This is a genomic window from Haloferula chungangensis, assembly GCF_042664875.1.
GTDB classification, from domain to species: Bacteria; Verrucomicrobiota; Verrucomicrobiia; order Verrucomicrobiales; family Akkermansiaceae; genus Haloferula; species Haloferula chungangensis.
Genome location: NZ_JBHTBS010000013.1, coordinates 1 through 57,671 on the forward strand (window position 1 = coordinate 1; position 57,671 = coordinate 57,671).

General features: G+C 59.0%; 43 protein-coding genes (1 of these 43 running past the window's edge). 26 read left to right on the forward strand and 17 right to left on the reverse strand.

What is annotated here, in order from left to right:
• Positions 1-286 precede the first annotated feature (286 nt).
• The 5 genes from acuI (at position 287) to ACFQY0_RS18240 (ending at position 5,694) form a co-directional block, all read left to right on the forward strand.
• A complete protein-coding gene (gene acuI / locus ACFQY0_RS18220) occupies positions 287-1,270 on the forward strand; it encodes an acrylyl-CoA reductase (NADPH) (RefSeq protein ID WP_379715372.1) in 984 nt (327 codons plus the stop codon).
• 195 nt (positions 1,271-1,465) lie between these two features.
• The gene (locus ACFQY0_RS18225) at positions 1,466-2,545 is read left to right on the forward strand and encodes a vWA domain-containing protein (RefSeq protein WP_379715374.1); all 1,080 of its coding nucleotides are present in this window, start codon (positions 1,466-1,468) and stop codon (positions 2,543-2,545) included.
• 297 nt (positions 2,546-2,842) lie between these two features.
• Complete coding sequence (locus ACFQY0_RS18230; RefSeq protein ID WP_379715377.1) at positions 2,843-4,012, forward strand: NAD(P) transhydrogenase subunit alpha; 1,170 nt, start codon at positions 2,843-2,845, stop codon at positions 4,010-4,012.
• 2 nt (positions 4,013-4,014) lie between these two features.
• A complete protein-coding gene (locus ACFQY0_RS18235; protein WP_379715380.1) occupies positions 4,015-4,308 on the forward strand; it encodes an NAD(P) transhydrogenase subunit alpha part 2 in 294 nt (97 codons plus the stop codon).
• Positions 4,309-4,320: 12 nt separating this feature from the next.
• Positions 4,321-5,694 (forward strand): NAD(P)(+) transhydrogenase (Re/Si-specific) subunit beta, encoded by a 1,374-nt coding sequence (locus ACFQY0_RS18240; protein WP_379715383.1) that lies wholly within the window; start codon positions 4,321-4,323, stop codon positions 5,692-5,694.
• Positions 5,695-5,766: 72 nt separating this feature from the next.
• Here the strand turns inward: ACFQY0_RS18240 and ACFQY0_RS18245 are convergent, their stop codons facing one another.
• The 6 genes from ACFQY0_RS18245 to ACFQY0_RS18270 form a co-directional block, all read right to left on the reverse strand.
• Positions 5,767-6,996 carry a 6-phosphofructokinase gene (locus tag ACFQY0_RS18245; RefSeq protein WP_379715385.1) on the reverse strand — a complete coding sequence of 410 codons (1,230 nt, stop codon included), beginning with the start codon at positions 6,994-6,996 and terminating at the stop codon, positions 5,767-5,769.
• A gap of 203 nt (positions 6,997-7,199) precedes the next feature.
• Positions 7,200-8,660, reverse strand: coding sequence for a HEAT repeat domain-containing protein (locus tag ACFQY0_RS18250; protein ID WP_379715388.1), 1,461 nt, complete (start codon positions 8,658-8,660; stop codon positions 7,200-7,202).
• A 27-nt stretch (positions 8,661-8,687) separates the two neighbouring features.
• A complete protein-coding gene (locus ACFQY0_RS18255; protein WP_379715391.1) occupies positions 8,688-9,968 on the reverse strand; it encodes a Gfo/Idh/MocA family protein in 1,281 nt (426 codons plus the stop codon).
• A 416-nt stretch (positions 9,969-10,384) separates the two neighbouring features.
• Positions 10,385-11,452: a glycoside hydrolase family 117 protein gene (locus ACFQY0_RS18260; protein ID WP_379715393.1), complete on the reverse strand. Its 1,068-nt coding sequence runs from the start codon at positions 11,450-11,452 to the stop codon at positions 10,385-10,387.
• Between the two features lie 4 nt (positions 11,453-11,456).
• A complete protein-coding gene (locus tag ACFQY0_RS18265; RefSeq protein ID WP_379715396.1) occupies positions 11,457-12,839 on the reverse strand; it encodes a sulfatase-like hydrolase/transferase in 1,383 nt (460 codons plus the stop codon).
• An 81-nt stretch (positions 12,840-12,920) separates the two neighbouring features.
• Complete coding sequence (locus ACFQY0_RS18270; RefSeq protein ID WP_379715399.1) at positions 12,921-16,664, reverse strand: LamG-like jellyroll fold domain-containing protein; 3,744 nt, start codon at positions 16,662-16,664, stop codon at positions 12,921-12,923.
• Positions 16,665-16,869: 205 nt separating this feature from the next.
• On the opposite strand from ACFQY0_RS18270, the gene ACFQY0_RS18275 reads away from it, so the two are divergent.
• The 7 genes from ACFQY0_RS18275 to ACFQY0_RS18305 all read left to right on the forward strand — a co-directional run bounded on the left by ACFQY0_RS18275 (position 16,870) and on the right by ACFQY0_RS18305 (position 27,810).
• Positions 16,870-18,252, forward strand: a complete 1,383-nt coding sequence (locus ACFQY0_RS18275; RefSeq protein WP_379715402.1) for a dihydrolipoyl dehydrogenase family protein — start codon at positions 16,870-16,872, stop codon at positions 18,250-18,252.
• Between the two features lie 82 nt (positions 18,253-18,334).
• Entirely contained in the window at positions 18,335-20,152 is a 1,818-nt protein-coding gene (locus tag ACFQY0_RS18280; protein ID WP_379715405.1) for an FAD-dependent oxidoreductase, read from the forward strand.
• Positions 20,153-20,234: 82 nt separating this feature from the next.
• The gene (locus tag ACFQY0_RS18285) at positions 20,235-22,088 is read left to right on the forward strand and encodes a sulfatase-like hydrolase/transferase (protein ID WP_379715408.1); all 1,854 of its coding nucleotides are present in this window, start codon (positions 20,235-20,237) and stop codon (positions 22,086-22,088) included.
• Positions 22,089-22,108: 20 nt separating this feature from the next.
• Entirely contained in the window at positions 22,109-23,950 is a 1,842-nt protein-coding gene (locus tag ACFQY0_RS18290; RefSeq protein WP_379715411.1) for a sulfatase-like hydrolase/transferase, read from the forward strand.
• 14 nt (positions 23,951-23,964) lie between these two features.
• Complete coding sequence (locus ACFQY0_RS18295) at positions 23,965-25,215, forward strand: glycoside hydrolase family 117 protein (protein ID WP_379715414.1); 1,251 nt, start codon at positions 23,965-23,967, stop codon at positions 25,213-25,215.
• 124 nt (positions 25,216-25,339) lie between these two features.
• Entirely contained in the window at positions 25,340-27,019 is a 1,680-nt protein-coding gene (locus ACFQY0_RS18300; protein WP_379715417.1) for an FMN-binding protein, read from the forward strand.
• Positions 27,016-27,810: an FAD:protein FMN transferase gene (locus tag ACFQY0_RS18305; RefSeq protein WP_379715420.1), complete on the forward strand. Its 795-nt coding sequence runs from the start codon at positions 27,016-27,018 to the stop codon at positions 27,808-27,810. Before ACFQY0_RS18300 ends, ACFQY0_RS18305 begins: the two co-directional genes overlap by 4 nt.
• 82 nt (positions 27,811-27,892) lie before the next feature.
• Here ACFQY0_RS18305 and ACFQY0_RS18310 read toward each other — a convergent pair whose 3' ends face one another.
• Positions 27,893-28,495: an SOS response-associated peptidase gene (locus ACFQY0_RS18310; protein WP_379715423.1), complete on the reverse strand. Its 603-nt coding sequence runs from the start codon at positions 28,493-28,495 to the stop codon at positions 27,893-27,895.
• An 86-nt stretch (positions 28,496-28,581) separates the two neighbouring features.
• Between ACFQY0_RS18310 and ACFQY0_RS18315 the strand changes: the two genes are divergently transcribed.
• On the forward strand, positions 28,582-29,196 hold the full coding sequence (locus tag ACFQY0_RS18315) for a 3-keto-disaccharide hydrolase (protein ID WP_379715426.1): 615 nt from the start codon (positions 28,582-28,584) through the stop codon (positions 29,194-29,196).
• Between the two features lie 8 nt (positions 29,197-29,204).
• Here the strand turns inward: ACFQY0_RS18315 and ACFQY0_RS18320 are convergent, their stop codons facing one another.
• Complete coding sequence (locus ACFQY0_RS18320; RefSeq protein WP_379715429.1) at positions 29,205-30,212, reverse strand: Kelch repeat-containing protein; 1,008 nt, start codon at positions 30,210-30,212, stop codon at positions 29,205-29,207.
• Between the two features lie 50 nt (positions 30,213-30,262).
• Positions 30,263-30,886 carry a DNA-3-methyladenine glycosylase family protein gene (locus ACFQY0_RS18325; RefSeq protein ID WP_379715612.1) on the reverse strand — a complete coding sequence of 208 codons (624 nt, stop codon included), beginning with the start codon at positions 30,884-30,886 and terminating at the stop codon, positions 30,263-30,265.
• A 93-nt stretch (positions 30,887-30,979) separates the two neighbouring features.
• Here ACFQY0_RS18325 and ACFQY0_RS18330 point away from each other — a divergent pair, with 93 nt between their 5' ends.
• The 3 genes from ACFQY0_RS18330 to ACFQY0_RS18340 all read left to right on the forward strand — a co-directional run bounded on the left by ACFQY0_RS18330 (position 30,980) and on the right by ACFQY0_RS18340 (position 36,296).
• A complete protein-coding gene (locus ACFQY0_RS18330; RefSeq protein ID WP_379715432.1) occupies positions 30,980-32,230 on the forward strand; it encodes an outer membrane protein assembly factor BamB family protein in 1,251 nt (416 codons plus the stop codon).
• A 43-nt stretch (positions 32,231-32,273) separates the two neighbouring features.
• Entirely contained in the window at positions 32,274-32,963 is a 690-nt protein-coding gene (locus tag ACFQY0_RS18335) for a spermine/spermidine synthase domain-containing protein (protein WP_379715435.1), read from the forward strand.
• Between the two features lie 120 nt (positions 32,964-33,083).
• The gene (locus ACFQY0_RS18340) at positions 33,084-36,296 is read left to right on the forward strand and encodes a beta strand repeat-containing protein (RefSeq protein WP_379715438.1); all 3,213 of its coding nucleotides are present in this window, start codon (positions 33,084-33,086) and stop codon (positions 36,294-36,296) included.
• 74 nt (positions 36,297-36,370) lie between these two features.
• Here the strand turns inward: ACFQY0_RS18340 and ACFQY0_RS18345 are convergent, their stop codons facing one another.
• Positions 36,371-37,465, reverse strand: coding sequence for a choloylglycine hydrolase family protein (locus ACFQY0_RS18345; RefSeq protein ID WP_379715443.1), 1,095 nt, complete (start codon positions 37,463-37,465; stop codon positions 36,371-36,373).
• 346 nt (positions 37,466-37,811) lie between these two features.
• On the opposite strand from ACFQY0_RS18345, the gene ACFQY0_RS18350 reads away from it, so the two are divergent.
• Both ACFQY0_RS18350 and ACFQY0_RS18355 read left to right on the forward strand, forming a co-directional pair.
• Positions 37,812-38,525 (forward strand): haloacid dehalogenase type II, encoded by a 714-nt coding sequence (locus tag ACFQY0_RS18350; protein ID WP_379715446.1) that lies wholly within the window; start codon positions 37,812-37,814, stop codon positions 38,523-38,525.
• 62 nt (positions 38,526-38,587) lie between these two features.
• The gene (locus ACFQY0_RS18355) at positions 38,588-40,186 is read left to right on the forward strand and encodes a TIGR03790 family protein (RefSeq protein ID WP_379715449.1); all 1,599 of its coding nucleotides are present in this window, start codon (positions 38,588-38,590) and stop codon (positions 40,184-40,186) included.
• A 61-nt stretch (positions 40,187-40,247) separates the two neighbouring features.
• Here ACFQY0_RS18355 and aldA read toward each other — a convergent pair whose 3' ends face one another.
• Positions 40,248-41,684 carry an aldehyde dehydrogenase gene (gene aldA, locus ACFQY0_RS18360; RefSeq protein WP_379715452.1) on the reverse strand — a complete coding sequence of 479 codons (1,437 nt, stop codon included), beginning with the start codon at positions 41,682-41,684 and terminating at the stop codon, positions 40,248-40,250.
• A gap of 216 nt (positions 41,685-41,900) precedes the next feature.
• Positions 41,901-42,980 carry a sulfite exporter TauE/SafE family protein gene (locus tag ACFQY0_RS18365; protein ID WP_379715455.1) on the reverse strand — a complete coding sequence of 360 codons (1,080 nt, stop codon included), beginning with the start codon at positions 42,978-42,980 and terminating at the stop codon, positions 41,901-41,903.
• An 89-nt stretch (positions 42,981-43,069) separates the two neighbouring features.
• On the opposite strand from ACFQY0_RS18365, the gene ACFQY0_RS18370 reads away from it, so the two are divergent.
• Both ACFQY0_RS18370 and ACFQY0_RS18375 read left to right on the forward strand, forming a co-directional pair.
• A complete protein-coding gene (locus ACFQY0_RS18370) occupies positions 43,070-43,966 on the forward strand; it encodes a LysR substrate-binding domain-containing protein (protein WP_379715458.1) in 897 nt (298 codons plus the stop codon).
• A gap of 146 nt (positions 43,967-44,112) precedes the next feature.
• Positions 44,113-45,798, forward strand: coding sequence for a SulP family inorganic anion transporter (locus ACFQY0_RS18375; RefSeq protein WP_379715461.1), 1,686 nt, complete (start codon positions 44,113-44,115; stop codon positions 45,796-45,798).
• A gap of 7 nt (positions 45,799-45,805) precedes the next feature.
• Here ACFQY0_RS18375 and ACFQY0_RS18380 read toward each other — a convergent pair whose 3' ends face one another.
• Positions 45,806-48,175, reverse strand: coding sequence for an alpha/beta hydrolase family protein (locus ACFQY0_RS18380; protein ID WP_379715464.1), 2,370 nt, complete (start codon positions 48,173-48,175; stop codon positions 45,806-45,808).
• 178 nt (positions 48,176-48,353) lie between these two features.
• Between ACFQY0_RS18380 and ACFQY0_RS18385 the strand changes: the two genes are divergently transcribed.
• Positions 48,354-49,748, forward strand: coding sequence for an alkaline phosphatase (locus ACFQY0_RS18385; RefSeq protein ID WP_379715467.1), 1,395 nt, complete (start codon positions 48,354-48,356; stop codon positions 49,746-49,748).
• A 56-nt stretch (positions 49,749-49,804) separates the two neighbouring features.
• On the opposite strand, the gene ACFQY0_RS18390 is transcribed toward ACFQY0_RS18385, so the two are convergent.
• Positions 49,805-51,139 (reverse strand): TAXI family TRAP transporter solute-binding subunit, encoded by a 1,335-nt coding sequence (locus ACFQY0_RS18390; protein WP_379715470.1) that lies wholly within the window; start codon positions 51,137-51,139, stop codon positions 49,805-49,807.
• 73 nt (positions 51,140-51,212) lie between these two features.
• On the opposite strand from ACFQY0_RS18390, the gene ACFQY0_RS18395 reads away from it, so the two are divergent.
• Positions 51,213-51,479, forward strand: a complete 267-nt coding sequence (locus ACFQY0_RS18395) for a Precorrin-3B methylase (RefSeq protein WP_379715473.1) — start codon at positions 51,213-51,215, stop codon at positions 51,477-51,479.
• An 81-nt stretch (positions 51,480-51,560) separates the two neighbouring features.
• Here the strand turns inward: ACFQY0_RS18395 and ACFQY0_RS18400 are convergent, their stop codons facing one another.
• Positions 51,561-52,412, reverse strand: coding sequence for a sigma-70 family RNA polymerase sigma factor (locus tag ACFQY0_RS18400; RefSeq protein ID WP_379715476.1), 852 nt, complete (start codon positions 52,410-52,412; stop codon positions 51,561-51,563).
• Positions 52,413-52,600: 188 nt separating this feature from the next.
• Between ACFQY0_RS18400 and ACFQY0_RS18405 the strand changes: the two genes are divergently transcribed.
• A complete protein-coding gene (locus ACFQY0_RS18405) occupies positions 52,601-53,557 on the forward strand; it encodes a MerR family transcriptional regulator (protein ID WP_379715479.1) in 957 nt (318 codons plus the stop codon).
• A 93-nt stretch (positions 53,558-53,650) separates the two neighbouring features.
• Here ACFQY0_RS18405 and ACFQY0_RS18410 read toward each other — a convergent pair whose 3' ends face one another.
• A complete protein-coding gene (locus ACFQY0_RS18410; protein WP_379715482.1) occupies positions 53,651-54,520 on the reverse strand; it encodes a type II secretion system protein in 870 nt (289 codons plus the stop codon).
• Between the two features lie 110 nt (positions 54,521-54,630).
• Here ACFQY0_RS18410 and ACFQY0_RS18415 point away from each other — a divergent pair, with 110 nt between their 5' ends.
• Positions 54,631-55,710 (forward strand): sugar phosphate isomerase/epimerase family protein, encoded by a 1,080-nt coding sequence (locus tag ACFQY0_RS18415; protein ID WP_379715485.1) that lies wholly within the window; start codon positions 54,631-54,633, stop codon positions 55,708-55,710.
• Positions 55,711-55,735: 25 nt separating this feature from the next.
• Here ACFQY0_RS18415 and ACFQY0_RS18420 read toward each other — a convergent pair whose 3' ends face one another.
• Complete coding sequence (locus ACFQY0_RS18420) at positions 55,736-56,593, reverse strand: hypothetical protein (protein WP_379715488.1); 858 nt, start codon at positions 56,591-56,593, stop codon at positions 55,736-55,738.
• Between the two features lie 356 nt (positions 56,594-56,949).
• On the opposite strand from ACFQY0_RS18420, the gene ACFQY0_RS18425 reads away from it, so the two are divergent.
• Positions 56,950-57,531, forward strand: coding sequence for a GntR family transcriptional regulator (locus tag ACFQY0_RS18425; RefSeq protein WP_379715491.1), 582 nt, complete (start codon positions 56,950-56,952; stop codon positions 57,529-57,531).
• A gap of 83 nt (positions 57,532-57,614) precedes the next feature.
• On the forward strand, positions 57,615-57,671 hold the beginning of the coding sequence (locus ACFQY0_RS18430; protein WP_379715495.1) for an L-rhamnose/proton symporter RhaT. Its footprint extends 999 nt past the window's final position; the window shows 57 of its 1,056 coding nt (coding positions 1-57); it begins with the start codon at positions 57,615-57,617; its stop codon lies beyond the right edge, outside the window.

Below are 57,671 nucleotides of genomic sequence, written 5' to 3' on the forward strand. Positions count from 1 at the left end.
TCCGGCCGATACGGTCGCTTTTGATGATAGTGGAAGTAGCGGTGGTTTCAGACGTAGATGCCATAGATCTCCAGTCTATGGCACTTATGCCCCGCTTGAATAGAGGGGTTCTGTTGGGCGCTTACGTTTGAAAGGCTGGCGAGTAGCTCTACCTCGCTTTTCTGGGAGTCTCGTCACGCTGTCAGGGGCAATGCTTGGTCGCGGGAACGATTCCTAATAGAAGTGCGGAATCACGGGGGATGATTTGGAGGACATCACCTCGTTTGATCAGGAAATCACCAATTTTATGTTCAAAGGCATTCTAATCGAGAAGGACGAGGCGGGTTACCGGGCGGCGCTGGGGGAGATTGACGACGACCGGTTGCCGGAGGGCGATGTGACGGTGCGGGTAAGTCATTCGACGCTCAACTACAAGGACGCCTTGGCGATTACGGGCAAGGGTCCGGTGGTGCGTCGCTTTCCGATGGTGCCGGGTGTCGATCTGGTCGGCACGGTGGAGCACTCGTCGCACTCCGATTTTGAAAAGGGTGACGGGGTGATCCTGAATGGCTGGGGTGTCGGCGAAACGCATTGGGGCGGCCTTGCCCAGATGGCGCGGGTCCAGGGCGACTGGTTGGTGCCCTTGCGTGGGCTTTTCACGCCGTCGCAGGCCATGGCAATCGGCACTGCAGGTTATACGGCGATGCTTTGCGTGCTGGCCTTGGAGGCGCATGGAGTGAGACCGGAGCAGGGAGAGATTCTGGTGACGGGCGCGGCAGGAGGCGTAGGCAGTGTGGCGACGGCGGTTTTGAGTCGACTTGGCTACTCCGTCGTTGCGGTGAGCGGGAGACCGGAGGAAAGCGAGTATCTCAAGGGTCTGGGAGCGGTGGAAATCCTGGATCGGGCGGAGTTTGCCGCTCCCGGAAAGCCGTTGGGCAAGGAACGCTGGGCCGGAGCGGTGGATGTCGTCGGGAGTCACACGCTGGCAAATGTCTGCGCGACGACCCGATACCGGGGCGTGGTGACGGCCTGTGGTTTGGCAGGCGGCATGGATTTCCCGGCCACCGTCGCGCCGTTCATTCTGCGCGGCGTCACCTTGGTGGGCATCGACAGCGTGATGTGCCCGAGGTTGGAGCGGCTCAAAGCCTGGCGCCGTCTGGCGAGTGATCTGGATGTCTCAAAGCTGGAGTCGATCAGCCGGGAAGTGGGGCTGACCGAAGTGCTTCCGCTGGCAGAGAGGATGCTCAATGGGGAAGTGAGGGGGCGGGTCGTCGTCGATGTGAACCGCTAGGCTCGTGGTCGTCGTCTGGCGTTGGTAGGAGAAAATTTCTAAGAATTACCGACCTCCGGGCGTTTCCGGTTCATCACGGGAGACGGATCCACCAAGTGAAGTTTCCGGAAATTTGGTCGCGCTAGGACTCGTTCCATTGGAGTCTCATCGAGCCAAACGGATCAACCATTTCGACCCCAAAAAACCCATTTTAATATGTCTCACGTCTTCATCAAGCCGACCCCTGAGCAGCAAAGAGCTCTTCAACGCCAGCGTCGAAATTCGATGGTGGCAAGTATCCTTGCGGCATTCCTGGTAATGGTGCTCATCGGGCTGGTTCTGGCGTTCATTCTGTTGCCGGGCTATTTCAAGGAAACCCAGGTGATGGTGGCCTACCATGCGCCCGTCCAGCAGGACGATCAGGTCGAGCAGCAGAAGAAGACGAAGATCACCAGCAAGCCGACCGCACCCTCGGCCTCGCAGGCGAGGGTGATCGCCGCGAATACGGCGTCACCGGTCGCAATTCCCGTACCGGATCTCGAATTCAATGAGAGCGAGGTGTCGCTTGAGTTCGGAAGCGGAGACGACTTTGGAGCAGGCTGGGAGATGGGCGACGAAGGAGCGGCTGGTGGTGGCGGTGGCACCACTTTCTTCAAACAGGAAGTCGTGGCGCAACGTGTGGCCTATGTGATCGATGCGTCAAAATCGATGAATCGCCAACGCCAGGAGCTGATGCGCGAGGAGCTGACCAAGTCGATCAAGCAGCTTAGGGCTCCGATGCTCTATCAGATCATTTTCTTTTCCGCGCCCGCGTGGGTGGCAGGCAGTGAAGTCGAATTGGTCGAGAGGGGTGGCTATGCCAAAGTGACCGACGAGACAGGGAGCTACGAGTGGGAAGGACCGAAGCGGAAGATGTCCGGCTGGGAACCGAAAGGTAAGGAGCAAGTGGCGCCGTGGCTTGAGTACAGCGCCAAGACGCGCCGACAGTCGGAGAAACACATCGAAGAGCAGCAGATGCTGCTGGGAACCGATTGGGGTCCTCCTTTGAAAATGGCTCTGGAAATGGAGCCGCCGCCCCAGATCATCTTTTTCATGACCGACGGGGTTGGCGGAAATACCAAGGATCTCTTGGATGATCTTCGGAAGCTTGCACGGCGGAAGAAGACGATCATCAACACGATCTCACTGATGGAACCCAAAGCGGTGGATGGCCTGATCTATCTCGCCAAGGAGACGAAGGGTCAGTTCACGATCGTCAATGAGAAGGGCAAAGCGGAGGTCCAGGAGTTGAAGTAGACTCGGGGAGTCAGGGATGAGTCAGGGCGAAGGATGCGCCCCGGGGTGACGGATGCGATGGCGACCGCGCTGCGTGCCCTGGGATGCCGACCATCATAGGGGAGGCAGCGAGAAGTCCCTGTGCATCCTCGCGTTCCTGCCTGGGGCGCATTTTGGATGGCATTGGGAAAGATCGTTGAAATAATCCATATGAACCGATTCGTAAATCGGGCGAGCTGAGCACAATTCGGTGGGTTTTGCGTAGCATGCAGGAGAAATTTTCATCAAGGTTCCACCAGTATTCAATGATCGATGGCCATGCTTCTTTTTGTCCCCAATGAGTTAGAGAAAATCGAGCGCCGGACGGCGCTGACTCCCGCGACGGTGCGAAAGCTGAAGGCGTTGGGGATCGAGGTCCGGATTGAGGCGGGTCTCGGTGACTCCACCGATTTTCCGGATGATCTGTATCTTGCCGAAGGCGCGCAAAAGATCGATCGTGAGGAGGGATTGAAGTCGGCGGACATGGTCTTTTGCGTGAATCCGCTGGGCCCGGAGGAGCTCCGGAAAATGAAGAGGGGCGCGATGCTGCTGGGTTTCCTGGAGCCCTTCCACGTCCACCTGGGCGCCGGCGAGGCGCCGAGCGATACGCCGTCGAAGGCGAGGATCGATGCGATGCTGGAGGCTGGGGTGACCGGGGTCTCGGTCGAGATGATGCCGCGCACGACGCTGGCGCAGAAAATGGATGCGATCAGTTCTCAGGCGAACCTCGCGGGCTACGTTGCGGTGGTGCTGGCGGCGGAGCGATTGAACAAGATTCTGCCGATGATGATGACGCCATCCGGCACGATTTCGCCGGCCAAGGTGTTCGTGATCGGGGTCGGCGTGGCGGGTTTGCAGGCGATTGCGACGGCCAAGCGGATGGGCGCGCGGGTGACGGCATTCGACACCCGGGAAGAAGCGCTGGAGCAGGCCGAGTCGCTCGGCGCGAAGGCGCTGCGCATTGATCTCGGTGAGACGGGATCGACTGATCAGGGCTACGCGAAGGAGTTGACGCCGGAGCAGTTGGAGAAGCAGCGTGCGGCCCAGGGCAAGGTCTGTGCCGACAGTGATGTGGTGATCTGCACGGCGAAACTTTTCGGCCGCAAGGCACCGTTGCTCGTGAAGGCGGATGTGGTCGCCTCGATGAGTCACGGGTCGATCATCGTCGATCTGGCGGCGGAGACCGGAGGCAATGTGGAAGGCGTGGTCGCGGGTGAGGAAGTCGTGACGGAGAACGGCGTGAGGATCATCGGACACGCCAAACTGGAGAATTTCGTGCCACGCGATGCGAGCGGGATGTTCGCGAACAACCTGGCGAACTTCGTGGAGCATTTCTGGGACAAGGAAGCTTCGACCTTCAAGTTCGATGATGAGGATCCGATTCTGAAAGGGGCGGTTCTGACCCGGGATGGAAAATTTGTAAACGAGCACCCAGCATTCAATAAGTAACCATGGACCCATCGACACTGATCCTCCTGTTGTTCGTCTTCACGCTCGCCGGATTCCTCGGATTCGAGCTGATCGCGAAAGTTCCTTCGCAACTTCACACGCCGCTGATGTCGGGATCGAATGCGATTTCCGGAATCACGGTGGTGGGTGCGATCGTTGCGACCTCCACGATGGGGGACTCGGAGCTCGGTCGCTGGCTGGGATTCGCCGCGCTGGTTCTGGCTACGGTAAACGTCGTAGGTGGTTACGTGGTCACGGATCGGATGCTCGCCATGTTCAAGAAGGGGAAAAAGTAACACCCGGATTTTATGGATTTCGAACAGTTTCAGAACCTCGCCTACATTGGGGCGTCGATCCTTTTCATTCTCGGCATCAAGATGCTCGGGAAGGCGGACACCGCCCGGAAGGGAAACCGCCTTTCATCGATCGGCATGCTGATCGCCGTGCTGGCGACGGTGGTCGGACAGATTGCCAGCGGTCAGATGCACTGGGCGATGGTGCTCGCGGGTCTGGTGCTCGGTGGTGGGATCGGTTTGGTCAGCGCGAAGAAGGTCGAGATGACCGGAATGCCGGAGCTCGTGGCCTTGTTCAATGGCTTCGGTGGTCTGGGCAGTCTGCTGGTCGGCTGGGCCGAGGTGGCGGGAGTCGTCGACATCGATGGCTTCACGGGTGTGGCGGTGTGGGCGACGATTCTGATCGGCGGCATCACCTTTACCGGGTCGATGGTGGCCTGGGCGAAGCTCTCGGAAAGGATCAGCGGAAGCGCGGTGACCTTTTCCGGTCAGAAGATCTTCAACGCGGCCCTGTTTGTGGCCTTGCTGGTTTGTGGTGCGATGTGGATTTCCAGCGGAACGCCGGCGCTTCTCTACGCGGTGATCGTGCTGGCCATGGTGCTTGGCGTGCTGGCGGTGATTCCGATCGGCGGGGGCGACATGCCGGTGGTGATCGCCTTGCTGAACAGCTGTTCCGGACTGGCGGCGGCGGCGGCGGGTTTTGTGATCGCGAACAACGTGCTGATCGTCGCCGGCTGCTTGGTCGGGACCTCCGGGCTGATTCTGACGGTGATCATGTGCAAGGCCATGAACCGGACGCTGAGCAACGTGCTCTTCGGCAGCTTTGGGGCCGCGAATGGGGCGGGCGCCGCCGTGGAAGGCGAGATGAAGGCGCTTTCGGTGGAGGATGCCTACTACGTGCTCGAAGCCGCCCGCAATGTGGTCTTTGTCCCAGGTTACGGGATGGCGGTGGCGCAGGCCCAGCATGCGGTGAAGGAACTGGGTGAGCTTCTAACAGAAAACGGTGCCGAAGTGCGTTATGCGATTCACCCGGTAGCGGGCCGCATGCCCGGCCACATGAACGTGCTGCTTGCGGAAGCGGACGTCGCCTACGAACAGCTTTGCGAGATGGACGATGTGAACGCGACCATGGAGATGGTCGATGTGGCGATCGTCGTCGGTGCGAATGACGTGGTGAATCCCTCAGCAATCGACGATGAGAGCAGCCCGATTTACGGCATGCCGATCATCAACGTGCATCAGGCGCAAACGGTGTTCGCGCTCAAGCGAGGCAAGGGTGCCGGCTTCTCCGGTCTCGTGAACTCGCTGTTCTTCCGTGACAATACCCGGATGATCTACGGGGATGCGAAAGAGACGATCACCGGATTGGCGAATCAGTTCAAGGAGTGAGGTGTCATCGGGATTGGGGCCAGGCACAAAAAAAGGGAGACGCTTGCGCGCCTCCCTTTTTGTTAGAGCGATTTACTCGTCTCCCCAGCCGAGGATCTTGGCGACCTTCGGGGCGCGGATGCGGTGAGGACGGGGGAAGCCGGATCCGACGAGCGGACGGGCGTAGGTGAGGAAGGCGTCGGTAACGTTGTTGCCTTCAGCATTGATGAACTCGTCTTCCATCGTGCGCGTCTGGGCGGCGACGTTCTCGAACGGCTGAAGCGAGTAGTCGACCGAGTAGTTGCCGGTGCGGGTGATGGCGACGGAGCCGTCGAGATCATGCCAAAGGGCGAAATGAACGGCCTTTTCGCCGACCTCGCGGGCTTCGTTCTGGTCGATGTCGGAGACACAGCCGATGAACGAGCGCTGGATGTAACCGAAGGTGTCGGAACGCACGCGCTTGATACCGGTCTTCTCCTTCACGATGGCGGAGAGCAGGTCGCCGAGGGCACCGGTGCCGGAAAGTTGCACGTTGCCGTGGTCGTCCTTTTCGATGGAGTCCATCAGTTTGGTTACCATCGGCACGCCACTTTCGTCGTGGATACCTTCACTCACGGCAATCACGCAACGACCATACTTGTCGTGGACCGCCTTCACGTCCTTGGCGAATTTTTCAGGATCGAAAGTGCGCTCAGGGAGATAGATGAGGTGCGGGCCATCATCAGGATACTTCTTGGCGAGGCTGGCCATCGCGGTGAGGAAGCCAGCGTGGCGACCCATGACGACGCCGATGTAGACGCCGGAGAGCGCGCGGTTGTCGAGGTTGGCACCGGCGAAGGCGCTGGCGACGAAGCGACCGGCCGAACCGAAGCCCGGTGTGTGGTCGTTGCCGGGCAGGTCGTTGTCGATTGTCTTGGGGACGTGGATGCAGCGGAGTTCGTAGCCGCACTTTTTTGCTTCATCATTGACGATGCGGCAGCCATCGGCGGAGTCGTTTCCGCCGACGAAAAAGAAGTAGCGAATGTCGTGGGCGCGCAGCACCTTGAACATCTGGCGGCACTGATCTTCCGTCGGCTTCATGCGGGTGGAACCCAGGGCCGAGCTTGGAGTTTTTCCGACGAGTTCGAGGTTGTTGGTGGTCTCCTGGGTCATGTCGAGGAAGTCCTCATTGAGGATGCCTTCGACGCCGTGGCGCGCGCCATAGACGCGGTGGACCTGAGGGAACTTGCGCGCTTCCAGCGCGACGCCGACGATCGATTGATTGATGACGGCGGTCGGGCCGCCTCCTTGCGCGATTAGAACGTTTCCTTCGAGTTTACCCATGGATTTACTTGGTTGCTTGGCGGGCTGAAAGAGTCAGACGCAGCGCGGAAAGCAAAGGCAAAAATGGCGGTGCGGGATTCGCGGGCTCAGGGCCGCCAATTTTCGGGCAAGGCAAATCGTCAGAGCAACGAGGAGCCAGAAGCCGCAGGCACCATCGCAGGATGCCTGTGGCGATCGGGCTCAGCGACGACCGAATTCACGGGTCAGAGACCTTCGATGAGCTTGCGAGCTTCGTCGCTGTCGAGGCGTTTGGCGATCCTTTGGCAAATCGAGACGATCCTTTTCCTGCGATCCGCGTCGCTGGTGTTGCGGGCGGCTTCACAGAGTTTCGCAAGATCTTCAAGGTCGGCGGAGGCATTGAGGCTCTTCATGGCCTCTTGCGCCGCCGCTTTGTCCGAACCGGACATGATGCCGAGCAGCAAATTGCTGGAGTTCTCAAGCCGGCGGTAGTTGAGCGCCTTGATGGCGAGGACTTTGTCCTCGCTGGATCCGCTCTCCAGCATGCTCGTGAGAATGGCGTCTCCTGCGGGGAAATCCATGTCGCTGATGACGCTGCCGGCGGCTTGGTTCACCCGAGGTTGGCGAGCGGCAAGGGCTTGCAGGACGGCCGTGAAAGCGGACTTCGTGCTTAGATGGCCAAGGGCTGTTAGGGCGGCGATGCGCTCGGCCTCGTCTTCGGAGTCAAGCAGACTCTTGGCGATGGCTTCAGCGGCTTCGCTGGATTTCAGGAACTGGAGGTTGGCCAGAATAACGAGCCGATCGGCGGGGCTGAACTGAGCGACGTCCTTGGTGAGACGTTCCTGCAGGGATGGCAGACCGGCGCGGAGGCCTTGCTGGAGGGAGGCCTGGCGGATGTCGTCGTTGGCGTTCTTCAGCCCATCTTCAAGCAGGGCGGATTTTTCCGGAGTGAGATCCCCCGAAGTGAGCGAGAGGAAGGCCGCGACGCGCAGGGCTTCGGACGCGGTGGTGTTGTAGACGAAGGAGGCCGGGCCGTGGTCGGCATTATCGACGAGCAGCATGGCGCATTCGAGGTCCTGCTTGATGGCCGGGCTGAGCTTGTTGCTTCCGTGGGCCTCCTTCAATGTTGTGATCGCCGATGAGCCTCCGATTCGTCCCAGGGCGTTGATGGCGGCACGGGCGACCTCGCTCTGTTCATCAAAGATGAAGTGCTTCAGCGCCTTCACCGAATCGGTCGACCCTTGAGCGGCGAGCGAGTTGATCAAGCCGATGTTGTCTTCAGTTGAGAATTCGCCGCTGAGCGCGTTCATGAGCGCCGCGACGGATGCATCCGAGTGGATGGACTCAATCGCGCGGCGTGCCTCCTCCCTCAGAAGAGGGTCGCTGCCGATCAGAATGGTATTCAAGGCCGCGACGTCGTCGGCACCAGCCGTCCGACAGAGCACACGGAGAATGTATTTCTTCGCCTCGGCCGGGGTTTGTTCGGCGTTGAGGGTCTCGATGAGCAGCTTGTTGACTTCGGCCGTGTCCTTGTTGCCGGGTGCGGTGGCTTCGTCGACGAGCTTGTTGAGCTCCATGCGCGCTTCATACTGGGCATCGCCGGACTCCTGGGCAAATTTTTGTGAAACGGCGGCAAGTTGTCCCGAGTCGAGAGCTTGAAGCTGGGCGATGAGGGAGGCGCCGAGGAAGAGATGGTGAAATTTCATGGGCTTGGGTTGGAGGTAAGCGACTTGTTAGATCGGGAGGGTGTAGGGTGCGCGGCGTGGGCGATCCATCATGCGGCTGGCGGCGGGATCATCGATGATCTGCTCGGCCTTCGGATCCCATTTGATCGGGCGTCCGAGCCTTTCGGCGATGCCGCTAAGCTGGCAGATGGTGGCGGTGCGGTGTCCGACTTCGACGTTTGCGATCGGTTGTTTGCGGGTCTTGATGGAGTTGAGCCAGTCGGCGCGGTGATCGTTGGAAACGTAGAGGTGGGTGTCGCTTGACTTGAGTCTGACGTTCTTCAGGGACGCTGGGGTGGTTTCGAAGTAGCGGCTGCGGCCGACACGAACTTCGCCTTCTTCACCGATGAAGCGGATCATTGCTCCCTTGGTATCGCCATCGCGGATGACTTTGGCACCATCGGCATACGAGTGGAATTGCGGACCACCTTCATAGCCCTTCGGCGAAATGAGTGTGGGGCCGGAGTCGTCCATGTTGAAGGCCCACTGAATGATGTCGAAATGGTGGGCACCCCAGTCACCATTCTTGCGTGAGCCGTATTCCCAGAACCGGCGCCAGCCTCCGCCGTAATTTCCCTTCACTCGCTCGTTGTTATAGGGCTCCCAAGGTGCGGGGCCGAGCCAGCGGTCGTAGTCAAATCCTTCGGGAACTGGCTGCTCCTTGAACTGAGTGGCGGGAGGGAATTGGCCAAGCTTGGCAATCACGGTGTGGACTTTTCCGATGTATCCATTGCGCACCAGTTCCGCGCCTTTGCGGAAAGCCGTTTCGGAACGTTGCTGGGAGCCGACCTGGAGGACGCGGCCGTAGCGCTCGACGGCGGCGCGCATCGCCTTGCCTTCTTCGATGGTGAGCGACATCGGCTTTTCAACGTAGACGTCTTTGCCGTTGCGCATCGCTTCAATCGAAATGGCGGCGTGCCAGTGGTCGGGAGTCATGACCATCACCGCATCGATGTCCTCGCGGGCGCAGAGCTCGCGGTAATCGGCGGTGCTGTCGCAGGATCCTTGCGCGGCCTTCACTTCCGCGACGAACTTCGCGAGGAGCTTGGCATTCACATCGCACATCGAAACGACCTGAGTGGAGTCCTGGGTCGTGCAGTAGCCGCGGTGGCCTTTTGAGATCAGGCCACAGCCGACCAGGCCGATGGCGATGCGGCTGTTAGGGCCGGTGTGACCTTGGCGACCGAGGACGCGGGAGGAGAGGATCATCGGGGCTGACCAGGCGACGGCGGAGGCGATCCCGCCTTTCAGGATCTGGCGGCGGTCGAACATGGGTTTTGGTGGCGTCATGGGAATAAGTTCGTGATTTTTCGACGGGAGATAAAGGAGGAAATCGAGGGTTCCAAGCCAGGGCGATCAAGTGAGGGAGAGAATCGGCTCCAGCTGATTTTTTCGGACAAAGATGGGTAGGATCCTCCGTCGCCAAGGCTATGGCGGGACAGGTGGGTAGGATTTTGAAATCATGGTCCTCAGTTCAGGCTAGAACTGAGGTTCAACCATGACGATGATCACCAAGATAATTGGATTTCGTTGTCTTCATCCCATTTATCCCATCCATCCTGGTCCAATTTCTTCCCAAGCTTGATCGCCCTGGGTTCCAAGCAGCGCGGAGAGTGGGTCTGACAATGAGCCAGACCGCGGCCTCTGAGCTGGATGACAAAACTCCCCACGAAGATTCGCCCAAAGTCGGGTGAGGCGGGATTCCGTTATTCGTAGGTCTCGCGGCGGAGAAAGGAGTGCTTGAGTGACTCGTCGACTTCGAAGCGGCGCAGGTGACCGCTCTGGCCATCGACTTCGTGGCAAAGCCCCCAACGCAGTCCTTCGAGCGGGCCCTTTTCGTGATCCGGCGTGCGGAACAGTCCATTGGCTTCGGGAGCGCCCTTGATATAGGACATGATCTCGAAGTTCACGCCGTCGGGCGCCCACTGGAGCGTGTTGCGCTCGGGGCCGTCGGTGGTGAGCATCGCGGCGATGCCTCCCTTGTAGTGCCACACGCAGATTTCGTGGCCGGAGTTGGTGATCGGGTTGTATTCGCTTCTAACATACGGCCCTTCGGGCTTGTCGGCGATGGCGACGCCCCACTTCGTTTCGCGGCCGCCCATGAACATCTCTTCGCCCATCGGCTCGCCCTTGTAATAGAGGTAGAACTTGCCGTTGAAGAACATCAGCGTCGGGTCGTGGGTCTTATGGCTGTCGAAGCCACCCTTGTTCGCGACAAGGAAACGGTTGTCTTCCTCGCCGAGCCATTCGCCATCGCCAGTGGGTTCCAGAACGGGACCGGGAACTTTTTCCCATGGGCCGTAGGGGGAGTCGGCGACGGCGATGGAAACGCACTCGAACGAGCGACGCAGGTAGGGCGATTTCACGACCTGATAGACGAGGTAGTAGCGGCCTTCGTGAGCGAGGATTTCCGGAGTGAAAACACTACGGTCATCGTAGGAACCCGCTTCGCCCCGTGCAACGGCGAGGCCTTGTTCTTCCCAATGCCAGCCGTCCTTGCTGGTGGCGTGCCAGAGCTCACAGTGGTCCCACGGGAAAGTCTTGTTCTCAAGATCACCGCTGCCGAAGCCGTAGCTGTGACCGGTCGATTTGCTGTACCAAACATGGAAAATGCCATCGACTTCGATGACCGCGCTCGGATCGCGACGGACCATCTCATCCTTCTTTTCTGCGAGGTCGCCAGTGATCGGCTTGGTGATGATTTCGCAGTACCACTCGGGGCCTTTCGGGTAGTTTTTGGCGCGCAGGGTGGCGGCGCTGAGTTTCTTTTCCATGAGATCAGGGTTGTTGTTTGCGGTACTTGTCCATGCGTTCCATGGCGGCCCCTTCGTAGAGGCGCTTCAGTTGGAACAGTGGGCGCTCAAGCTCGAGTTCCCAGCTGAAAAGTTTCTTGTAAAGCTGGCGGACAAGTTCGGGATTTTCGTCGGCGAGATTGTGGTCTTCGGAAGCGTCCTTGGACAGGTCGTAGAGTTCGGCGGGCCGGTCGGGGAAGCGCAGCAGCTTCATGTCGCCCTCACGAATCGCCGCGCGGCTTTCTTTCTTCCAATAGAGCGTCTGATGGGGGCGGTCGCTTGTTTCTCCGCTGAGAAAAGGGAGGAGGTCGACGCCGTCGAGACCCTCGATTTCCCCGGGATCACCGCCGCCTGCCGCGACGAAGGTGGGCAGCAGATCGAGAGTGCTGGCGGGGTGGTCAAAGACCTTTCCGGCGGAGATTTTTCCGGGCCAGACGACAATCCCGGGGACACGGATGCCGCCTTCGAGGTGATTGGCCTTGGTGCCGCTGAGCGGGTAGTTGCTTGCCGAACTGGCATCGGTCGGGCCGCCGTTGTCGTTGGTGAAGACGATGAGGGTCTTCTCTGTTAGGCCGAGTTCCTCGAGTTGTCCGACGATCTTTCCGCAAGCTCGATCGAGCGAAAGGGTCATCTGCGCGAGGGTGCGGCGCTTGCCCTGGAGTTCGGGAAAGAGCTCCTTGTCCTTCGGGTCGGCCTGCATCGGGGTGTGGACGGCGTTGAAGGAAACGAAAGCGAAAAAGGGGCGGTCGACGTTGCGTTTGATAAAGGCGCAGGTTTCATCGGCGAGCGCGTCGGTTAGATAGCCCTGATGCTCCTGGTAATTGGCGAAATCACGCTCGAGTTTGAGATCATGAGCGACATCCTCGTCCTCGCCGTAAGGGAAGAAGCTGCGAGCCCCGCCGCGGAAGCCGTAGAATTCGTCGAAGCCGCGCTTGAGCGGATGGAAGCGGTCGGCATTGCCCATGTGCCACTTGCCGAAGATCGCGGTCCGGTAGCCGAGCATCTTGAGATGATCGGCCATCGTCGGGATGCCGAGCGGCAGGCCCATGTCATCGCCGGTCGCGCCGGACCCGCTCATGTATCCCGGCACATTGTTTTCCTCGAAGCCGAAGCGCTGCTGGTAGCGACCGGTGAGCAGCCCGGCCCGCGAGGGACCGCAAACCGCGGCACTGACGTAGAATTGGGAAAGCTGCACGCCGGATTTCGCCAGTTTATCGAGTTCCGGCGTCGCGAAATGCCGACTACCTTGGAAGCCGAAATCGGCGTAGCCGGCGTCATCTGCGAAGAGCAGGACGATGTTCGGCGGACCTTGTTCGGCTGCCTCGCCGCCTGAAATCATAAGGAGAATGGCGAGGGCGACACGGATCATTCAATAAGGGTATTGAAGATTGTCGACAGTTCAATACTGAATCAGGTCTGCCTTGGGAGAATCCAGTGTTTTTTCGTATCCTCACTCCGCCTTCAAGCGTCCGAACAGTCGCCCGTCGATCGCGAGACTTCTGCTGATGGTAATGGTGACGCTTTGGGCTCCGTCGATTTCTGGGCCGAACGATACTTCCGGGGCGGTCGGGGGGCTGATGCTCAGGTTGGTCCAATGGTCTCCAAGCCATGAGCCAAACTGAAAAGTTTGCACGCTGTCCTCGGCGGAATCGACGCGTCGAGTGAAAGTGAAAATGAAAGAAAGACCGTCGGTGCTGGCTCGTGGGAGAATGGATGTGTCGGAGAGTTCCGGGTTGCCATTGAGCACATATTCGAGACCGGTCGGGATGCCGTCGCGATCGGGATCGCCTTCCCACGAGGTGTCGTTGAGATCGGGAAATCCTGCGAGCCAGGTGTCGAATGGACGACGGTAATCCGCATAAGCACTGGCGGCCTCCGCATCGCTCATGGCGTAGTTATAGAGCTTCACATCATCGATCATGCCCTCATATCCAAGCCCTGAAATCTGACTTCCCAGCGTGGCGGCGGTGATGCCGCCCATGAGTCGGTTCTTCCCGGTGTCGCTGCTCCATGGTTCTCCATTAAGGTGGATTTGCATGAGGCCGGTGATGGCGTTTTTGCTGAACGCCCAGTGATTCCATTGATCTTTGATTTCAGGGTTGGTGGCGGCCTTGCTGATCCTGTCGTAGCCGGTGGTATTGCCCGCGTCCCAGTAGACTTTGGAGTCACTCCAAGGGAGGTGAATGTTGAGGGCGCGGCTCGAACCATTCACCGCGTAGAAAATCGAATCGCTGCGTGGCTGTGTGGTATCACCATAGGCCCAGAAGGAGATCGTGATTTCCTCGTTGATTTCGGCAAAGGCCGTGGCCGGGAGCGTGATCGAGTCGCTGCTGCCCGTGAAATCGATGGCTCCTCCCTTCACCCCGCAGACTGGGGTGCCGGAGACAAGTGTCGCGCTATGCTTGTTGCCGCTTGAGTCCGGAATCGTCGCGCCATCGATCTCATCGAGTGTCCAGTGGGCGACGAGTTGCTTTTCCCAAACGGTGATCGTGACGGTGGCCGGAAGGCTGTCGAGCTCACCATCGTTGACGGTGAAGCTGAAGCTATCGATGCCGCTGAATCCGGGAGGGGGCGTGTAGTCGAGCACCGGCGCGGTTCCGCTCAGGGAACCTTGGCTCGGTCCATCGACGACGAGATACTGGAGGGGTTCTGAGGAGTCATCCGTGCCGGTAAGGGTGAGCTTGATGGACTCGCCTGCCATGACTCTTGCGCTTGCGGCGATGGCTTGCGGCGCCACGTTGCCGAGTCCTGCGGTGTAGAGCGAGACGACTTCGTTTTCGGTAAGTGCGATGTCGTAGAGCCTTACCTCATCGATAAGGCCGGTGTAGCTGGCGGCGTTGAGCTGGCCACCGAAGGCCGCGTTGGCAATGCCGCTCATCCCTTTGCTCAGGTTGGGAGCGGATTTGTAAAGGACGCCGTTGTGATAGGCTTTCATGGTGCCTTCGGAGACGTTCTTGGTAAAGGTCCAGTGATTCCACTTCCCCTTGTAGTGATCTGCGCTCACCGAGCGGGTAATGCGGTCGTAGCCGCTGGAATTTCCAGCATCCCAGACGAGGTTGGAATCACTGTAGGGGATGTGGGTGTTGAGGACCCGGGAGCCGGATGAGTTCGCCGCGTAGAAGGTGCTGCCTGCGAGCGGTTGGGAGCCGTCGCCGTAGACCCACATCGCGATGGTGATCTCCTGGTCGACCGTGCTGAATGCTGAAGAGGGAATGACAACGCGGTCGTTGTTTCCATCAAAACTCAGGGCACCTTGATTGACACCTTCGACCCAGCTCGCTCCAACAATGGTTCCGTGATTTCCTTTTCCTGAAGAATCGCTGGCAAAGGTGCCGGTGGCGTCGTCGAGCTTCCAGTGACCTATCAGGTGTTCGGCGTCGCGCTTGGCAGGATCGAGTTGCCAGTAATCAAACCTGAAGGAATCGAGATCCATCAACGGGCCGGTGCCGCCCACGAAAACGAGATAGAGCTGATGAAGCCCGCGGGCTTGTTCGAGGTCGAGGGTGGCCGTTTGCCACGCAGTTGGATGCGAGCTGGCGGGCACGGCGCAGGTGCCGATGAGCGTGCCGGTCGGGCTGCCGAGGCGAAGTTGAATGCTTCCGCCACTCGGACTGTTCGAAACGCGTGCAAGAAATCTCCTCGGGCCGACGCCCAAAAAGAAATCGTCGAAACGAATCCAATCCCCGCTTTCGATCGATTCGACGTGGCTGCCGCCGCCGGGGCTTGGGGCGATGGTGACGCCGTCATGCGCGGAGAAGTCTTCGGCTTGAACCGTCTGGAGAATGCCGAAGCCGCGGGAGCCACCGAGGGCGGTCGTGCTGAGGTTGTTGTTAGATCCCCTGTTGGTCACCTTGCCTGCGGACTGACCGCGGGTGCCGGAGCTCTGCGCGGCCATGATGACGGGGTAGTTCGACAGGTTGTTGAGGGTGATGCTGCTGGTCGAGAGATCGTTGTAGGTGGGATTGACGACGTGCTCCCTGAGGCCATCGCGGACACCGCCGACCATGATCACCATGTTCTGATCCACGCTGGCATCGGGGCGCCTGAAGGTGAGGTTGTGGCCACTGCCGCCGATGTAGGCGACGGCATGGTTTCCATAGGTCTCTTCATTGTCGAGGATGGTGATGTCGACGACGTTGTTCCGGTCGGTCTGATAATTATTCTGATAAACCGGGCCGAACTGGGCGTTTCCGCTGCAGTTGACGATCTGGCCGCTGGATCCGACCCAGAAGCCGCTTTCATTTCCGAGTGAGACGCAGCCTTCGACGTATTTGGTGTTGTCGCAGAAACCGATGGTCACACCGGAGCGCATGTTCTTCACCGTGCAGTCCTTCACGGTAAGGTTGCGCGTGTTTCGGGGATTGCCGTCTGGGTCGGTTCCGGCGTTGTAGGCGCGGATGCCGTCCTCCTGAAGGCTGAACATCCAGCCGGGCTGGAGGGGGTAACCGGGGCTGTCTTCAGCGGATGGATCCTGGGCCCAGGCGGTTTCGAAGTCCACGTCGTCGGCGGGCGAGCCGGTGCCTGCTTCGGCTAGGACTTCGTCTGAAGATCGCATTTCACCTTCCACGTAGCAGCCTTCGATGACGGCATCGAGCGAGCCTTGGCAAAAAATGCCGTGGCCATAGGCGCGGTGGAAGATGCTGGTGTTCTTGAGGTGATTGCTGTCGCCACGGACCAGAATTCCGGAGTGCTTGAAGTGCTTGATGACGTAGCCCGTGCCCTTGCCAAAGATGTCGCCGTAGCCATAGGGGTAGGATCCTCTAACAGTCAGGCTGAATCCCTCGACGAGGTTCCTTCGTCCATCGAGAAGCACGCCGAGAGCCGTTCGGTAGGGGCGCGTATTTCCGATGTCGACGAGGGTCAGGTTTCTAAGAACCAGGTCCTCGCCGTGGAGGGCGACTTCGATGACTTCAATGTTTCCAAACGATCGGAAGACACGGGTGTCGATCTCAATGGTGACTCCGGTGAAATCGAACTCGCTGTTGTGGCCGGTAAAGTTGAGCAGCGTATTTGAGCTGAAGAGTCCCGAACTGACATCGGCGGGCGTGATGCGATAGGTCCCCGGCGTCATGACAACCCTGGCATTGTCGTCATCGAGATAGGGGAGAAGTTGGCTGAGCGAGCTGACGACGTTCTGGCCGAAGGTCTTCGAAAAAAAGCAGACGAAGCAGAGGACGAGCAGCCTTAGGGACATGGCAGGTTGGGGAATGTGGGGTTGGAGCCGGTTTCCAAAGGTAAGCGCAGGCGAAACCGCTAGTGGTTGTGGGCCTTCGGAAAAAGGCGTTTTGTCGTTTCCCTGTTGATCGCCAGCGAGTCGTGGAGGGTCGCAGGAATGGGTGTGTTGATCCTTCTTGGTGTTGCGCTAGCATGAGCCAGACCAAAACCTTCATAAGAACCAAATGGATACTCAACATTTCGACTACATCGTCATCGGTGGCGGCAGCGGCGGTTATGCGGCAGCGCGCACGGCACGGGAAACCAGGGAGCGTGTCGCGATCATTGATGACGCGGAGGAACTCGGTGGCTTGTGTATTCTCAAAGGCTGCATGCCATCCAAGACCCTGATCTATTCGGCGGAGGTGCTGCACCTGGCGCAGAAGGGGAAGGTGTTCGGACTCGATATTCCGAAGGCGCGGTCGGACATGCCGGCCTTGCACGAGCGGAAGCTGGAGATCATCAAGGAGTTCTCGGATTACCGTCAGGAGCAGTTGCGGAGTGATCGCTTCACGCTCTTTCGCAGTCGGGCAAAGTTCATCGATGAGGGGACGATCGAGCTGAGTGACGGGACGAAGCTGACGGCCGATCATTTCATGATCGCGACGGGTTCGAAGGTGGCGGTGCCGCCGGTGGAGGGGCTTGAGGGATTGCCCTGCTGGACGAGTGACGATGTGCTGGATCTGGATTTCCTTCCGGAAAAAGTGATCGTCCTCGGTGGCGGCATCGTGGCCTGTGAGCTGGCCCAGTTCTTACGCCGTGTCGGTGCCGAGGTGGTACAGATTCAGCGCAGCCCGCGGATTCTCAAGGAGACTTCGCCGGAAGCGGCAGAGGTGGTGGAGAAGGCATTTCGCGACGAAGGCATCGAGCTTTTCACCGATACCGAGCTCCAATCGGTCGAACAAGCGGAGGGAGGGTTCGTCGTTCGCTTCAAGCATGGTGGTGAGGAGCAGCTTGTTAGAGCCCCGTACCTGCTCAACGCGCTGGGACGTCGGCCGGCGACGGATGGGCTCGGGCTCGAAGAGGCAGGCGTCGAACTTCGTGAGAGCGGTCACATCAAATGCGATGGAATGCAGCGAACGAGCAACCCCAAGATCTACGCCTGTGGCGACGTCGCGGGACCGCATGAGATTGTGCACATCGCGATCATGCAGGGTGAGACGGCGGCGAAGCATGCCACGGGGCGGTCGGCCGAGGCAGTCGATTACGACACCCTGTTAGGCGTGGTCTTTACGGATCCTCAGGTGGCCAATGTCGGACTCAGTGAGGCCGAGTTGAAGGAGCGGGGCATCGACCATCTGTCCGCGGACTATCCATTCGACGACCATGGCAAGTCGATCCTGATGGAGGCGAAGTATGGCTACGTGAAGGTCCTGGCGGATACAAAGGGAGTGGTGCTCGGCGCCGAGTGCGTGGGCAAGGATGCGGGGGAGCTCATTCACGCGATGGCCGTGGCGGTCAGCCTGAAAGCCAATGTCCGCGATTTGCTCAAGGTGCATTGGTACCATCCGACCCTCTCGGAGATCTGGAGCTATCCGATCGAGGACATTCGCGATGAGCTGAAGTAGGCTAAATGAAAATTGTCGACAATCTCGCGTTTTTTGGAAAGTTGTATGACAGTGCTGCGTAGGAACGGCCAGCAACTGCCATATGAATATTACTTCACTGATTTCCCTGCTTGGTCTCAGCGGACTCGCTGCCGGCTCCTCGATCCTGATTGAAGCCGAAACGTTTGCCGAGAAAGGCGGGTGGATGGTTGATACTCAGTTCATTGAGTCCATGGGATCGCCGTATTTGATCGCCCATGGGATGGGCACACCGGTGGGGGATGCGAGCACGAAAGTGGAGATCCCCGAGGATGGCAGCTACAGAGTCTGGGTGCGGACGCTCGACTGGTCGGAGCGCATGGGCCGGGCGGAAGGGGCGGGTCGTTTCAGCATGGAAACCGACGGAAAGCCGCTCGGCGGTGAGCTTGGCAAGGGCAAGCCGGAGTGGGATTGGGAGCTGGTCGGCAGCGCGGATTTGAAGGCGGGATCGACGGCCCTGACGCTCAAGGACGGCAGCGGATTCGATGGCCGGGTGGATGCGATTTTGCTGAGTAACGAAGAAAACTTTACGCCACCGACGGTCGGAACTTTGGCCGAACGGACGAGCTGGGAGATCGCCGGTGCGCCGGAGATGGCGGGGGACGCGGGAGATTTTGATCTGGTCGTGATCGGCGGTGGCTATGGTGGACTCGGATCGGCGATCTCGGCGGCTCGGATGGGCGCGAAGGTGGCGCTGATTCAGAATCGCGAGGTGCTCGGTGGCAACGGGTCCTCGGAGGTCCGGGTCTGGGCGATGGGAAATTTTCCCCCTAACAAGTATCCGGTCGCCGACATCATTCAGGAGATCTGCGATTCGGCGGAAGCTTCGCCCGCACCGGCGGAGCAGTTCGAGGACGACAAGAAGGAGAAGGTCGTGCGTGCGGAAAAGAACATCACGCTTTTCCTCGGCCACCATGCCTACGGCCTGGAAATGGAGGGCGATGAGATTGACTCGGTGAAGCTTCTTGAAGTCGCGACCGGCAAGGTCAAGACGGTCTCGGGCAAGTTCTTTGCCGACTGCACGGGTCATGGCTTTATCGGTCAGTGGGCCGGTGCCGACACGACCATGGAGGAGAAGGGCCGCATGGGCATGAGCAACATGTGGATGTGGGAAAACACGGACGCTCCGGTGAGTTTCCGCGAGGAAGAATGGATGATGCCATTCAAGGCCAAGGACTTTCCCTATCCGGTTCGCAATCATGCGCAGTGGTTCTGGGAAGGCGGATTCGACCAACATCCGATCAAGGAACTCGAGCAGATTCGCGATTGGAACCTGATCGTCTCCTACAGCGCCTGGAACTCGATCAAGAACCACGCAGCCCACGCCGAGCGCGATGAGAACGGCCACAAGAACGCCAAAATGTCCTGGCTCGCCTACGTCGGCGGCACCCGTGAAACCCAGCAGATCCTCGGCGATGTGATTCTAACAGGAAAGGCGATCAAAGCGGACGAAGAATTTCCGGATGCGGTCGTCCTGACGACCTGGTCGATCGATCTCCACGTGCCGCAGGAGGAGTTCGTCGCCGCGGCTCCCGAGCGTCCTTTCATTTCCCGCGCGATCCATGACCGGGTGATCGACAAGAACGTGGGCTACCCGATTCCCTACCGCTGCTTCTATTCGAGGAACGTGCCGAACCTTTTCATGGCCGGTCGCAACATCAGTGTGGACCGTCACGCACTCGGCACGATCCGCGTGATGAACACCATCGGCATGATGGGTGTGGTGGTCGGCAAGGCCGCCGCGCTGGCGACGGCTCACGACTGCACGCCGCGCGAGCTTTACGAGAAGCATCTCGATGAAATGAAGCAGCTCTGGCTGCTCCCGGGTAAGAGTCGATTCGAGTCGCTCGAGGAACTGAAGGTCTCGCTGCCGTCCGAGTAATTCAAAACTCCTATAGCCCATCGATTCTCGTCCAGGCGACCGTGCTCGTTTGGATCTTCTCTTTCCGCCATCAGCAAGCCTTATGGAACGATCATTCTCAAACCAGTGCCTCGGCCTCGCCTTGCTCTCTCTAACAGCCTGCCTCCCCGGTCTTGCAGAATCCCAGGAAAGTTCCGCCAAGCCGAACATCCTCTGGATCGTCACCGACGACCAGCGTCCCGATTCGGTGGCGTCCTACAACCGTCTGGTCTTCGGCACGGATGAGAGCCCGCTCGGATACGTCGAGTCGCCGAACATCGACAAGCTTGCGGCCGAGGGAGTGATGTTTACCCGCGCGATGTGCAACTCGCCCGTCTGCGGTCCCTCGCGTGGATCGATGCACTCGGGGCGCTATCCTTTTCGGATCGGCCACTACGGTTTCCAGCTGACGCATCAGGCGCCGGACTTCGTGCGTCCGGTGGTGCCTCAACTGCTGCGCGAGCAGGGCTATGCCACCGCCGCGTTCGGAAAAGATGATCCCTACATCTACAAATGGGGACCGGGTCAGGGCTACAACGACCCCGGATTTTACGATGTCAAGGTGCACAACAAGAACGGTCTGCAGCGCGGAGGCATCGGCGACATCGCCAGCCTGGAGGAATTCGGCAAAGGCGGAATCGAAGTGGTGTTCTATCCGGATGGCAGCAAGCGGAGCTACTTTCTCACTCGAAACGATGGCGACATTTCCGAGGCCGACCGGGCTGAGATCGCGAAGACCAATGAGGAGTTCGGCATCCTGCGTTCCCACACGCGGAGCAATCCGAATTTGATCCTCGGTGGCGTGAATCCCAAGCCCGCCGACGATACCGCCGACGCGCACATCGCCACGGAAATGATGAACTACCTGGCGAATGCCGGGAAAAGCTACAAGACGCTTTGGGGCAAAGAGCTCAAGGGTGCGGATCCTTCGAAGCCGCAGTTCATCCACCTCGGCTTCCATTTTCCGCACACGCCGGTACTGCCGCCGAAGTCGGTGCGTGAGCGCTTTCAGTCGAAGAAGTATCGCGTCCCGGACTTCGACGATGAGGAGTTGGCGAAGTTCCCGCCACAGCTCATGAAGCTCTACAACAGTTGCAAGATCGAAGGCATGAGCGACGTCGAGAAGCAGCAGGCGATCCAGGACTACTACGCCTTTTGCGCCCATGGCGACGCGCAGATCGGCAAGGCGGTTGGGGCTTTCAAAAGGTACTGCAAGGCGAACGAACAGGGGTATCTGATTCTCTTCACCATTGGTGATCATAGCTGGCATCTCGGAGAACAGGGTATCGAGGCAAAGTTCGGTCCCTGGCGTCAGTCGGTGGAAAACGCCGCCATTCTCGTTTCCTCGGACAAGGAACTCGTGCCGGCCGGGAGTCGCTGCGACACGATGGTCGAGTTCGTCGACTTTGCGCCAACGATGCTGGCCGCCGGGGGCATGGACCTTGACGACCCGGAACTCGACTTTCTCGACGGCGTGAGTCTCTTCGATGTGAGGGATGGCAGCGTCCCGCAGCGTGACTACATCCTCGGTGAGATCCACCTCGTCACCGGACCTCGCGCCTACCTGCACACCGAACGATTCCGCTTCTCGATGCGCAGTCGGCCGTTTCCCGGTCAGGTGAATCCGAAAAACATGGGCCAGGATATCAAGTGGGCGCTCGAAGCGCCGCTGGAGAAAGTCGATCTCGCGCTCTACGATCTGAAACACGATCCGCTCGAACGCAATAACGTCGCCAACGATCCCGCCTACCGCGAACTCGCCGCATGGTTTCGCAACAAGCTCGGCAACATCGTGCTCGGCGATCGTCGGGTCGAATGCGACTGGACGCAGGAAAACCGCTACTCCCTCAGCGACTTCGCCAAAGGCGCCGACGACAAGAAGGTGAACATCCCCGTCGAGCTGATCCCCTCGATCTGACCATCCACAACCATTTGCTCATGAACTTACGTCTCCCATCCGCTATTGTCGGCCTGTTAGGAATGCTGGCGCCATCGTTGGTGCACGCCGAAACCGCTGTCCGAAAGCAAAAGCCGAACGTCCTCTGGATTCTAACAGACGATCATCGGTATGACTCGATCCGCGCATTCAACAAGATGCTCCACGGTCGTGAGATGAGCGAGCTCGGCTACGTCGAGTCGCCGCAGACCGACCGACTTGCGTCGATGGGCACGACCTTCATCAACACCTATTGCCAGGCGATGGGTTGTGCGCCGTCGCGCGCGTCGATGCACTTCGGCCGCTACCCATTCCGCTCCGGCATCTATGAGTTCGAGTATTTCAACAACAACGCGGAGCACATGCGTCCTTCTCTCCCGGAAGAGATGGCTGTCCTTGGTTACCAGACCACCCACGTTGGCAAGCTCGGGGTGCGGGTCAAGTCGGTGAAGGACGGTCGGGTCGGTCCGCACAAGCTCTATCAAACCGACTTCTATTTTCAGAACCTGTGGAAGGACTGGCTGACCGATTGGGGCAAGCTGTGGTTTACCGAAATCGAGGGCGAGAAGCTCGAGAAGCCGATTCAGAACATCGAATTCTTCGTTTCGCCGGATGGAACGGTCGAGTACGCCAACCTCGAACTCGAGAAGGCGATGCCGAGGTTCGCCGGCTCTGCCGCCGCGACAATGGAGAAGTATGATCTGTTGCGCCACTACAACAAAAAGAAGGGCAAGAACATCGACTCGGGGATGATCCTGGCGGGCGTCAGTTCGCAGCCGGCCGGCAAGACTCGCGACGGATCCTACACGTCGATTCTCGGGGACTACCTTCAAAACGAGAACCGCAAATTCAAGGTCGGCTCGAAGAGGTATGGCGGGGTCGACCCATCGAAGCCGCTGTTCTGCCACCTCGGCTTTGACTTTCCGCACACCCCGGTTCTTCCGCCCGCCGACTATCGCGAGCGTTTCCGGAAGCACACCTACAAGGTTCCCGAGTTCGACGAGGAGGAACTCAAGACCATGCCCGAACAGTTGAAGAGGATGGTCTCGAACGGCTACTCGGATCATCTAACCGACGAGGAAAAGCAGGCGATGATCCAGGACTACTACGCGTTCTGCGCCTACGGTGACGCGCTGGTCGGCGAGGCGGCGGATGCTTTCATCGCCTACAGCGAAAAACACCAGCAACCATGGATGATCGTCTACGTCTGCGGTGACCACGGCTGGAAACTTAATGAGCACGGATCGGTGTCGAAGTTCACGCCATGGGATATCGACAGCCACAATCCGATTGTGGTGGTTTCATCCGACAAGCAGGCTTTTCCAGCTGGCAAGGTCGTGACCGGATTCACCGAGTTCGTGGATATCATGCCGACGGTTCTGAGTGCGGCGGGAGCGGATCTGGGGAGCGGGAAATTCGGGCATCTGGATGGGTATGATCTGGCGGAAATCACTTCCGGCGAGATTCCGGCTCGCGATTACGCCATTGGCGAAAGCCACGCCGTGACCGGTCCGCGGGCCTACATCCGGACGAAGGACTTCGTTTACTCGTTGCAGACGCGGCCTGACAGGAATCGCGGCAAGAACATGGATTGGGCCAGAAACGCCAGCGACGAGGAGCTCGATCCGGCGCTCTATCACATGCCTTCGGATCCGCATGAGACAAACAACCTCGCTTTCAATCCCGAGTATCAGGGCGTGGCGAAGAAGATGAAGGAGAAGCTTCTGAGCATCGTGCTCGGAGATGGGCGAGTTGAAGTTGGCTGGGGGCCGAAGGCCGATGGCACCAAGGTCTTCCGCAGTGACTTTGCAAGGGGTGCGGACGATAAGAAACTCAAGTTCTGAAATCTGCTAATCCGATGAAGAAAAACGCACCCACCCTAATCACGTTCGCGCTTGCGCAGTTCTCCTCGGTATGCCTGCTGGCGGAGGAGCAAGTGCCCTTTCCCTACCATCTGCCGAAGGAAAAGCCGGATCGGAAGTTGAGCGAGGCAATGGAGCGGATCTACGACAACTACCCGGCGCCGCAACCTGAGGATAACGAGCTTTTCAGCCAGTTCAAATACACCGAGCTGAAGGGTTTCGATTACCATGGCGGAGACGGCACGGTCTCGCGTCGGGATCCATCGAAAATCATTTTTGAAAACGGGAAGTACTACGTTTGGTATACCAAGCGGGATACCAAGGAGCCGCCGGTCGGCATGCAGCGGGCGGCCGAGGCGACGGATGAGATTCCTTCCGCCGACTGGGATCTGTCCGAAATCTGGTATGCGACTTCCGTCGATGGGTTTACCTGGGAGGAGCAGGGCGTGGCAATCAAGCGCCCGGAAAAGCCGCTGGTCGGCTGGCGCTCGGTGACGACCACCGACATCCTGAAATGGCAGGGCAAGTATTACCTCTACTATCAGGGATTCATGGAGGCCAGCGGCACGCGCGGCGACGACTGTCCGGTGGCGGTTTCCTACGCGGACTCGCCGGAGGGTCCGTGGACGCCAGCCAACAAGGTCGTGATCCCGAACGGTCCGGAAGGGGCGTGGGACCAGTATTCGATCCACGATCCCTATCCACTTGTTAGAGACGGGAAGATATGGATCTACTACAAGTCCGATTTTGGCAGGGACCCTCACAAGGTCAGGATGCAGGGTCTCGCTATTGCCGAAGATCCGCTTGGTCCCTTCACGAAGCATCCCTTGAATCCGGTGATCACTTCCGGGCACGAGACCTCGCTGTTTCCCTTCAAGGAAGGGGTTGCGGCGTTGGTTTACAAGGACGGCCCCGAGCACAACACGATCCAATACGCCGAGGACGGCGTGAACTTCTCGATCGCCTCGATCACCGAGTTGATGCCCTACGCCGCCGCGCCCTATGTGGCGGATGCCTTCTCCGATACCAAGGATGGCCGCGGCATCACCTGGGGGCTTGCACATTTCATCAATCAGGGAGGGAAGGGGGAGTATCATTCGATCCTCGTCCGCTTCGACTGCGACCTGAGTCTCGACGTGAACGACCCCGAGATGAAGGAGCATCGCGTGAACCATCGTCCGGATGTCTACTACCGTCAGGGACTGAGCAAAAAGCAGCGTGAGCGGATCAAGGCGGGCAAACCGTAGCGGTGGGGTCGTGAACCGATGGGTGCGTTGTTCTGTCTTGCCTCACCCATTCCTATTTCCGCACATTGCCGATCATGGCCTTGGTCCCTGAGTTCTTCCGGAAAAGCAGCACCTCGAATCATTGATGAATCCCGAGGGCCACACTCATCCGAAACGTCCGGGCAAAGGTCGCAAGCGACTGCTGCGGTTCGCGATTCCCGTGTGGCGGTTGGCGCTGCTGGTGGCGGCGTTCCTTTGCGTGCATCAGGCGCATCGATGGCGGGTCGATAAAGTTGAGCACGGGCTGGATGCGAGCTGGATCAACGAAGTGAAGCCATGGCTTCCAGCGGCGGATCATTTTGGGGAGCCGGAAGAGGATGATCTTCTGACCTCGGTGCTCGATGCGAATGACGAGTTGCTTGGCTGGGCGACGCAGACCTTCCCGGAGGCCGCCAAAGTGACCGGCTATGCGGGTGCGAGCAATCTGCTGGTCGTTCTCAACCCTGACCGTCGGGTGGTGGGAAGCGTGCTTCTCCAAAGTGCCGACACGGCGGGGCATGTCGACAAGATCAAGAAGGACGATAGTTTCTTCACCCAATGGAACGGCCGACATGCGGCAAGTCTCGGCGTGTTGGAAGAGGCGGATGTGGTCAGTGGTGCGACTCTAACAAGTGAGGCGATCGCGCGCGGGATGGCGGGGCGCTTCGGGGCACAGGATGCGGCCGAATGGTTTCCTGATGTGCTGACGATCGAGCAGGTGCGTTCGATTTTCCCGAAGGCGAGTGGCTTCGAGGAGCTGGAACTCGGGGTCTATCAGGTCAGTGGCGGCGAAGGACAGTTGATCCTGAGGACAAGCCGCGCCGGGGTGGCCGTGCGCGGCTTTCAGGGGCCGAGTGATCTGATCGTTGGCCTGGAAAATGATGAGATCGTGGGGGTGCGGATGCTGGGGAGCCGCGACAACAAGCCTTACATTCTCGACGTGGCCGATGAGTTGAAGTTTGCGGATCCCTTCGTCGGCCAGTCAACGGGCGGCTTGTTGGAAACGGGTCCCGCGAAGAGATTTGTCGTGAGTGGCGCCAGCAAGACGGCCCATTCAGTCACGGAGAGTGTGTTGGAGTTGGTGCGGCGGCACGATCGAACGGAGCTTGCGACGAGCTTTGATTGGCGACTCGGGGTCGGGTTGATCTGGGTGCTTGCGGGGGTGACGATCGGTCTAACAAAGCTGCGTGCGAAGCGTCGGGTGCGGCTGGTGTTTGCGGTGCTCAGCATGGCGCTGGGCGGGCTGTGGCTCGGCTGGATGGTGGCGCAGGATCAATGGATTACCTGGGCGAAACGCGGCAGTCTTTCGGGTACGGGCATGGCGATGCTGGTTTTGAGCGCCTCGGCGATTCTCGTGCCGGCGATCTTTGGGAAGAATGTTTATTGTGCCCACCTATGTCCGCATGGCGCAGCGCAGACCTTGCTCGGCGCGACCCACAAGCGTCGCTTCGCGCCGCCGGGAAAGCTGCATCGGATGCTGGTGACCGTGCCCTGGCTGGGGCTGATCGCGCTGTGGGGGCTGGCACTGGCGGGAAGCTCGTTTTCCGCGACCTATGCCGAGCCCTTCGAAGTCTGGAGCGCCGGATTCTTTGCCCTGATGCCAACCTTGATCTTCGGAGTCGGGCTGGTCAGTGCGGCGTTTCTTCCGCAGGCCTATTGCCACTACGGTTGTCCGACCGGGGCTTTGTTGAAGTTCCTCACCCACTCACCCAGCCGCTGGACGCGACGTGACTCGATCGCGGCGACGCTTGTCGGATTGGCCTGGGTCTTCGTTCTCTGCTCATGAAAAGGGTGGCACTTCTGGTTTTGATCCTGTCGGCGGTCGTGATGATCGCTTTCAAGGGTCGGAAGTCGGAAGTGGTTCGATTGGAGGGGCAGGCGATGGGCTGCGCTTGGTCGCTGGCTTATGAAGGCGATGCTTCAGCGGATGTCCGGCGGGTGGTGGCGGAGGAACTCGAGCTTTGGGAACAGGTGATGAGTCAGTGGAGGAAAGACTCGGACCTGAGTCGATTCAATCGAGGTGAAGCGGCCAGTGCGGAGCTTCTGAGGGTGATCGCGCTGGCGCAGACGATGAAGGTGGCCAGCGGTTCGGCCTTTGACTACGAGTTGCTTGAACAAGTCCATGCCTCTGGATTTGGTCCCGAGGGAAAGGGTGTGGATTTGTCCGGAATCGGGAAGGGTTTTGCGGTCGACCGCGTGGGAGAAAGGCTTCGATCGCTGGGCGTTCATCGATTCGTTTTTGAACTCGGCGGCGAGGTGCTTGCGGGCGATGGTGAGTGGAAGCTGGCGATCGAAAGCCCTTTGATCGATGGGAATGCGGAGATTCTAACCGTCACGAATCGCGCGGTGGCGACGAGTGGGAACTACCAGCAGTTTCGGGAAACCGGGAATGGATTGGCGAGTCACCTCATCGATCCGGAGACGGGGAGCCCGGTGCTTCGGCCTCGGTGTTCGGTCACGGTTTTGGCGGATGATTGCGCGACGGCCGATGCGTGGGCGACGGCGCTGTTCGTGCTCGGGCCGGAGGCTCGACCTGATGGGGCTCCGGAGTTCTTCTGGAGTTTCGGGGATGATTGATGATTGATGATTGATGATTGATGATTGATGATTGATGATTCGATTTTTTTACAGAAGGAAACGAAGATAACGAAGGAGGGACTCAGAACAACTCACCCTGGGCTGGCGGCGGTTTCTTCTTTACCAAGGGATTGGGGGCGTCGGCGACTTGGATGGCATCGGGGGGTGGCGCGAATGTGCGCATGTCGCCGGCGAGGAAGACGTCGACTTCTTTCCCGCTGAGGATAGCGGGCATGCGGTGGTGGATCGGCTCGACCGTCAGGTTGGCTTCCGTGGTGATCATGGAGAAGCAGGGGCCCTGAGTTCCCGACTCTTCCCAGATGCCAGCCATCAGGAGCCACGAGTCATCGGGCGCGCTGAAGCGATGAGTGCGCTTCAGGCCTTTCGGGCCGGACCATTCGTAGTAGGCGGCGACAGGGATGAGGCAGCGTCTTTCCTCGAAGGACTGCTTCCACATCGGGAAGTCGAGCTTGTCGGCGCGGGAGTTGTTGACTGGGCTGAGCCCCTTGCGTTCGAAGCCCCAGCGCATCATGACGAGCTCACCATCGGCGGTGATGACCGGGGCCTTGTCGGTGCGGCGGATCAGGCGGAAGGAGTCGATCGAGAGTAGTTCCCGGATCGATGTGGCTTTGATCTTCGATGAGAAGCTGCCGCCGCGCTTTCCGAGTTCGTAGGCGTTGCACATGAGGCAGAGATTGGATTCCGAAGGGCCGTTTGGGGAGCGGAATTTTGAGTGCTAGACCGGAGACGAGGATTCCGTAGAGTTGGACCATGATGAAATCGATCACGACTCTTCTGACTTCGGTGGCTTTTGTTCTGATGGCGCCGACTTCCATGGCGGAAGAAGGCTTCACGCCACTCTTCGATGGAAAGACTCTGGATGGCTGGAGGGTTTCGGAACACCCCGATTCCTTCAAGGTGACCGATGGTGCGATCGTGGCACATGGGCCGCGTGGACACGCATTTTATGTGGGCGATTTCAACGCAGCGACATTTGTGGATTTTGAGCTGCGGCTTGAGGCTCTGACCAAGCCAAACTCCAATGGAGGTGTGTTCTTCCATACCAACTGGGTTGAGAGTGGATGGCCGCGGAATGGCTATGAAGTGCAGGTGAACAACACCCAGAAAGACTGGCGGAAATCGGGCGGGCTTTATGCAGTCGTCGATAACAAGGAGCCATTCGAAGACAATACCTGGATGAAGTATGTGATCCGTGTGGAGAAGGGTGTCGTTACGGTCTCAGTCAACGGCAGGGAACTCGTCAATTACACCCCCAAGGGAGAGGATAACAAGCTTCAGAAAAACGGAGGAGCGATCGCGCTCCAAGCGCATGATCCGGGGAGTGAGGTTCACTACAGGAACATCCGGATCAAGCCGCTGAAATAGCCGGTCCTTTAGTCCTCAGTCCGATTGCCTGCTACGAGGTCTCTAGTAGGAATGCGCAGCATCGTATTCGTTTCGGTGCCACCGCGTGTGACTGAGCCGGCTTGAAGGTAGATCCTTCCTTTGTAGAGGATGGGCTGAGTGGCGTGGCGACCACCGGGAAGGGCTGGGAGGCTGCGCCAGTTGCCGGTTTTTGGATCGAGGGCATCGACCTCAATGTGGGCTTCCTTGCGGGCACTTTCGCCACCGATGACCAGGGATTCGTTTCCCAGGGCGAGCGAGCTGGTGCCGGCGCGGGGTGTCGGGATGGGTTGATCGAGGGTCTTCCAGGTGTTCGATTTGAAATCAAAGACGTCGACTTCCTTGATCACTGGGGCAAAGACGCTGCCTCCTTCGCCGGAGCGACGGCCACCGGCGAGGATGAGTTGCTCGTCGATGAGCACCGCTTGGAAGTGGTCACGGCCGCGGGGGGCATCGGGGAGCCTGGTCCAGGTTTTGGTAGAGAAGTCATACTCGTCGAACCACGGCACCCAGCCGGAGCGGTGGCCATCGGTAAGGCCGCAGACGAGATAGAGTTTATCGTCCTTAATGAAGGCACCGGCGGAACCGCGTCGCCGCTCTTCGGGGATTTCGGGTCCTTTGCTCCAGGCATCGGCGCTCGGGTCGTAGAAATAGAGATGACTAACAGGTGTCTCGCGCGGGTATTTTCCGGTGAAGGCGCCGGCGACGAGCACCTTGCCATCATGGCTGAGGGCCTGGAAGTGGTGGAGTTCGACCGGGGGTTGTTTTCCCGTGGACCAGGTACTGGTCTCGGGGTTGTAGAGATCGACGGCTTGAATGCGGCGACCACCGAGTGCGATGAACTGATCGTCGACTTCGACAAATGCGTGTTCGTGGCGCTTGCAAGGATTGCCCTCGCCTTTGACCTGCTCCCACTTGGATCCTTCCAGGTGGCTCATTTGAGCGAATGCGGCAAGGGCGAGGCCGAGCGATGGGATGAGGCAGTAGCCGAGTTTCATGGTCGAAATAATGCGTCAGCAGTGGGGAGAGACAAGCCAAGCTCTGGTCATCAACGAACTCCTGAGCGGGCTTTCATGAGGTGGTAGTAGCGCCACAGTATTCGCGCAGCGACCGCTCTCCATGGACGCCATTCGTTGGACATTGATCGCAGGACGGATTCGCTGGGACGCTCGTTCATGGCGAAAAGGAGCCTCGCGGATTCCTGAAGTGCGAGGTCGCCAGCGGCAAAGGCGTCGGCGTGACCAAGCGAAAACATCGAGTAGATTTCAGCCGTCCAGCGCCCGATGCCGGGGACTTCCGTCAGGATTACGACGGTTTCGTCGGTACTGAGCGACCTCAGCGCCCGGTAGTTGATGCCGGCTTCGGCGAGAGCCCGGGCATAGCGGATTTTTTGCCGGGAAAGCCCGCAGGCACGGAGCTCCTCGTCGCTGGCTGCGGCGATTTTCCGGCGGCCGGTGAGTCGGGCCTTTTTCAGGCGTTTCCAAATCGCATCGCCGGCCGCGACGGATACTTGCTGGCTGACGATGGCATCGAGCAAGGCTTCGAAGCCGTCCTTGCGGCGACGGAGCGGAAGTTCGCCAGTCAGGCTCAGGGCGTGGGAGAATTCAGGAACGGCGTCGCCCAGCCACCTCGCTCCCTCGCGGACGTCCTCAATGGTTTCGATGAGTTTCATGGCAATCGCTTGATCCTCATCCTTCATGCGCGTGTTCGCAAGTGGCGGCGGATCTTCTCGACAGATTCCGGCGCGGATCATTGAATGGGGGAAATGAAATTCATGCTAATTTCGGCGCTTCTTTCAGTCGGGCATCTGAATGCGACGAACTGGTCGAACTGGCGGGGAGAAGAAGGTGCCGGCGTGGCCCGTGAAGCCAGCCCTCCGGGCAAGGTTTCATCGAGTCAACTCTGGAAAGCACCGCTGCCGGGCCGCGGCTGTTCGACGCCGGTGGTGTGGGAAGATCTGATCGTGGTGACCTGTGTGATCCATGGTAAGGATGGAGTGCTGGCCTATGATCAGAAAGGGAAGGAGGTTTGGCGCCATGCCTTCGGAAAGGCTGCAGGCGTGCGACATGAAAATGCAGGAAGTGGCTGCAATCCATCGGCTCTAACAGACGGAAAGCATATCTATGTCTACTTCAAATCAGGCACGCTGGCGGCGGTGACGATGGAGGGGAAGGAAGTTTGGAAGCGGAACCTTCATCAGGAGTATTCACCGGATGGACTGAAGTGGGATCTCGGCACCTCTCCGATTTTCGCAGGAGGGAATGTCGTTGTCGCCCTGCTGCACAACGAAAATCCCTCGTTCCTTTTGGCGTTTGATAAGTTAAGCGGAAAGGAAGTGTGGAAGACGCCCCGGGACTACGACGCCCCTGCGGAAGCTCAGGACGCCTACACCACTCCCTTTGTCACCGAAATCGATGGAGTGGAAACCATCGTGACCTGGGGCTGTGATCACTTGAGCGGTCATGATGCGAAGACCGGCGAAGAGCTTTGGAAGCATGGCGACTTCAATCCTCAACAGAAGAAGAACTGGCGGGTCATAGCTTCGGCAGTTGAGACCAAGGGAATCGCCATCGTGCCGTTCGGCCGCGGAGACCATGTGGCCGGAGTGAAGCTTGGGGGAAGGGGTGACACGACTGGGAAGAATCGACTCTGGACTCACAAGGGGATTGGAAGCGATTCCTCTACCCCCGTGGCGAAGGATGGGAAGTTTTATGTCCTCAATGACAAAGGTCCGAACCGCGGCATGGTGACCTGTCTTGATGCACAGACCGGCAAGAAGGAATGGCAAAGCAAGTTTCCGCGCAGCGCCGCGATCTACTATGCTTCACCCTTGATTGCAGGAGACAAGATTTACGCCGGGCGTTCGGATGGAGTGCTCTTCTGCGGCACGATCACCCCGAAGGGGTTGACCGATGTGGTCGAGAGTGATTTGGAAGACACCATGATCGCCTCGCCCGTGGCCGTGGGATCGAAGCTATTTGTTCGGACCCATGAGTCACTGTGGTGCTTCGAATAAAGCGGCACTTGTCGGATGAGATGATCTGGCGAAGCTGGCGGGCATGAAGCCATTTGTGAATCTCGCCGAGGCACGTCTGCCCGATGGAACCCTGTTCTCGCTGCACAAGCACGATGGGAAGTTTTATTTGAAATACAATGGGCTCGATCTGATGAGCACGGCGCTGACCTTTTCGGAGCAGTTGTTGGCCGAGAAGGGATGCGAAGGACTTCTGGAGGGGAATCCGTCGAGGCCCAAGGATCCACAGGTTCTGATCGGTGGACTGGGGATGGGCTTCACGCTGAAGCGGGTGCTTGAGTTGATCGGCCGACCGGCAACGGTCGAAGTGGCCGAGCTGGTTCCGGAAATCATTGAGTGGAACCGAACGTTTCTGGTCGAACACAATGGCCCCTTGCTCGAAGACGAACGCACGAAGATTTATCTGGGCGACCTCTATGACTTGATCATGAAGGGCCGTGCCGGGAGCTATGACGCCATCCTGATCGACATCGACGATACGCCGGAAATGCTGATCACCGAGGTGAATGGACGACTCTACACGCCGGGCTTTCTTGAGAAGATCAAGCAAGCCTTGAGGCCGGGCGGCTGTGTCGCCTACTGGCTGGCGATGCCGACACCTCGCTTTGAGAAAGGTCTGCAGAAAGCGGGTTTCAAGGTGCAGGCCTTTCCTGCGAAGCCGCATGAGAAGTCAAAGCGCACGCGCCACTGCATCTACCTCGCGCATCCGAAATAGGGGGGGGCGTATTCAAGCCGATCAGGATGCCCTCACCCCCTCACCGTGGCCATGCGCTTTCGCAGAAAGGTTATTAAGCTGATTGACCCGATCTCGCCTTGCTCCTAGCGTCCCGGCATCATGAGAAAAACGACCTCCCCCCTTTTTCGCCCTGATGTTCGTGACTCAAAGCAGAGTGGTGTCTCCGTGTTTCTGCTCCTCACTTCAGGTCTGTTAGCCACTGCGACGGCGGCGACCTTGAAGTGGGATGCGACTCCTGGCAGTGCTGGTATCCAGGACGGTTCGGGAGTTTGGAGCACGTCCAGCAATACCTGGAATGATGGTTCCAACAATCTCACTTGGAACAACTTGTCGGTCAACGACGCGGTCATCGGCGCAGGTGGCGCGGGAGGAACCATCACGGTCAGTGGCAGCGTGTCCGTGGGCAACGTGAGCTTCGAAACAGTAACAAGCCCCTACCTGGTCTCCTCCGGCACGCTCACCTTGGCGGGCACAGGTGGTGTCTCGACCGTCACCGCCAATCATGCGGCGACGATCAATTCCACTTTGGCGGGTGGTAGTAAACTGGTGAAAGCCGGAAACGAGATGCTCACCTTGGGAGGAGCAAATAGCTACAACGGCGGCACCGATCTTTCCGCTGGAACTTTGCGAATCACTTCGGCGACAGCCCTTGGCAGCACCACCGGAGCTTTCAACTTCCTCAGCAGCGGCACTTTGCAACTGAATAGCGGCACCGGAGGCGCGGTGGAGCTCGGATCACTTAGCGGCGGCAGTGGTGCACTCATTAGCCGCGGGATCAGTGGCGACATCATCCTGCGGGCAGGCTCTAATAATCAGCGCACCGACTACGCGGGAACGATTGAGGACGGCAGTGGAAGAATCATTTTCAGCAAACGCGGTAGCGGAGTCCTGACCCTTTCTGGTAATAATACCTATACCGGAGCGACCTACATCTCCGACGGTGGCATCTTGCAGGTGGTGAGCAACAAGGCACTGGGGTCCAGCTCCGAAGGAGTCGTGATCAATGCCGGCACCCTTCAGCTTGCAGGAGGAATCGCCGTGGCCGGAGAAACGATCGCCGTAAATACTCCGGGCGATGTCTCGCTCGGATCCATCAATAACCTCTCCGGAAGCAACTCGTGGACTGGTGCCGTGAATCTCAACACATCCACCCGTATCAGCTCGACCGACGGGTTGATGGAGCTGTCAGGAAACGTAACGGGCTCCGGCCAAAGCCTGACCCTCGCCGGCTCCGGGGATCTGATGCTCAGGGGGGCGGTGGTACTCGGCACGGGCGGCCTGAACAAGGTCGGTTCGGGAACTGCAACCCTCTTGAATCCTTCTTACAGCGGAAACACCACGCTTGGAGTTTCTGGTGGGGGCAATGCGGGAACCCTGAATCTGCAGGGATCCAGCGCACTCTCGACCGGCGCGATGATCGTCTACTCGGGAAATCTGAACCTCGGTCAGAACCATTCGGTCACTTCCCTGGCGCTCGGCGGCGGGGCGACCAATACCACCGCGCGACTTGATACGGGCTCCAACACCCTCACCCTGAGAGGGGATGTCACCTACAACGCCGGCGACGGTTCCTCGACCATCTCAAGTGGAGCAAGTATCGCCGGGAACATCGCGATGGGCTCGGGCGAACGAATTTTCGACGTCCGAGATAGCAGCGCCGCCGCCATCGACCTGCAAATCTCTGCCTCGCTCTCCGGAAACAACCTCACCAAGACCGGCAATGGAACCCTCGCCTTGAACGGGGCCAATACCTACACCGGAGTCACCACGATTAGGAACGGGGCGCTTCAAATCGGCAGCGATGCCGCCTTAGGGCAGGCTCCCGGCAGCCCAAGTATCGGGAAAATCGTTCTAAACCCAGGAACCAAACTCGGCACCACCAACAGCTTCAGCTTGAACTCCAACCGCGGCATCCAGCTCAACAGCAGCTCCGCGAGTTACAGTCAGGGTGTGATTGATGTGGGCCCCGACGCCACCCTCCATTACGGCGGTATCATTTCGGGTAATGGCGGAATTCTGGGCAAGTCGGGCACGGGAACCCTGGTCTTGAGCGGTGCTCATACCTACACGGGTTTCACAGGGACGGTGACCGCCGCGAACCCGGAGATCGGCACGTCGGTCCACGCAGGCATGCTCGAACTCGATGGAGGCTCCATCACCCACGGCTCGTCCTACATTGTCGTCGGCAATTTGCCCGGTCACAATGGCAACTTCCTCATGCATCATGGTGCCAAAGCCAACACTCTGAGCGGTATCGTGGGTGACCAGGTGGGCGCGACCGGACAGGCCACCATCAGCGGCGCCGGCACCAATTGGACCACCACCGGCGGCATGTTTGTGGGCAACTACGGGACGGGCGTTTTGAATCTCACCGAGGGGGGGACGCTCAAGGTTGGCAGCGGCGCTCTATCTCTGGGTCTCAATAATAGCCCGGCGAATGGCACGCTGAACATCGGTGCCCCTGCGTCGGGCACGGCGACCAGTCCTGGAATTCTCAGTGCCACCAACGTGTATGGCGGCAGTGGATCAGCCACCGTCCAGTTCAATCACAATAGCACGGCAGCGGCACCCTACCACTTTTCCTCGAGTGGTGATGGGGCCGGAACGCCCATTAATATCACAGGCCGTGCGCAACTGGTCCATAGCGCCGGTCACACCGTTATGAATGGAACCAACACCTTCACCGGCAGCACGCTTATCAACGGCGGAGTGCTGGCTCTGAATGGCTCATTCGCTAGCGGTAACACGGTTAGTGTCAATGGTGGTGGCACGCTGCTAGGCAGCGGAAGGATCGCAGGTGCGACCACCATCCAGGGAGGTGGCATCCACTCCCCTGGTGGGGCTCCGGCGACTGTGGGCAGTCAGCAATTCACTGGCAACCTCACCTACGTCGGCGCTTCGATTTTCTCATGGGACCTCAATGCCAGCAGCACGACAAGCGGCTTTGACACGGTAGTTGGCACCTCGGGCGGCACTCTAACGATTGACAACTCCCTCGCCTCCGATCCGCTTTTCAGGATCGTGCTTGGCTCAGATGCGCTCGCAGGAATCAATGATCCCGGAGTCGCTTTTTGGAATAGCAGCCAGACCTGGGACGATGTCTTTAAGGGCTTCGGCAGTGTGGTTGGGAGCTTTGGTGATTGGGAAGTGGTCGATGCCTCCAACAATCCAGTCACCTCATCCCGTGGGTCATTCAGTGTATCCGGCACGACGATTACCTGGTCCGCCGGCGCAAGCGTTCCCGAGCCCACCAGCGCCTTGGTGGGGCTGCTCATGGGTGCGGGCCTGCTGCGCCGCCGCCGCAGTCACTAACTGCGGAAGTGTCCGGTGAGCGCTCTTCCCCGCCCATCATTCTCTGGCAGCCCTGTGGGCGGGGAAAGCGGGGTTCACTCGAAATCCGTGGAGACCTCGATGATGGTTTGATCGGAATCCATTTTGATGACCTGCGCCTTGTTTCCCGCAGCAGCCAGCGCCTTTCTAACATCAATGCTACGGATCGACTGGTCCTTATGGGTCCTGAAATCCCAGCGGATGTTTTTGAGATCGGACACGGATGTCCACACCGTGTAGTCGTAGCTGGTGATCTTTCCTTCAACATCGCGAATGGCCCCAATGGGAATATCGAAAGCATTCATGATGTGGAATACCTCGTTCACGGTCTCGCTGGCCGTCGGCAATTTTCGGGCAAGCTGGGAGAATGCCACGGCTCTGACGAATCTTGAGGGTGGCGTGTAATCTCCGGGAAGTCCGCGCAATCCCGATCCCTGCCCGAATTGGGCCAATTTGATGCCGGCCGCTTCCACCGCGGGCACGTTGGTGGCGCTGAGATTGATGTAGTTGCGAAGATTGGTGATGTGCCAATCGAAGGTCGGAGAGTTGGTCATCACGCCGAGTGGATTGTCGGAAATCTCGAGCGACTTGTTGAGCGGCTCGATTACAACCGAGGCACCGCTGCTGTCGTGGACCACGAAATGCCCCGGAAAGCTCTCCCCGCCGATGGCTTGGATCGGATTGGGCACAAGAACGACCTCATCGAAGTGCTCTTTCACCTCGGCGACACTGGAAAAATTCGCGAGCAGCCAGCTGCCATAATCTTCCGGCGCCAGTGAGCGGGCGTGGTCGGCGGGTTTCGGATCGGAATAGCTGGCGTAGCCGGGAAAGTAGAATGACCCGACGTAGAGCCCCTTTTCATTCACGCCATCCACCACTACATGCATTCCCAGAGCGTTCGCCCCGACCATGCCGTATTTGGAAACGTAGTGCATGCCCTTGGATGGATCGGCGAGAGAGTTGGAGAGCTTGCTGCCTGCCGGCACCACCACAGCGTCGGACTGAACGTCGAAACCAAATTCCATGGTTCGGCCAACGACTGCGGCGCCGTCACCCGCCATCATGCGGAGGCCCGTGCAGGCCACCGATGGCAAAGTAAAAGCACACGCGAGAAATCCTGCAATGGAAGCGGGAATGAGTTTTTGTTTCATGAAATGAGGGATGGGAGGGATGAGTCGATGAGTGATGGGAATAGGACGGAAGTGAACGCGTTCTAACAACAGCTGAGGATTAGCCTGATTCCGACGAATCGGAAACCAAAAGAAGTCGGCCGGGTCAAATAGCCTCAGCCGCCCCCTAAAGATTCTGCCCCCTTGGAAGGGGGATGACCGCGGGCCTTCGTGCCGTGTTATACTTTTGGTATGAGGTCACTCTCGTTCTCGTGTTTTCACTTCCGTCGACGACTTTTGGGAATTTCCCGAGTGGTTCGAGCATCCTATGCGACCCAGACCCACAACGATGAAGATATTCACCATTATTTGCACCGCATTCCTTCTCATGACTCCTCAATTGCCTGCTGCAGAAGAAACGCCTGGGCGTCCCAAAGTCATTTTTTTCGATGTCAATGAGACCCTTCTCGATCTCACCCAGATGCGTGCCTCGGTTGGCAAAGCGCTCGATGGGAAAGAGGAGCTACTTCCTCTTTGGTTTTCAACGATGCTTCACTACTCCTTGGTGGATACGGTGACCGAACGTTATCATGGTTTTGCCGACATTGGCGTGGCGGCATTAATGATGGTTGCCAAGAACAATGATATCGCTCTCACGGAGGAGGCTGCGCGTGAAGCAATTGTCACGCCCCTGCGAAGCCTGCCTCCTCACCCGGACGTGAAAGAAGGGCTTCAGTCACTCAAGGATCAGGGCTTTCGTCTCATCAGTTTCACCAACTCGTCCAACAAAGGCGTCCAGACCCAGTTCGAGAATGCGGGATTGATGGAGTTCTTTGAAGAGCGACTCAGCGTCGAGGACCAAAAGGTCTACAAGCCCGCATTGGCCTCGTATCGCTGGGCGATGGAGAAGGCTGGAGTGAAACCCGAGGAGGCCATGATGGTCGCGGCACATGGCTGGGACATCGCCGGCGTGAAGGCTGCGGGCATGACCGGTGTCTTCGTCGCCCGTCCCGGCAAGAGCACCTATCCTCTTGCCATTCCGGCGGACAAGGAGGTGGCGGATCTTGTCGAGCTCGCCGAATGGCTCAAGACACTCGAGTGAATCGCCATCATTCCGCGCAGGCTTCCCCATGATGAATCGCGTCACCCATTGGAGTTTCTTGCATGGATGTGCGATTGGGGCATGGTGGCAGCATGTTCTTTGTGCGTGATGCTTTGAGGAAACTCACTCTCCTGAGCTTGCTGTTTGGTATGGCGTTTCGGGCGGCCGCGTTGGTCCCTGAAAATGTCGTTGTTCTCTACAACTCAAGTGATCCGGAATCGGAGGAAATCGCTCAGTACTACCGTCAGGCCCGAGGCATCCCGGAAGGAAACCTGGTCGGCTTGGCATTGTCGCAGAAACCGCAGATATCGCGGGACGAGTACAACCGGACGATTCGTGATCCGCTTCGCAAGATATACGAAGATCGTCAATGGTGGGAATTGGGTAAGAATCAGTCGGGGCAGACCCTGCCATTTGTGAATCGACGTCCGGTGCTCGCCATCATCCGTGGCGTCCCACTGAAAATTGGAGGGTCGCCGCTGCCGGCGGATTTCAAGTCCGACCCCGATGATCCGATCAGCAAGCGCAACGAAGCAGCGGTGGACTCGGAATTGCTGCTTCTCGGAGGACTCGATGCGCCCATTCAGGGAGTCGCCCCGAACTTCTACTTTGAAGGTGAAAAGCGCTTCGAGGACAGCAAGCTCTCCTTCATGCTGCTGATTTCGAGAATCGACGCGGCAACCGTCGCGACCTGCAAGCGGATGATCCGCGATGCCATTCAGATCGAAAAAACCGGGCTCTGGGGCCGGGCCTACATCGATTATTCGAACCGCCATCAAATGGGCACCAGTTGGCTGAATTCGATCCAGAACGAGTGCCGTGCCCAAGGGTTTGCCACGGTGGCCGACCGATTCAATCAGAGCTTTCCCCGAAACTATCCCCTGAGTGATGCCGCGCTCTATTACGGTTGGTATGACTCATCCGTGAGTGGGCCCTTTCTCAATCCCCAGTTCCGGCTCCGCCCAGGATCGGTCGCCATTCATATCCATTCCTACAGCGCGGCCCAACTGCGCGATGCATCAAGGAACTGGAGCGCACCCCTGTTGGAAAAAGGAGCGGCCGCCACCGTTGGCAACGTCAACGAGCCCTTCCTTCAACTCACCCATCGTCTCGACATTCTCAATGACCGATTGATGCGAGGCTGGACTTGGGCGGAAGCCTCGTGCGCAGCCTTGCCGGTCAGTTCCTGGCAATCCGTCGCACTCGGTGACCCCCTCTATCGACCCTTTCATCATCTCGATGGCTCGGGCGAGGAAATCGAAAGGGACCGGGATTTCCGCAGCCTCGTGAAGCTGGCGCGAAAGAACTCGGATCCGGGGCAACGTCTGAAGGCGATCGAGACCTTGGCCGCGAAGCAAAAATCCGGAATTCTTTCGGAGGCGGCGGGACTCGAAGCGCTTGCCCAGGGCAAGCGGGGCGAGGCACAGAAATGGTTCAAGGCTGCTTTGGTGGAATATCAAAGCGCCGACAATCAGATCCGCCAGTACCTTCACCTTGCGGCCATCGCCCGACACGCCAAGCAAACAAAGAATGCGGCCGGCATTCTCAAGAGTGGACTCTCCCGGGCCCAATCCTTCCCGAATTCCGCAGCGCTTGCCGAGTGGTTGCAGATCGTCGAACCGAAACCGAAACCGAAACCCAAGGCGACTAGCGGATCATAGCCCGGGCTTCAACAAGCGGCTTCGTCACAGGACCGTGGCATCGTCTCAAACCGATGCAGGCTTAAGAGCGTTGGAGGTAGACGACCTGGGTTTGCAGGAACTCGTAGAGACCGTGTTTGCCGTCGGCGCCGCCGATGCCCGATTTCCGCCAACCGGCGTGGTAGCCTTGCATGGCTTCGAAGTTCTCGCGGTTGATGTAGGTTTCGCCAAACTTGAGCGCCTCGACGAGATTCATCGCCTCGTTGATGTCGTTCGAGTAAACCGAGGAAGTCAGTCCGTATTCGGTATCGTTGGCCATGGCGATTGCCTCATCGAGCTCGTCGAAGACGACGATCGGCACGACCGGTCCGAAAATTTCCTTTCTCACAATGTCCATCTGCTGGTTGCAGTTGGCGACAACCGTCGGTTCGAAGAAGTAGCCGTCGTCACCCGCGCCGCGTTTGCCGCCGCAGAGGATTTTGGCCCCGTCCTTCACGGCGCGATCGAGCAAGTCGACGACTTTCTCGTAGCCCGCCTGATTGATCATCGGACCAAAGTCGAGCGTCTCATCTTCAAGCGGGTTGCCGTAGCGAGCGGCTTTCATTTTCTCGACCAACTTGGCGGTGAAGCTCTCGGCCACCCCCCGCTGGACGTAGATGCGTTCGGCACAGTTGCAGACCTGGCCGCTATTGATCACGCGTGAGGCTTGGATCGCTGTCGCGGCGAGCTCAAGGTCGGCCTTGTCCGTGACGATGGCCGGTGCTTTTCCGCCCAGTTCGAGGTTCACTCGGGTGATGTTCTCGGCGGCGGCGGCCATGATGCGAGTGCCTGTTTCGACGCTGCCGGTAAAGCTGACCATGGCAACCTTAGGGCTTTCCGTGAGGGTTCTTCCAACCGACGCGCCATAACCCGATACGAGGTTGGCGATACCGGCGGGGAGATCGGTTTCATGGAGGACCTTGAAGAACTCGAAGGCGTTGTTCGGGGTTTCCTCACTGGGTTTGATGACGATGGAGTTGCCGCAGATCAACGCGGGCGCGAGCTTGCGGGCAATGAGGAAGAAGGGGAAGTTCCACGGGAGAATGCCAACCACCACACCGAGGGGTTTGCGAAAGAGGAAGATGTTCTCCTTGGGGCGGTCGCTCTCCATGATCTCTCCTTCAATGCGGCGTCCCCACTCAGCCATGTAGTCGATGTAGTCGGCGGTGAAGTTGACCTCTACCCGAGCGAGCGGCAACGTTTTGCCCTGCTCCTCGGTGATCACGCGGGCCAGAGCTTCGACCTTTTCGCGGAGTTTGGCAGCGAGTTGGTGCAAATGCTTTGCCCGGGCTGCGGCAGGCAGGGCAGCCCAGCCGGGCTGGGCCGCCTCGGCGGCGCGGATCGCAGCTTCGACCTGCTCGGATGATGACTCAGGAACTTCGGAAATCACCTCGCCCGTGGCAGGATTGGTGACGGTGATCCGTTCGGCTCCCTCGCTGTCGACGAATGTCCCATTGATGTAGTTGGAGTATTGAATCATGTCTTTACTCTTCGGGTGCATTCCGGCGGAGGCAACATGAAATGGCGAGCTGTCGCGGAAAGACGGATCCGGTCCCGATCGTCAGCGCATCGCTGAATTGCCGACCTCAGAGATCGCCGGGCAAGGGGTCAGCAAGACGCCTACAGGAGATGGATTCTCCTAACAGGCTCGCTCGATTCTGTCCCTTTAGCCGCCTGCTCCGCGCGGGAGAATGGATCAGGAATCGACGACCGTTGGGCGAATCTCGGGACTCTCTTTGGTGGCCTCGTTTGAAGCGGGAAGTTCTTCCTTTTTCCTCCGGATCTCTCCCACAAGCACGGCACCCCAGGCGCGAAGCCGTTCAAATCCGTAAAGGCAGGCGAGCACCGCAAGGACCGAGAGCACGAGTCCCGTGACGCCGAGGACGGCCTGCTCGCGCACCAAGGTCCAGACCAGCTGCCCGACACAGAGGACCGCGACGACCAGCAGCGTCGGCTTCCGTCCGATCAGATCGACGACGAAAACCCCGAGCGGTGCGCCGAGGGCGACCACCGGAGCGGCGGCCAGCCAGTTGCCGAAGACTTCGCTTTGCACCCCGGTAAAGGCCATCTTTGTGAGAATTCCGAGCACCGAGCAATAGGCCATGATGATCACCGAGGTGGGGATGGCGATCTTGAGGTCGGCCCGGCAAACGAGCACGAGGATGGTGTAAATGACCATGTCGATCCCAACTCCGGAGACGGAGACAACCGTGGCGCCGGAGACGAAGCCAGCCACCACGCCGAGCCGCGTGTCCCAGCGTTCATCGAAGTCGGTCATGCCTTCATGGGAGGCGATTTCATTGACCCGCCAGAGATGGAGGATGCCGAAACTTCCCCAGACCACCGCGAAGACCAACTTGATCCACAGCGCGGGCACCCAGGGGGCCACCAGGAAAATCCCCAAGGGCAGGCCGATCGAGGATCCGATCAGCGCTCCCTTCAGCAGGGCTCCGGCAAGCGGTTGGCGCCGGGCGAGGATGAAGATGGCGGCACTGGTCATGCCGATCGATTGGACGGCGAAGCTGAAGTCGCGGCCGAGTTCCGCCGATTTGTTGAAGAGCAGCACCAGAATCGGGAAACCGACGGTGCCTCCACCCATCGGCGTCGAGCCCGCGGCGTAGCTGCCGATCGCCATGGCCAGCGCCATCGGCCAGTTCTCCCGAGCCTCGGGCCACAGGCCTTTGATCGCCACCAGCCAGAGCCAGACGGTGTAGAACAGGCCAAGCCAGAGGAACCATATCCACAATCGGCGTTTGGGTGCAGGTAAGATTGACATCGGTGGAAAGCTGAAGGGGCGAAGCTAGCGAAAGTTGACCAGTAACGGAAATAGACTTTTGGCATGGATTCGATAAGATTTCGGCATCGATGGATCTGAGACAATTTCGCTATTTTCAGGCGGTGGCCGAAGAGATGAGTTTTTCCAATGCGGGGCGTCGGCTACGGATTGCCCAGCCGGCTCTGAGTCGGGCGGTGGCCGAACTCGAAGACGAGATTGGTGTTTCCCTGTTCGACCGCTCGCGCCGCCAGATCACCCTGACGCCCGCTGGCGAGACGCTGTTGCGTGAGTGCGGGGTGCTTTTCGAGCGCTTCGATGAATCGATCCGGCGGGTGCGCGAAGCGGCGCGGGGCGATGCGGGCGAACTGAAGCTCGGATACATCGGACCGCCGACGGAAGATTTCCTCGGGGAATTGTTGCGCGAATTCCGCAGCGCGCATCCGGGTGTGAATCTCTTTCTCGAAGAGCGCACGCCGGAACGCGTCTGGGAGATGGTGGCGAAAGGTCGTCTTTCGCTCGGCTTTACCCGACCCGTGCGCCCCCATGACGAACTCAGTCCGCGTTCGCTTCTGCTGCGCGAAGAGCGACTGTGTCTCGCCGTGCCAAGTGGCGACGCTCTAGCAGTCCGTCGCAGCCTGTCGTGGAAATCCCTGTCGGAGCTGCCGCTCATCCTGCTTGCCCGCAGGGAGGGCGCGGGTTCTCACGACACGATCCTTGCAGCCTGCCATGAAGCGGGGGTGACTCCTGAAATCATCAGAACACCAAGCCTGATGGGTACGATCCTGAAGTATGTGGAAGGCGGCGCGGGATATGGAATCGTGCCGGAGTGTGCCCAGCTGGAATCGCGTGCGGTGAGTCTCGTGCCGCTGACGCCGCGGAAGACGATTCCCCTGGTGCTCGTGTGGTCGGATGATGCCCGCAACCCGGCGGCCGATGCCTTCCGCGCGATGGTCGAAACGTGGCGCTCGCAAGGCCGCTTCCGCTGAGACGGATCTTGGGCGTTGTTAGGTTGTGGGGAATCAAACGGGCGTGGCTGTCGGCTGACGAAGCAGGTGCTGGACGGTCGGGCGATTGGAGGAAATGATGAAGGGCGCTTACTTGAGCATTTTATGAAAGGACTGGATTCAGGGTGGTGAAGGGAAAAGTCGCCAAATGGCTGCCGGGCGCAGCAGTGATCTTCAACTACGATCGTGCGAATTTCCGGCACGACCTGTTGGCGAGTTTGGTTGTCTCGCTGGTGCTGCTTCCCTCGGCCTTCGCCTACGCAGATCTGGCAAAGTGCGCGCCCGCCGCCGGGCTCTACGCGGCGGTGGTCGGGATGGTGGTCTACGCCCTGTTCACGAGCTCACGGCACGTCAATGTGGGGCCCGATGCGGCGATTGCGCTGTTGGTCGGCGCGGCCATCGGACCACTCGCGGCAGGCGATCCAGGCAAGGCGGTGACACTTGCCACGGTGCTCTCATTTCTCACCGCCGGCGTGTTGTTTCTGATGGCGAAGCTGCGCCTGGGGATCGCGGCGGACTTCCTTTCGAGCCCGGCGATGCTCGGATTCATGAATGGGGCGGCGGCGGTGATCGTGGGGAGTCAGTTGGGAAAGTTCTGCGGGATCAATCTTGAAAAGGACAACACCTTGCTGCGCTTCTGGGAATGGGCGGGCCGGATCGGAGAGACCGATCGTCTAACACTCGGCGTCGGCCTCGTCTGCATCGTGGTGCTGGCGATCTGCAAGTGGGGCATCCGTCGCGTTCCCGGTGCGGTGGCAGTGTTCCTGCTGGCGATGATCGCGGGACAATTCTGCGACTTCTCCGCTCAAGGTCTGGCGGTGATCGGAACCGTCGATCTGCGGGTGCCGAAGGCAGTGCGTCCGGACTTGGCGCTGGCGGATATGACTCCGCTGTTCACTGGCGCGCTCGGAATTGCCCTGCTGGTCTTTTCCGAAGGCGTCGTGCTGGGTCGTTCGGTGGCGCGAAGGAATGGCTACGAGATCGATGCGGATCGCGAACTCATTGCCTTCGGGGCGTCCAATGCGGCGGCGGGATTGGTGTTCAGCTTTCCGATCGGCTCAAGCCAGACCCGCACCCTGCTGAATGATGCGACGGGTGGACGCACGCAGATGGTTAACTTTCTGGCTGCAGGCATGTCGGCGGGTTTCGTGTTTCTGGCAGCGCCATGGATTGCGAAGGTTCCCTCGGTGGCGATCGCTTCGATCCTCGTGTTCACCGGCATAACCCTGATCGACATGCGCGTCTACAAGCGGCTCTGGAAGCTGCACCGTTTCAGCATGATCGTGGCGGCGGTCACCACGATCGGAGTGCTTGGGGTGGGGGTTCTGCCCGGCATACTCCTCGGGGTGCTGCTGTCCTTGCTCGGAGTTCTGGCCAATATCGTGCGACCGAATGATGCCCTGTTAGGCTGCGTTGAGGGTTCGGAAACGCTGCACGATGTCGGCGATGATTCGGCGGCCAAGACGATCCCCGGGCTCGTGGTGTACCGTTTCTACGGCCCGTTGATTTTTGCCAACGTCCGCTTCTTCATCGAGCGGGTGGAAAAGTTCATCCGTCAGGAGAAGAACCCGGTGAAGCAGTTGATCGTCGATGCCCGCGCGATTCCGAGTGTCGACATCACCGCGGCCGAGCAACTCCATGATTTCCTGGAGCGCTTGCGGGCTCGGGGGATCGAAGTGGTCGTAGCCAAAGCCCACCTGCCGCTGCGTGAAACCATGTCGGCGGTCAGCGGCAAAGTGGCGCCAGAGAGCAAGCACTACGAGCAACTGGCCGCTGCAGTGGCGGCCTACCGCCAACAGCCCGAGAAGGAATGAGCGGCCGTTATTTCAGATAGGTGTCGAGCCATTCGATCAACTCTGATGCGGCGTGTAGCACGGTGTCCCGCCCTTTGTAATTGTGCTCTTCATTCGGAAGTTCGACGTATCGGCAGGTCACGCCTTCGCCTACCAGCGCATGGAAGAAACGCCGGGTCTGCATGGTGGGGGTGCCAGGGTTCGGATCCGCGCCGCCATGGATGAGCAAGATCGGCTTGTCGAATTCGTCCGCGTGAAAGAACGGGGAGATGTCGGCATAGTATTCCCGTGCCTGCCAGAAGGTGCGCTTCTCGTGCTGGAATCCGAACGGCGTCAGCGTGCGGTTGTAGGCACCGGACATGGCCACCGCAGTGGCGTAGCGGTCGGAATGGACGAGCAGGTTCGCTGAAGAGAAGGCGCCGAAGCTATGTCCACCGACGGCAATCCGATCCGAATCGCTGATCCCGTTTTCCACCAGATAGTCTAACAATGCATCGCTGCTTGCGAGTAGCTCGGGCAGGTAGTCCTCGCTTTCCTCGCCCTCATGCACCACCGGGATCGAGGGATACTGAATGACCGCGTAACCGGCCAGAACCGCCGCCACAGGTGATACGCCCTTGATGCGGTGATGCTGGAAATGCCTCACATCGAGCAGGTCGACGAGTGCCGTGCCTTGGAATTCACGAGGATAGATCCAGATCAGCGTTGGCAGGGGCTTCTTCTCGTCTGCGTCTTCGGGAAGATACAGCAGCGCCGAGAGCGGCATGCCGTCCTTGCGGGTGTATTCGATCCGTTCGCGCCTCAACTTGCTCAGCTGCGGATAGGGCTCGGGTTTGCGATACAAGACGGCGTTCTCTCCCTTCTCGACTCTCAACAATGTCGGCGGCAGCGAGGCGCTTTCCTGTCGGGTCAGCAGGACTTCGCCCTGGTCATCGAGCACGGCCAGCACCGGATCGTAGACGCCGCGTTTCGAGCGAAACAATGAGCGCGTCTCGCCGCTGTCCAGATCGATGGCGGTCAGGCTTGAGCGGGGTTCCTTTCCGCCAAGGCCATCGCTGGTGAGAAAAATTTCGCCTTCGGACTCCAGCACGGCGCCTTGGCGGCCGTTGACCCGGATCGCTTTGGCGTCGTCCGCACTGCCGCGCAGCCCCTTCCAGATCTGCTTTGTTTTACCGTCCGGAATCACGAAGATGGCAACCTCGCCGCGTTTTCCCGTCCCGGCAATGAACCACGGAGTGCCAGCGCTGGTCCAGCCGAACTCCTTGATCGAGTGCTTGCTGGTGGCGAGCGTGTCGACGTTTTCGCTGCCTTTTGAAAAAGGTGCCTTCACGACCTGCCATTCATGCAGCGTTTCCTCTTGCTCGTTTTTACGTTGGCGAATGAAGCCTGCCATGACCGGCTCGGTCGGCGCCCAGACGAGGCTTTCGGGATCAATCGTCGATTCCCCGCCTTCTTCCTCTTGACCCGACCCGACCGTATCGGATCGATAGAGACGCTGTTGATTTTCCAAATCCCAGACTTCGACGCAGCGTGAGAACCCCGAGGCTCTCACCAGTTTTGAATAAGGCGTCTCGAGGCGGCTGAGCATGAGATAGCGTCCGTCGGGCGAGGCCTTGAAACTGCCGAAAAGTCCGGCTTCCACGCCGAGGTAGTCGATCGTGCCATCCACCGATATGAAGGCGAATTCCGAGGAGAAGTAGTAGTCGAACATTCTAACAGAATTCTCATCGGTGAGGCGGTTCGGATAGGTGCGGGTGGGCAAGGGCGGCCCTTCGTGCTCGAGCGCTATCGGCCCGGGAACCGGCGCGGGGACCGCTCCTCGATCCCGGCGCAAGACCCGGCACAGCATGCGTTCGTCATCCACCCATTGAAGCGGATTGCCCCAGGCGGCATGGACGGGTGCGGGAAGCGCTGTTAGGCGATCGTTCATGGTATCAATCAGCACCAACTGCGCCGGCTGATCCAAGGTCACCTGAAGCGCGGACAAATAGCGGCCGTCAGGAGAAAACTGCACTGACGACCAGGCCAGACCTTCCGGTGCCTGCCAGCGATGTGGCGGCTGATCCGGGGGGCGGTCGGTCCTCACGATCTCGATCTGCTTCACCAGCTCATCGATTCCGGAAACACCACTCACTGGCTCGAAACGAAAGCCTGCCAATCCGAGCCGCGGCATCGATAGACGTTTCCACGAAAGCACTTTTTCTTCGGTGAGCAGCGCTACGGAAGCCGATGCCCGATGAATCAGAACTTCCGGTGGCTCAGGGGTGGTGAGAAGCTCGACGACCTCCTCGCTCGGAAGTTGGAAGCCGGTGGCGGCTGCCGACTCATTGCTTATCAGCGTCAAGCCGACGACAATCGCTGAGAACCATGCCCTGCGGACATCACGAAGATTTTCCATGCTCGTAACCATTCTGATAGAAGCCGGATCCTGATTTCCTCGTCGAACGGCATCAATGTCCAAGTTCCGAACGAATGAGATCAGGGCCAGTTTCCTTTTGGGGAAAACCTTGCGATTGTGACTATTGCGACGTTTGAAAAAGGTTGATCCGAAGAATCGGCACCTCAATCTGCATCCGATGAATCTTTCACGTCGCCGACTTTTCCAAACGGGCCTCGCGGGCTCGCTCGCCTCGATGCTGCCTGTCAGCGCCGCCAGCGTCGGGGCATCCTCCCCTGTGCGAGCCCGAGGAATTATCTTCATGGTCTCCGATGGCATGAGCTCGGGGGTTCTGCCGATGAGTGAGGCGTTCTCCCAACAACTCCGCAAACGCCCGACCGCTTGGTGGCAACTGCTGAGCGGCCCCGCCACGGTCCATGGCTTGATGGACACCGCGTCGTCGGACTCGCTGGTGACCGACTCCGCCGCCGCCTCTTCGGCGTGGAGTTCTGGACAGCGAATCCCGAATTCGCAGGTAAACATTTCCGACAAAGGTCGCGAGCTGGAGTCGATCGGCGCGACCCTTCGGACGCAGAATGTGCGTCTTGGTCTGGTGACGACCTCGAAAGTGACCCACGCCACCCCTGCGGGCTTTGCCGCCAATTCGGTGGATCGCAACGATGAGGATCACATTGCCCCCCAGTACCTCGATCGCGCCGAACTGGTGCTCGGCGGGGGATCCAAGTTCTTCGATGCGGCCAAGCGCGGCGATCGACGTGACCTTTTCGCCGAATACCGGAAAGCCGGCTATGAGGTGCTGCGCCACCGCGACGAATTGCTGGCCTCGAACTCGCCGAAACTCCTCGGGACATTCGCTTCCGACCATTTGCCGTACTCCATCGACCGTGCCGCTGACCCGAAGCTCGCGAAAAAGGTTCCGACCCTGGCTGAGATGACCCGCGCGGCGCTCGACCGCTTCCTCGCCTCCGACAAGCCGTTCCTGCTGCAGGTCGAAGGGGCGCGGATCGACCATGCGGCGCACGCCAATGACATCGGGGCCTTGCTTCACGATCAACTCGCTTTTGACGACGCGCTGGCAGAAGTCATCGCGATGACGGCTGCGCATCCGGAGATTCTGGTGGTGATCACCTCGGATCACGGCAATGCCAACCCGGCACTCAACGGAACCGGGGCGGCCTACCGCCGAACCAACGAGCACTTCGAGCGCATTGCCAGAGCGCGCGCCTCCCATGAGGCGATTCTTGCCAGCTGGAAATCCAAGCCGGGTGACACTTCGGATCTCGTCGCATTGATCGAGAAGAGCCTCGGCTTCACTCCTGAGAAGGAGGAGGCCTCGGCCTTGCTCGACACCCTTGCCGGTCGCGAGTTTGCCGAATGGTCGCATCAGTTATCGAATCCACCGGGGCTGCTAGGCCAGATTTCCGGCAACCACACCGGGACCGGCTGGACCGGAGTCAGTCACACCGCTGACCCCACCGTGATCAGCTCTTTCGGCCCGGGCAGCGCAGCCTTTTCTGGTCTGGTCCGCAACGATCAGGTCCGCGACAAGCTGCTGGAAACGCTTGGGGTCTGATTCGCGGTCTCAGCGCAAGTTCTGAACAGCATCGCCTGTTAGGTCCTCGAGCGGTTTCAATCGCTCTGAGGTCCGGCGGGTTGCGGTTTGGCTTCCTGACGCTTGGCCCGAGCTTGGGCGCTGGCCTCGGCGAGGAGGGTTTGAAAGATCCGGAAGGACTCGTCGGGGAGCAGTCGTTCTCTGGAAAGAAGGTCGAGCGCGGTCGAACGGATCCGATGAAGCTGAACTTCGACCCCGCGCACCTGATCGAGCGTCATCGGCTTGAGCATGTGGTCGAGAAGACGGTTGAGCTCGGAATAGTAGGCGTCGATGCGGTCTTTTTGGCGCTGCAGCAACCAGCGCCTACCGGTGCGGATCAGACCGTATGAGGTGAAAAGAAACGAGGCGAGCAGGCCGATGACTTCGGCGTAGCGGAGCAGAAAGCCGGGCTCGTTGCGGTTGTAATACTGGGTGGCACCAGGATGAAGCGGGAACTGAAATTTGGAGTGATCGAGTTTGTCTTCCATCAGGGGGAGGTCGCGATGCATGCGGGTCAGGCGATTGCGGTTCTCGATGACAAGCTTGGTGATCTGCCGGGCGACGGGGTTGGGCACGTCTTGGCGTGCGACAAGCACCGTGCGAACGGCGAGGGTGGGGATGGCTTCATCGGGGACGCCAGGGAGATTTCCGTGAGGCATCGCGTAGCAATATCGGGGGATGAGCCAGGGTTCGACGAATGGATTGGTGAGCCGGAAGCCTTCGATGACACTGCCTGGTCCGGCATGCCGGCCGATCGGAACGAACTCGACCTCACCGCTGGCGATGACTTGATCAATGACATCAGTCTTAAAACCGATGACCATCAGCAGGGCATCGATTTCCCCCTCGCGAAGCTGCTTGCTGGCAGCCTGGATCGTTAGGGGGCGCAGCTCGACCTTGTCGAGATCCACCTCGAAGTGGTGGAGCAGTTCGGTGACGAGTCGGTGGCTGCCGCTGGTGGCGAGACCAACGCCGACCTTTCTTCCCTCAAGCTCGCCGAGGCTGGATATCCTCGCATCCTTCCGCGCGAGAAAGTGAAGGGCTCCGGTGCGGAGGGGAACGAGGGAGCGGATCGAGTCGTCGCCAGGGCTGTCATTCTGAAGCAAGGCAAGATCGGCGGTTCCCTGGGAGAGTCGCGTGGCATTCTCGGCGCTGCCATCGCTTTCGAGAACCTCGATTCTGATGTCGGAATCCGCCTGCTCAATGAGTTGGGCGATGGAGGTGGCGATCGGGTTGTAGATTCCGCCGGATTGACCGGCGGAGAGCTTAAGCTCGGTTCGGCGGCTCGATTTGATGAGAGCGAAGACCATGAGACCCAGCAGTAGGGCTGCGAATGTGATCGTCAGCGCGGCATAGGGCTTCGGAGAGGTCATGCCATGATCCAAGGGGGGAAATTGGGCATTTGAAATTACGAAATTGGGGTCATATTCCCAAGCACTCGAAATCGTGGCGACGAAGAAACACAAGAAGCGGCTGCTTGTCGGAGGAAACAGGATCAAGGAAGTAAACCGCTTGATCCGATTGGCCCGCACGAAATGGAATGCGCATGAAAATGCGGCGTGTCGGCGTGAGCGCGAGCGGGCGATGGCGCTCTATGAAACTCTGGAGCCTGACGAACGCCAGCAGGTCCCCCAAGTGTTGAGGGTGTGGCTGCGCTATCGCAGCGAGAAGTACTTCGGTGAGGGACGGAAGGGGAATGGCGCGAACTCTTGAGCTTGATCACGCCGGTAAGCCGTCCGAAACGGCTTCTCTAACAATGAGGCTCACGGGAACGAGGTCTGACCCTTTCGGAGCTCATGCCTTTGTCGCTTTCGGTAGAGGATGATCCTTGCGATGAAGGGCTTGGCGCATCTTTTCGAGTGCCTTGTTCTGGATCTGACGGATGCGTTCGCGGGTGACGCCGAAGTCCCGACCCACCTCTTCGAGATTCATCGGCTTCCTTCCATGGAGGCCGAAACGCGAGTTGATGATTCTGGTCTCGCGCTCGTCGAGAAGCCCCAGAAGTTCGTCGAGTTGTTCGTGAAGGTTGCTGTTTGTTAGGGCTTCAAGAGGATCGAGTGCGGACTCGTCGCCGATGAGGTCGCCGAACATTGTCTGTTTTCCCTCGTTGAGCGGCGCATCGAGAGAGGTCGGGCGCTGGGACGCCTGGCGGATCATCGAGAGCTTCTTGATCGGGATGCCGGTCTCTTCGGAGAGCTCTTCGTTGGTTGGCTCGCGCCCGAGGGCTTCGGTCATGAGGGCGGTGATGCGCCGGACACGGGCGATCTTCTCGACCGTGTGAATCGGGAGGCGGATGGTCTTGCCTTGGTTCGCGAGGGCGCGTTTGACGGATTGTTTGATCCACCAGGAAGCATAGCTGCTGAGCTTGGCACCCTTGTCAGGGTCGTAGCGATCGACGGCGGTCATCAGTCCGATGTTTCCTTCCGAAATGAGATCGGAAAGGGAAAGTCCGTAGCCGGAATAGTCCTTGGCGATCTTCACCACGAGGCGGAGGTTGGCCTTGATCATGTGGTCGCGGGCCTCCTTGTCACCGGCCATGACACGCGAGGCGAGTTCGGCTTCTTCTTCGCGTGTGAGAAGGGGTGTTTTGGCGATCTCCCTGATGTAGAGGGCGAGGGTGGGGTCGGAGTGGTGGTTGCTTGCCATGGTATTGCGTGGGGTCGAGAGGTTTCCGGGGGGATCCGCTGCGCTTAAACAAGAACTGCCGAGAATTCGCCGCAATGAAAGAAGAAAGGAGACAGAATGTCGACAAAGCGAAGTAAATGGTGGTGCTGTTTATTTTTTGTTTAGAAAATATGAGTTGTCGGTAGATTGGTCCTGTGAGTAAGGAGAGCATGAATGAGGGACTCTATGGAATGAGGGCTGTAGCGGAGCGGACGGGGCTGAAGGCCCCGAGTATCCGGATGTGGGAAAAGCGCTACGGAGCGGTGGTGCCGGAGCGGACGGAGACAAATCGTCGGGTTTATCGAAGTGAAGATGTGGAGCGTCTGAGCTTGATGAAAAAGCTTACGGATCGAGGGCATGCGATCAGCAGGATCGCGCATCTGGGGCTTGAGTCTTTGCAGACGCTTTTGAATGAGTCGCTTGGTAGCGAGATTCCCGGAGGAGGTGATGGTGGGGGGCAGCCCCGACGCAAGGTGGGAATCGTGAGCGCAGGACCTGCCGAGATGCTTGATGACATGGATCTCTTCGAGGCCGACGTGGTAGGTAAGGCTGAAAGTCTGGAAATGGCGGCGAAGGATCCGGAGTTTCCGAAGCTGGATCTTTTAATCGTCGAAGCGGAGGCGCTCTTTCCGGAGACGATTTCCTCCCTGCGAAATGTCGTGCAGGCATGTGATGCGAAGCTCAGCTTGGTGGTCTATCGATTTGCTTCATCGAAGACCGTGACGGCCTTGGCGAAGGCGATTGTGGGGGTGCGTTTGGTGAAGGCACCCCTGACGGACATTCAGTTGAGAAGAGAGTGCCTGGTGCTCCTGAATTCGCTGCGCGGTGGAGAGGCAAATCCGGCCGTCAGGCAGGCGGGGCCGATCCCGGAACGCTTGTACGAAGCCGATCAACTGGCGCGGCTTTCGAGAATTTCATCGACGATCGAGTGCGAGTGCCCGCAGCACATGGCTGAGCTGCTCAAGGCGCTCTCTGCTTTTGAAAAATATAGCGCGGAGTGCGAGGACAGAAATGCAGAGGACGCTCTGATGCATGCGTTTCTCCATCGGACCACAGCCCAGGTGAGGCGAACCATGGAGGAGGCTCTGCGGCATCTGATCCACTCGGAAGGTCTCAAGCTGGATTAAGATGACGGAAGGAACGGCATCCCGAAGCGGGTATCAAAAAAAGCCATCCAGTGGGTTGCTGGATGGCTTCGGGAAAATCGAGATCGAGGACTGTTATTGATAGATGTCCTTACGGGGCTTCTTCGAGAGGGGATTGAAATGAGGGGAGTCCCAGTTTCCTTCGTAGAGCTTCTTGGTGTTGATCCAGCGGACGCTGCCATCGGACATCACGGCGTTGGCGCCTCCACGAACACGAATGGCAGGTGTGCCGTCCGAATCTTTCCAAGGGGTTACCAGCAGTGAGCCATTGTTGTTGGCGCTGAAGCCGATGTCTTTTGCGATCGACTTTTCTTTGGCCGAGCGCTGCTTGCTTCCGTAGGCTTGGGACAGATAGATCAGATCGGCAGGAAAGCGAACTTGTGACATGAGGTGCTGCTTGTCGTTGTCGTAGCCGCCGCCGCCCTTCGAGTAGCTCGTCCCCCATGGATTGACGAAGGCGCCGAGCATGATGTTGTAGGCGAAATGCGATGTTTGCCAGAAGCTGTCCTCACCACGGCTGGTGGTATCGCCATTAGTACCCAATTCCCAATCAGCCGTCGGATCGTGGAAGGCGGTTTCGTTGGGGTCGGTGGTCCATACCCATTTGGCGCCCCAGGTGTTGGTGGTGTAGTGACCGTAGCCCATGCTTTCGGCGACCTCGGAGAACCAGGAGTAGTGAACCCCACCGGGCTTTGAATAGCCGCCTTCTCCGGGAAAGGATCCACGGAGTTTGTGAGGCCCGAGAATTCCCCCGTCCGCCTGAATCGCGAACAGGCCTTGGGATACCTGGCGCAGGTTGTTGATGGCGGCGGCTTCCCGACCCTTGTTGAGAATCCTTCTCCCGCCCATGAAGGCGAGGGATGCGAGGATCGTGATGATCACGATCACAACCATGAGCTCCACAAGGGTGAAGCCGCTTCGACGGTGGGTTTGTTTTTCGTGCATATTGTCGACAATAAAATTTTTGATCGGGTCTGCAACAAAAATCTTAGTCAGTTCTGGACCTGAACTTGAGGCTGGTCCTGTGAGGCGGATTCGGTTGGCATTGATGGCCAATGATTAACTTAGGGCGGAGAAAATTTCTGACGATTGGTGCGGGCGCGCTTGCTGCGAGAGCGACGGCTGCGGAGAGCGGTGGCGGGGCAGGCGCAGGTCTTGCGCTCGGCTTCGACCACTATGCGATTCGAGCGATGGACTGGGGCCCTGCAGCCTTGGTGGGCTTCGCTGAAAAACTGGAAGTGGATACCTTGTTCATCACGGACTTGGACGTTTTTGAGAGCCTCGAAGCCGATGCATTGGCAACGGTAAGGCGTCTTGCTGAGGAAAAGCAGCTGCGTCTTCTGTTGGGAACCTGGAGCATTTGTCCGAGTTCGGTGACCTTTAAAAATCGCTGGGGAACGGCGGATGAGCATCTTCAGCTCGGAATCCGCGCGGCGAAATCCCTGGGCTCGCCAGTGCTGCGAGTTGTGCTCGGATCGGCCAGGGACCGTCTAACAGACGGTGGTATCGAAGCGAGGATCGAGGACACCGTCAAAGTGCTCCGGCGCAACAAGCAGCAGGCCGTCGATGCCGGAGTGAAGATCGCAGTCGAGAACCATGCGGGCGACATGCATTCCCTCGAACTCAAATCCCTGGTGGAGGCGGCGGGAAGGGACTTCGTCGGTGTGAATCTCGATGCCGGCAACGCCCTTTGGTCGCTGGAGACGCCCCTTGAGAATCTCGAAAACCTTGGCGAATACGTGCTGACCACAAGTCTTCGGGATTCAGCGGTCTGGGAAACCGAGAAAGGAATCGCCGTGCAATGGACGGCGATGGGTGAGGGGATGGTTGATTGGAAGACCTACTTTGCACGCTTCGCGGAGCTTTGTCCCGAGGTCGCCGTGAACATTGAAACGATCTCGGGAGTCAGCCGCGAATTCCAGGTCGACACTCCGGAGTTCATGAAAGCGTGGCCGAAGGGCCTGCCGGCGAGCTACGAGAAGCTTCGTAGTTGGGCGAAGACCGGGAAACCCCAGCAACCTGCGAAACCCCGTCCAGGTCAGGACAAGAAGAAGTCGGACCAGGAGTACCAACTCAGCGAAATCGAGCGCAGCATCGCCTACTGCAAATCAATCGGACTGGGGCGGAAGGCCTGATCCAGTCTGGTCTTGCTGCAATCTGTCAGGGGGTGGGGGGCGCCAAGGGGAGCGGGTTGATTTTCACCGACATGTTCAGGGGGACGATCGCGCGCGCGGTTTCGCCGCCCTTGACCGTGCCGGTGTTGAGTCGACCGCTGAGGTAGAGGCGCATCCGGCCGGGTTGGTCGAGGTTGACGGTTAGAGTGCCTGCCAGGCCGGTTTCGGCATCCGCTACGGAGCCGTCGGACATGGTCTTCTCACCTCCGCCGCGGATGAAGCAGTCGATGATCGCTTGATCGCTTCCATCAGGAGCTTTGTCGACCTTGCGAAGCTTCATGATGCCGATGACCTGGGGATTCGGGACGTCGCGTTGCAGGGCGCGGCGAATGAAGGTGGGGTTGAAATTCCAGGTTTCGCCGATGGCGACCTTGCGGCCGGGGAGCCATTTGCGGTTCTCGAAGGCGCCGAGCATTTCGAGATCTTTGGCGGCTTCGCCATAGACACTGGCTTCCGGAAGAGAGAAGGACCAGTTGCCGGCCCCATTTTTGCCCGCCGTGGCCGTCTTGCCTTCAAGGTCGCCCGTTTTGGAAGTTGAGGTGCCATTGATCGATGTGTGGATCGCATCTCGAAGGATGTGGTAAGAAACCACTCCGCCAATCCCATCAGGCCTCATGGTCCGACGAATCAGGCGCTCACGGGTAATGCTGATGGACTGGGTGGTGTGACCTGCGGAGCTGGAAGTTTCTGCGACTCCTCCTTCCGCGGCGGTGCTGGAAGAGATTTCCAAGCCCAGTTTAGGATCCGGTTCTTTCAGAAGAACGGATTCGCTGGCCAATGCGGGAAGACTGGCCGCGCAAACAATGCCGGCGAAAAATGACGAAAGAAAGAGGGGCGTGCTCATGCTCTGATCACAACCTGCAGATGAGGCGGCCGCAAGCACCATCGCTGAAGGGGAAAGCCGGTTGCTCTCGCGCTTCCTCGGTGATGTCAGGGCCTGGTTCGATTGCCTTCTCAAGCGAGAAACAGCAGGAGCTCGGAGCTCGGCGATAAAACCTGAAAACGAATGACTCCCAGGCTACAAGCTCGCCGCAAAGTGGTTAGAGTGGGCGGATCGTGGCTCATGGCATCCGCTGCCCGAACGGCTCCGATTTTTTCTCGTTGACGCCATCGTCTTTTGCATACGATATTCAATCTGCGCTGCGAGTCCTCGGGTGCGTGAACCTTCATAGCAGAAACGAGATGTTAGTCTACCGAACAATGCGCGAACAGATCACCGAGCGGATTCGTTCTGAGGTTCTTTCTCAGGAACTCTCCGCGGGGACGAGTTTGCGTGAACAGGCTTTGGCGGAGCGATATGGAGTGAGCCGGGCGCCGGTTCGCGATGCTCTTTTGCAGCTTTCCAACGAAGGTCTGCTCGTCGCCAAGCCGAATTGCGGGGTGAAAGTCGCGGCCCTGCCTGACAAGACGCTCCAACCGCTGATCATCCGCATTCGTCGCGATATCGAAGCCGTGGCTCTGGGGAAACTCTTCGAGCGACACGGTGATGTGAACTTCGAGCCCTTCCGCGAAGTACTCGAAGAGTTCCGCCTCGCTTGCGAGAGCGGAAAACAGAGTGCCGTGGTGCAGTGCGACATGGCCTTCCACCGCTTCATTCTTGCAGCGAGTGGCGAACAGGAATTGCTCTCTCTGTGGCTGCCAATCGTTTCGCGCATGATGCTCAACTACGCCCGCCACAAGGACTGGATGGAGAGCTATCGCGAACACGAAGCGATCTTCAACGCGATCCTCGCGAAAGACCTGCCATTGGCCTCCGAGCTACTCGCTAACAACGTCAGCTGACGACCTCATTTTCAAACCCCTCGAAAGAGGGGTTTCTTTCTGACAGTAAATTGCATACATCCGTCAATTAAACCCATAATACCATGACCATCGGAATCATCTGGGCGCTTGTCGCCGGACTCATGCTCGGGCTCTACGCT

Coding starts and splice junctions, on each gene's coding strand:
- acuI (WP_379715372.1), top strand. CDS start 287: ATGTTCAAAGGCATTCTAATCGAGAAGGACGAGGCGGGTTACCGGGCG.
- ACFQY0_RS18225 (WP_379715374.1), top strand. CDS start 1,466: ATGTCTCACGTCTTCATCAAGCCGACCCCTGAGCAGCAAAGAGCTCTT.
- ACFQY0_RS18230 (WP_379715377.1), top strand. CDS start 2,843: ATGCTTCTTTTTGTCCCCAATGAGTTAGAGAAAATCGAGCGCCGGACG.
- ACFQY0_RS18235 (WP_379715380.1), top strand. CDS start 4,015: ATGGACCCATCGACACTGATCCTCCTGTTGTTCGTCTTCACGCTCGCC.
- ACFQY0_RS18240 (WP_379715383.1), top strand. CDS start 4,321: ATGGATTTCGAACAGTTTCAGAACCTCGCCTACATTGGGGCGTCGATC.
- ACFQY0_RS18245 (WP_379715385.1), bottom strand. CDS start 6,996: ATGGGTAAACTCGAAGGAAACGTTCTAATCGCGCAAGGAGGCGGCCCG.
- ACFQY0_RS18250 (WP_379715388.1), bottom strand. CDS start 8,660: ATGAAATTTCACCATCTCTTCCTCGGCGCCTCCCTCATCGCCCAGCTT.
- ACFQY0_RS18255 (WP_379715391.1), bottom strand. CDS start 9,968: ATGACGCCACCAAAACCCATGTTCGACCGCCGCCAGATCCTGAAAGGC.
- ACFQY0_RS18260 (WP_379715393.1), bottom strand. CDS start 11,452: ATGGAAAAGAAACTCAGCGCCGCCACCCTGCGCGCCAAAAACTACCCG.
- ACFQY0_RS18265 (WP_379715396.1), bottom strand. CDS start 12,839: ATGATCCGTGTCGCCCTCGCCATTCTCCTTATGATTTCAGGCGGCGAG.
- ACFQY0_RS18270 (WP_379715399.1), bottom strand. CDS start 16,664: ATGTCCCTAAGGCTGCTCGTCCTCTGCTTCGTCTGCTTTTTTTCGAAG.
- ACFQY0_RS18275 (WP_379715402.1), top strand. CDS start 16,870: ATGGATACTCAACATTTCGACTACATCGTCATCGGTGGCGGCAGCGGC.
- ACFQY0_RS18280 (WP_379715405.1), top strand. CDS start 18,335: ATGAATATTACTTCACTGATTTCCCTGCTTGGTCTCAGCGGACTCGCT.
- ACFQY0_RS18285 (WP_379715408.1), top strand. CDS start 20,235: ATGGAACGATCATTCTCAAACCAGTGCCTCGGCCTCGCCTTGCTCTCT.
- ACFQY0_RS18290 (WP_379715411.1), top strand. CDS start 22,109: ATGAACTTACGTCTCCCATCCGCTATTGTCGGCCTGTTAGGAATGCTG.
- ACFQY0_RS18295 (WP_379715414.1), top strand. CDS start 23,965: ATGAAGAAAAACGCACCCACCCTAATCACGTTCGCGCTTGCGCAGTTC.
- ACFQY0_RS18300 (WP_379715417.1), top strand. CDS start 25,340: ATGAATCCCGAGGGCCACACTCATCCGAAACGTCCGGGCAAAGGTCGC.
- ACFQY0_RS18305 (WP_379715420.1), top strand. CDS start 27,016: ATGAAAAGGGTGGCACTTCTGGTTTTGATCCTGTCGGCGGTCGTGATG.
- ACFQY0_RS18310 (WP_379715423.1), bottom strand. CDS start 28,495: ATGTGCAACGCCTACGAACTCGGAAAGCGCGGCGGCAGCTTCTCATCG.
- ACFQY0_RS18315 (WP_379715426.1), top strand. CDS start 28,582: ATGATGAAATCGATCACGACTCTTCTGACTTCGGTGGCTTTTGTTCTG.
- ACFQY0_RS18320 (WP_379715429.1), bottom strand. CDS start 30,212: ATGAAACTCGGCTACTGCCTCATCCCATCGCTCGGCCTCGCCCTTGCC.
- ACFQY0_RS18325 (WP_379715612.1), bottom strand. CDS start 30,886: ATGAAACTCATCGAAACCATTGAGGACGTCCGCGAGGGAGCGAGGTGG.
- ACFQY0_RS18330 (WP_379715432.1), top strand. CDS start 30,980: ATGAAATTCATGCTAATTTCGGCGCTTCTTTCAGTCGGGCATCTGAAT.
- ACFQY0_RS18335 (WP_379715435.1), top strand. CDS start 32,274: ATGAAGCCATTTGTGAATCTCGCCGAGGCACGTCTGCCCGATGGAACC.
- ACFQY0_RS18340 (WP_379715438.1), top strand. CDS start 33,084: ATGAGAAAAACGACCTCCCCCCTTTTTCGCCCTGATGTTCGTGACTCA.
- ACFQY0_RS18345 (WP_379715443.1), bottom strand. CDS start 37,465: ATGAAACAAAAACTCATTCCCGCTTCCATTGCAGGATTTCTCGCGTGT.
- ACFQY0_RS18350 (WP_379715446.1), top strand. CDS start 37,812: ATGACTCCTCAATTGCCTGCTGCAGAAGAAACGCCTGGGCGTCCCAAA.
- ACFQY0_RS18355 (WP_379715449.1), top strand. CDS start 38,588: ATGGATGTGCGATTGGGGCATGGTGGCAGCATGTTCTTTGTGCGTGAT.
- aldA (WP_379715452.1), bottom strand. CDS start 41,684: ATGATTCAATACTCCAACTACATCAATGGGACATTCGTCGACAGCGAG.
- ACFQY0_RS18365 (WP_379715455.1), bottom strand. CDS start 42,980: ATGTCAATCTTACCTGCACCCAAACGCCGATTGTGGATATGGTTCCTC.
- ACFQY0_RS18370 (WP_379715458.1), top strand. CDS start 43,070: ATGGATCTGAGACAATTTCGCTATTTTCAGGCGGTGGCCGAAGAGATG.
- ACFQY0_RS18380 (WP_379715464.1), bottom strand. CDS start 48,175: ATGGAAAATCTTCGTGATGTCCGCAGGGCATGGTTCTCAGCGATTGTC.
- ACFQY0_RS18385 (WP_379715467.1), top strand. CDS start 48,354: ATGAATCTTTCACGTCGCCGACTTTTCCAAACGGGCCTCGCGGGCTCG.
- ACFQY0_RS18390 (WP_379715470.1), bottom strand. CDS start 51,139: ATGACCTCTCCGAAGCCCTATGCCGCGCTGACGATCACATTCGCAGCC.
- ACFQY0_RS18400 (WP_379715476.1), bottom strand. CDS start 52,412: ATGGCAAGCAACCACCACTCCGACCCCACCCTCGCCCTCTACATCAGG.
- ACFQY0_RS18405 (WP_379715479.1), top strand. CDS start 52,601: ATGAATGAGGGACTCTATGGAATGAGGGCTGTAGCGGAGCGGACGGGG.
- ACFQY0_RS18410 (WP_379715482.1), bottom strand. CDS start 54,520: ATGCACGAAAAACAAACCCACCGTCGAAGCGGCTTCACCCTTGTGGAG.
- ACFQY0_RS18415 (WP_379715485.1), top strand. CDS start 54,631: ATGATTAACTTAGGGCGGAGAAAATTTCTGACGATTGGTGCGGGCGCG.
- ACFQY0_RS18420 (WP_379715488.1), bottom strand. CDS start 56,593: ATGAGCACGCCCCTCTTTCTTTCGTCATTTTTCGCCGGCATTGTTTGC.
- ACFQY0_RS18425 (WP_379715491.1), top strand. CDS start 56,950: ATGCGCGAACAGATCACCGAGCGGATTCGTTCTGAGGTTCTTTCTCAG.